This window comes from Kouleothrix sp., assembly GCF_046328425.1.
GTDB lineage: Bacteria > Chloroflexota > Chloroflexia > Chloroflexales > Roseiflexaceae > Kouleothrix.
Window position 1 is genome coordinate 57672 of record NZ_JAXLWP010000026.1, and the last position, 54672, is coordinate 112343.

50 protein-coding genes and 1 pseudogene are annotated in these 54672 nt (G+C 68.6%); 24 read left to right on the plus strand and 27 right to left on the minus strand.

Annotation, left to right across the window (positions count from 1 at the left end; all coding sequences use genetic code 11):
- The first annotated feature begins 417 nt into the window (after positions 1 to 417).
- The 6 genes from greA to U0177_RS22010 all read left to right on the plus strand — a co-directional run bounded on the left by greA (position 418) and on the right by U0177_RS22010 (position 6110).
- A complete protein-coding gene (gene greA, locus U0177_RS21985; RefSeq protein WP_409572815.1) occupies positions 418 to 891 on the plus strand; it encodes a transcription elongation factor GreA in 474 nt (157 codons plus the stop codon).
- A gap of 68 nt (positions 892 to 959) precedes the next feature.
- A complete protein-coding gene (lysS, locus tag U0177_RS21990; protein ID WP_409572816.1) occupies positions 960 to 2429 on the plus strand; it encodes a lysine--tRNA ligase in 1470 nt (489 codons plus the stop codon).
- Between the two features lie 73 nt (positions 2430 to 2502).
- Positions 2503 to 2718 (plus strand): hypothetical protein, encoded by a 216-nt coding sequence (locus U0177_RS21995; RefSeq protein WP_409572817.1) that lies wholly within the window; start codon positions 2503 to 2505, stop codon positions 2716 to 2718.
- Between the two features lie 76 nt (positions 2719 to 2794).
- Positions 2795 to 3190, plus strand: coding sequence for a Fic family protein (locus tag U0177_RS22000; RefSeq protein WP_409572818.1), 396 nt, complete (start codon positions 2795 to 2797; stop codon positions 3188 to 3190).
- Positions 3191 to 3226: 36 nt separating this feature from the next.
- Positions 3227 to 4576: a lysophospholipid acyltransferase family protein gene (locus U0177_RS22005; protein WP_409572819.1), complete on the plus strand. Its 1350-nt coding sequence runs from the start codon at positions 3227 to 3229 to the stop codon at positions 4574 to 4576.
- 145 nt (positions 4577 to 4721) lie between these two features.
- A complete protein-coding gene (locus tag U0177_RS22010; RefSeq protein ID WP_409572820.1) occupies positions 4722 to 6110 on the plus strand; it encodes a WS/DGAT/MGAT family O-acyltransferase in 1389 nt (462 codons plus the stop codon).
- Positions 6111 to 6144: 34 nt separating this feature from the next.
- Here the strand turns inward: U0177_RS22010 and hypE are convergent, their stop codons facing one another.
- From hypE to U0177_RS22085, 15 genes are all read right to left on the minus strand, one after another.
- Complete coding sequence (gene hypE, locus U0177_RS22015; RefSeq protein ID WP_409572821.1) at positions 6145 to 7203, minus strand: hydrogenase expression/formation protein HypE; 1059 nt, start codon at positions 7201 to 7203, stop codon at positions 6145 to 6147.
- A 353-nt stretch (positions 7204 to 7556) separates the two neighbouring features.
- Positions 7557 to 8675: a hydrogenase formation protein HypD gene (gene hypD, locus U0177_RS22020; RefSeq protein ID WP_409572822.1), complete on the minus strand. Its 1119-nt coding sequence runs from the start codon at positions 8673 to 8675 to the stop codon at positions 7557 to 7559.
- Positions 8672 to 8935 carry a HypC/HybG/HupF family hydrogenase formation chaperone gene (locus U0177_RS22025; RefSeq protein WP_409572823.1) on the minus strand — a complete coding sequence of 88 codons (264 nt, stop codon included), beginning with the start codon at positions 8933 to 8935 and terminating at the stop codon, positions 8672 to 8674. Before U0177_RS22025 ends, hypD begins: the two co-directional genes overlap by 4 nt.
- Before the next feature lie 227 nt (positions 8936 to 9162).
- Positions 9163 to 10293, minus strand: a complete 1131-nt coding sequence (locus U0177_RS22030; RefSeq protein ID WP_409572824.1) for an NHL repeat-containing protein — start codon at positions 10291 to 10293, stop codon at positions 9163 to 9165.
- 76 nt (positions 10294 to 10369) lie between these two features.
- Positions 10370 to 11278, minus strand: a complete 909-nt coding sequence (locus tag U0177_RS22035) for a NifU family protein (protein WP_409572825.1) — start codon at positions 11276 to 11278, stop codon at positions 10370 to 10372.
- Between the two features lie 42 nt (positions 11279 to 11320).
- Positions 11321 to 11680 carry a hypothetical protein gene (locus U0177_RS22040; RefSeq protein WP_409572826.1) on the minus strand — a complete coding sequence of 120 codons (360 nt, stop codon included), beginning with the start codon at positions 11678 to 11680 and terminating at the stop codon, positions 11321 to 11323.
- Positions 11652 to 12899 (minus strand): hypothetical protein, encoded by a 1248-nt coding sequence (locus tag U0177_RS22045; protein WP_409572827.1) that lies wholly within the window; start codon positions 12897 to 12899, stop codon positions 11652 to 11654. Before U0177_RS22045 ends, U0177_RS22040 begins: the two co-directional genes overlap by 29 nt.
- A gap of 39 nt (positions 12900 to 12938) precedes the next feature.
- Positions 12939 to 13175: a hypothetical protein gene (locus U0177_RS22050; RefSeq protein ID WP_409572828.1), complete on the minus strand. Its 237-nt coding sequence runs from the start codon at positions 13173 to 13175 to the stop codon at positions 12939 to 12941.
- Positions 13172 to 13462, minus strand: a complete 291-nt coding sequence (locus tag U0177_RS22055; RefSeq protein WP_409572829.1) for a hydrogenase maturation protease — start codon at positions 13460 to 13462, stop codon at positions 13172 to 13174. Before U0177_RS22055 ends, U0177_RS22050 begins: the two co-directional genes overlap by 4 nt.
- A gap of 14 nt (positions 13463 to 13476) precedes the next feature.
- A complete protein-coding gene (locus U0177_RS22060) occupies positions 13477 to 13947 on the minus strand; it encodes a hydrogenase maturation protease (RefSeq protein ID WP_409572830.1) in 471 nt (156 codons plus the stop codon).
- Between the two features lie 224 nt (positions 13948 to 14171).
- A complete protein-coding gene (locus tag U0177_RS22065; protein WP_409572831.1) occupies positions 14172 to 15806 on the minus strand; it encodes a nickel-dependent hydrogenase large subunit in 1635 nt (544 codons plus the stop codon).
- Positions 15807 to 15935: 129 nt separating this feature from the next.
- Complete coding sequence (locus tag U0177_RS22070) at positions 15936 to 16907, minus strand: hydrogenase (RefSeq protein WP_409572832.1); 972 nt, start codon at positions 16905 to 16907, stop codon at positions 15936 to 15938.
- A gap of 126 nt (positions 16908 to 17033) precedes the next feature.
- Positions 17034 to 17711: a hydrogenase nickel incorporation protein HypB gene (hypB, locus tag U0177_RS22075; protein ID WP_409572833.1), complete on the minus strand. Its 678-nt coding sequence runs from the start codon at positions 17709 to 17711 to the stop codon at positions 17034 to 17036.
- A 251-nt stretch (positions 17712 to 17962) separates the two neighbouring features.
- Positions 17963 to 18331 (minus strand): hydrogenase maturation nickel metallochaperone HypA, encoded by a 369-nt coding sequence (hypA, locus tag U0177_RS22080; RefSeq protein WP_409572834.1) that lies wholly within the window; start codon positions 18329 to 18331, stop codon positions 17963 to 17965.
- A gap of 68 nt (positions 18332 to 18399) precedes the next feature.
- Positions 18400 to 19293, minus strand: coding sequence for a DUF1641 domain-containing protein (locus tag U0177_RS22085; protein ID WP_409572835.1), 894 nt, complete (start codon positions 19291 to 19293; stop codon positions 18400 to 18402).
- Positions 19294 to 19599: 306 nt separating this feature from the next.
- Between U0177_RS22085 and hypF the strand changes: the two genes are divergently transcribed.
- Complete coding sequence (gene hypF / locus U0177_RS22090) at positions 19600 to 22125, plus strand: carbamoyltransferase HypF (RefSeq protein WP_409572836.1); 2526 nt, start codon at positions 19600 to 19602, stop codon at positions 22123 to 22125.
- Between the two features lie 297 nt (positions 22126 to 22422).
- Here the strand turns inward: hypF and U0177_RS22095 are convergent.
- Positions 22423 to 23280: pseudogene (locus U0177_RS22095) on the minus strand (PLP-dependent aminotransferase family protein); the annotation flags it as partial.
- 124 nt (positions 23281 to 23404) lie between these two features.
- Between U0177_RS22095 and U0177_RS22100 the strand changes: the two are divergent.
- The gene (locus U0177_RS22100; RefSeq protein ID WP_409572837.1) at positions 23405 to 24217 is read left to right on the plus strand and encodes an Fpg/Nei family DNA glycosylase; all 813 of its coding nucleotides are present in this window, start codon (positions 23405 to 23407) and stop codon (positions 24215 to 24217) included.
- Here U0177_RS22100 and U0177_RS22105 read toward each other — a convergent pair whose 3' ends face one another.
- Positions 24218 to 25828, minus strand: coding sequence for a gamma-glutamyltransferase family protein (locus tag U0177_RS22105; protein WP_409572838.1), 1611 nt, complete (start codon positions 25826 to 25828; stop codon positions 24218 to 24220).
- A gap of 238 nt (positions 25829 to 26066) precedes the next feature.
- Here U0177_RS22105 and rsmI point away from each other — a divergent pair, with 238 nt between their 5' ends.
- From rsmI to U0177_RS22120, 3 genes are all read left to right on the plus strand, one after another.
- The gene (rsmI, locus tag U0177_RS22110) at positions 26067 to 26837 is read left to right on the plus strand and encodes a 16S rRNA (cytidine(1402)-2'-O)-methyltransferase (protein WP_409572839.1); all 771 of its coding nucleotides are present in this window, start codon (positions 26067 to 26069) and stop codon (positions 26835 to 26837) included.
- 9 nt (positions 26838 to 26846) lie between these two features.
- Positions 26847 to 27983, plus strand: coding sequence for a tRNA-guanine transglycosylase (locus tag U0177_RS22115; protein WP_409572840.1), 1137 nt, complete (start codon positions 26847 to 26849; stop codon positions 27981 to 27983).
- A 1368-nt stretch (positions 27984 to 29351) separates the two neighbouring features.
- Entirely contained in the window at positions 29352 to 30161 is an 810-nt protein-coding gene (locus tag U0177_RS22120) for a 16S rRNA methyltransferase (protein WP_409572841.1), read from the plus strand.
- Between the two features lie 294 nt (positions 30162 to 30455).
- On the opposite strand, the gene U0177_RS22125 is transcribed toward U0177_RS22120, so the two are convergent.
- Positions 30456 to 31568, minus strand: a complete 1113-nt coding sequence (locus U0177_RS22125) for a site-2 protease family protein (protein WP_409572842.1) — start codon at positions 31566 to 31568, stop codon at positions 30456 to 30458.
- Between the two features lie 130 nt (positions 31569 to 31698).
- Here U0177_RS22125 and U0177_RS22130 point away from each other — a divergent pair, with 130 nt between their 5' ends.
- The 9 genes from U0177_RS22130 to U0177_RS22170 all read left to right on the plus strand — a co-directional run bounded on the left by U0177_RS22130 (position 31699) and on the right by U0177_RS22170 (position 42518).
- Complete coding sequence (locus U0177_RS22130; RefSeq protein WP_409572843.1) at positions 31699 to 33420, plus strand: ABC transporter substrate-binding protein; 1722 nt, start codon at positions 31699 to 31701, stop codon at positions 33418 to 33420.
- 174 nt (positions 33421 to 33594) lie between these two features.
- The gene (locus U0177_RS22135) at positions 33595 to 34602 is read left to right on the plus strand and encodes an ABC transporter permease (RefSeq protein ID WP_409572844.1); all 1008 of its coding nucleotides are present in this window, start codon (positions 33595 to 33597) and stop codon (positions 34600 to 34602) included.
- A gap of 55 nt (positions 34603 to 34657) precedes the next feature.
- Positions 34658 to 35539, plus strand: a complete 882-nt coding sequence (gene nikC, locus U0177_RS22140; RefSeq protein WP_409572845.1) for a nickel transporter permease — start codon at positions 34658 to 34660, stop codon at positions 35537 to 35539.
- 10 nt (positions 35540 to 35549) lie between these two features.
- Complete coding sequence (locus U0177_RS22145) at positions 35550 to 36440, plus strand: alpha/beta fold hydrolase (protein WP_409572846.1); 891 nt, start codon at positions 35550 to 35552, stop codon at positions 36438 to 36440.
- Positions 36441 to 36840: 400 nt separating this feature from the next.
- Complete coding sequence (locus U0177_RS22150; protein WP_409572847.1) at positions 36841 to 38949, plus strand: MGH1-like glycoside hydrolase domain-containing protein; 2109 nt, start codon at positions 36841 to 36843, stop codon at positions 38947 to 38949.
- Positions 38950 to 39066: 117 nt separating this feature from the next.
- A complete protein-coding gene (locus U0177_RS22155) occupies positions 39067 to 39708 on the plus strand; it encodes an ABC transporter permease (protein WP_409572848.1) in 642 nt (213 codons plus the stop codon).
- Positions 39709 to 39744: 36 nt separating this feature from the next.
- Complete coding sequence (locus tag U0177_RS22160; RefSeq protein WP_409572849.1) at positions 39745 to 40794, plus strand: glycine betaine ABC transporter substrate-binding protein; 1050 nt, start codon at positions 39745 to 39747, stop codon at positions 40792 to 40794.
- Between the two features lie 59 nt (positions 40795 to 40853).
- Positions 40854 to 41846, plus strand: a complete 993-nt coding sequence (locus tag U0177_RS22165) for an ABC transporter ATP-binding protein (protein ID WP_409572850.1) — start codon at positions 40854 to 40856, stop codon at positions 41844 to 41846.
- A 42-nt stretch (positions 41847 to 41888) separates the two neighbouring features.
- Positions 41889 to 42518 carry an ABC transporter permease gene (locus U0177_RS22170; protein ID WP_409572851.1) on the plus strand — a complete coding sequence of 210 codons (630 nt, stop codon included), beginning with the start codon at positions 41889 to 41891 and terminating at the stop codon, positions 42516 to 42518.
- On the opposite strand, the gene U0177_RS22175 is transcribed toward U0177_RS22170, so the two are convergent.
- Positions 42515 to 42868 carry an MmcQ/YjbR family DNA-binding protein gene (locus U0177_RS22175; RefSeq protein WP_409572852.1) on the minus strand — a complete coding sequence of 118 codons (354 nt, stop codon included), beginning with the start codon at positions 42866 to 42868 and terminating at the stop codon, positions 42515 to 42517. The genes U0177_RS22170 and U0177_RS22175 overlap by 4 nt on opposite strands.
- Positions 42869 to 43051: 183 nt before the next feature.
- Positions 43052 to 44254: a DUF445 domain-containing protein gene (locus tag U0177_RS22180; RefSeq protein ID WP_409572853.1), complete on the minus strand. Its 1203-nt coding sequence runs from the start codon at positions 44252 to 44254 to the stop codon at positions 43052 to 43054.
- 269 nt (positions 44255 to 44523) lie between these two features.
- On the opposite strand from U0177_RS22180, the gene U0177_RS22185 reads away from it, so the two are divergent.
- Positions 44524 to 45066: a hypothetical protein gene (locus tag U0177_RS22185; protein ID WP_409572854.1), complete on the plus strand. Its 543-nt coding sequence runs from the start codon at positions 44524 to 44526 to the stop codon at positions 45064 to 45066.
- A 45-nt stretch (positions 45067 to 45111) separates the two neighbouring features.
- Here the strand turns inward: U0177_RS22185 and U0177_RS22190 are convergent, their stop codons facing one another.
- Positions 45112 to 46074, minus strand: coding sequence for a DMT family transporter (locus U0177_RS22190; RefSeq protein ID WP_409572855.1), 963 nt, complete (start codon positions 46072 to 46074; stop codon positions 45112 to 45114).
- A 316-nt stretch (positions 46075 to 46390) separates the two neighbouring features.
- On the opposite strand from U0177_RS22190, the gene U0177_RS22195 reads away from it, so the two are divergent.
- Positions 46391 to 46963, plus strand: a complete 573-nt coding sequence (locus U0177_RS22195; protein ID WP_409572856.1) for a cupin domain-containing protein — start codon at positions 46391 to 46393, stop codon at positions 46961 to 46963.
- Positions 46964 to 47098: 135 nt separating this feature from the next.
- Here the strand turns inward: U0177_RS22195 and U0177_RS22200 are convergent, their stop codons facing one another.
- The 6 genes from U0177_RS22200 to U0177_RS22225 form a co-directional block, all read right to left on the minus strand.
- Positions 47099 to 47494: a hypothetical protein gene (locus U0177_RS22200; protein WP_409572857.1), complete on the minus strand. Its 396-nt coding sequence runs from the start codon at positions 47492 to 47494 to the stop codon at positions 47099 to 47101.
- An 83-nt stretch (positions 47495 to 47577) separates the two neighbouring features.
- Positions 47578 to 48255 (minus strand): response regulator, encoded by a 678-nt coding sequence (locus U0177_RS22205; RefSeq protein ID WP_409572858.1) that lies wholly within the window; start codon positions 48253 to 48255, stop codon positions 47578 to 47580.
- Positions 48252 to 50393 (minus strand): histidine kinase, encoded by a 2142-nt coding sequence (locus U0177_RS22210; protein WP_409572859.1) that lies wholly within the window; start codon positions 50391 to 50393, stop codon positions 48252 to 48254. Before U0177_RS22210 ends, U0177_RS22205 begins: the two co-directional genes overlap by 4 nt.
- A gap of 68 nt (positions 50394 to 50461) precedes the next feature.
- Complete coding sequence (locus U0177_RS22215) at positions 50462 to 50851, minus strand: hypothetical protein (RefSeq protein WP_409572860.1); 390 nt, start codon at positions 50849 to 50851, stop codon at positions 50462 to 50464.
- A gap of 120 nt (positions 50852 to 50971) precedes the next feature.
- Positions 50972 to 51760: a cupredoxin domain-containing protein gene (locus tag U0177_RS22220; RefSeq protein ID WP_409572861.1), complete on the minus strand. Its 789-nt coding sequence runs from the start codon at positions 51758 to 51760 to the stop codon at positions 50972 to 50974.
- A gap of 15 nt (positions 51761 to 51775) precedes the next feature.
- Positions 51776 to 51970: a hypothetical protein gene (locus U0177_RS22225; protein ID WP_409572862.1), complete on the minus strand. Its 195-nt coding sequence runs from the start codon at positions 51968 to 51970 to the stop codon at positions 51776 to 51778.
- A gap of 335 nt (positions 51971 to 52305) precedes the next feature.
- Between U0177_RS22225 and istA the strand changes: the two genes are divergently transcribed.
- Together istA and istB are read left to right on the plus strand one after the other, a co-directional pair.
- Positions 52306 to 53763, plus strand: a complete 1458-nt coding sequence (gene istA, locus U0177_RS22230; protein ID WP_409572864.1) for an IS21 family transposase — start codon at positions 52306 to 52308, stop codon at positions 53761 to 53763.
- The gene (istB, locus tag U0177_RS22235; protein ID WP_409572863.1) at positions 53756 to 54535 is read left to right on the plus strand and encodes an IS21-like element helper ATPase IstB; all 780 of its coding nucleotides are present in this window, start codon (positions 53756 to 53758) and stop codon (positions 54533 to 54535) included. The genes istA and istB overlap by 8 nt, the downstream gene beginning before the upstream one ends.
- Positions 54536 to 54672 lie beyond the last annotated feature (137 nt).

Consider the following 54672-nt stretch of genomic DNA (forward strand, 5'->3'; position numbering starts at 1 on the left):
AGATCAGCCGGGCTTGGTATGAGCGGGTGTGTGGGAGGCTCGGCAGGTGGCGTTGCGCGCCGCTGGCGGAGGCGGCGGCTGGGTGGGTGCGCGCGCAACCAATACGAACACCGGTAAAGATTTCGCCGCGCGGGCAGGCGGGCGCGCCGCGCCGCGAGGCATTCGCAGCGGCAGGCGAGCGCCAAGTTTCGCTTTACAAAACCGCATCTGTCACGTATAATGCAACATCGTCAACGGTACCAAGTGTTGGCATTCTTCCGCTATTATAGAAGACCGAGGGCTTTCAGGGAGCGTTATGGTTAGGACTGAGAGCAAGCCTCTCAGTTCTTTTTTGGCTAAAGCGCAGGACTCGCCCCACCCCGCACGCGGCCGCCCATATCCTGCGGATGTGAGCCCAATTGCGAAAAGGCAAACACGATGAGCGAAAAACCCGCCTACCTTACCCGTGATGGCCGCGCGAAACTAGAGGCCGAACTGGAAGAGCTGCAGACGAGTGGCCGCCGCCAGGTGGCCGAGCGCATCGGCGCCGCCAAAGAGCTTGGCGATATCTCGGAGAGCGGCGAGTACGAGGATGCCAAGAACCAGCAGGCGCACCTCGAAGGCCGCATCCGTGAGATCAAAAGCATCCTCTCGCGCGCCCAGATCATCGACGAAGAGAATGGGCAGGGCAACGAAGTGCGGGTCGGCTCGAAAGTGACCGTACGCGTCGACGGCGAGGACGACGAAGAAACCTGGACGATCGTGGGCAGCGCCGAGGCCAAGCCGCGCGAGGGCAAGATCTCGAACGAGTCGCCGCTTGGCGCGGCAATGCTTGGTAAACGCCGCAACCAGAAGGTGACGGTGAATACGCCCTCTGGCACGATGAAGCTGACGATCTTGAAAATTCAGTAGCCGCCCGCGTGATGCGTGATCCGTGATACGTGAAGACGCTCCGCATCACGCATCACGGATCATAGCGTATGGAACTGAATGAACTACAGCAGCAGCGCCTCGCCAAGCTCGAACGTCTGCGCGCTGCCGGCATCGACCCATTCCCACCCCGCTCGCATCGTACTCACCCCATCGCCGATGTACTGGCCGATTTCGATGCCATCGCCGCGCGCGCCGAGCGCGTGACGCTGGCCGGCCGGATCATGGGCGCGCGCCGGATCATGGGCAAGCTGGCATTCGCGCATATCGCCGACGAGTCGGGTACGATCCAGCTGTGGATCAGCAAGGCCGACCTGGGCGACGAGTGGTTCGCGCGCTTCCGCGACGACATCGACACTTTCGATATTGTCGAGGTGAGCGGCCTGCTGCGCCGCACCAAGAGCGGCGAGGCTTCAATTTTCGTCGAGCGCATGGCCGTCCTGGCCAAGGCGCTCAACCCGCCGCCCGAGAAGTGGCACGGCCTCACCGATGTCGAGGCCCGGCTGCGCGAGCGCTACCTCGACCTGATCGTCAACGACGAGGTGCGCGCGATCTTCCGCACCCGCGCCAAGATCATTACGGCCATGCGCCGCTTTCTCGACAACCGCGGCTTCCTCGAAGTCGAGACGCCGGCGCTCCAGCCGGTGTACGGCGGCGCGTCGGCGCGGCCGTTCGTTACGCACCACAACCAGCTCAAGCAGCAGCTGTACCTGCGCATCGCCGACGAGCTGTACCTCAAGCGGCTGATCGTTGGCCAGCTCGGGCGGGTGTACGAGATATCGAAGGATTTCCGCAACGAGGGCGTCGACCGCACGCACAACACCGAGTTCACCATGATGGAGTGCTACCAGGCCTTCGCCGACTACAACGACATCATGCGCCTGGTGGAAGAGATGTTCCGCGCGATCGCGCTCGAGACCTGCGGCACCACGACGGTGACGTACCAGGGCCACACGATCGACTTTGGCCCGGACTGGCAGCGCGTGTCGATCCCCGAGGCGATCGTCGAGAAGACCGGCATCGATATCATGCAGCTGACCGAGCTGGTGCCGCTGCAGCAGGCCATCCGCGCCGCCGGCCTGAAGGTCGAGAACAAGCCCAGCTGGGGCAAGCAGGTCGACGAGCTGTTCAGCGAGTATGTGCAGCCGCTGCTGATCCAGCCGACGTTTATTCTCGATCACCCGGTGCCGCTCTCGCCGCTGGCCAAGAAGCGGCCCGACCAGCCGGCGCTGACCGAGCGCTTCGAGCCGATCATCGCCGGCATGGAGATGGGCAACGCCTTCAGCGAGCTGAACGACCCGCTCGATCAGGAGCAGCGCTTTCTCGAGCAGGGCCGCGCCTACGACGCCGGCGACGACGAGGCCCAGCAGATGGACACCGACTACCTGAACGCGCTGATGTACGGCATGCCGCCCACCGGCGGCCTGGGCATCGGCGTCGACCGCGTGGTCATGCTGTTCACCGACCAGTCGACGATACGCGAGGTGGTGCTGTTCCCGCACCTGCGCCAAACCGAGTAAGCAGCTCGCAGTAGCCGGCTGGCGGTATCGCCGCACTACACACAGCGATACTGACAGCTGCTTAGGAGTGCCTATGCCACGCTCACTGACGATCGAGCGCGAGAATCTACCCGAGGTGGTGCAGGGCTGGCTGCGCGCCGCAAACCTCGGCGACGAGGATCTTGTCGAGCTGATCTTCACCGACCGCGAGGTGCTGCTGCGCCGCCCCACCAGCCCGCAGCTGCGCGAGTGGGCGCGCGGCGTGAGCGATACGTACGACAAGGCCTTTCGCGAGCTAACCGGCATCTGAGCGCCGAGTTTTGAGTTCTGCGTTTTGCGTTTGCATTCCGCAACTCAAAACGCGGGCGCAGACCATACAATCATCTATGAACTATCTGACTCGCGATGATACGCTCGATCTGCATGCCTATGTCGTCACGCGCTACGGCGGGCGCCTGGGTGTCGCCAGCCAGGATCGGCTGGCCAGCGCGCTTGACGCGCCGCGCCAGGTGTTGTTTGGCGCCGAGCTGTACCCTGATCTGCCGAGCAAGGCTGCAGCGCTGGCGTTTCTGCTGCTCAAGAGCCGGCCGTTTGTCGGCGCTAACGAGGCTACTGCGCTCCTGGCGCTGCTGCGCATGCTGGCGATCAATGGCGCGCGCCTGGCCGACGTAAGCGATGGCGATCTGGTCCGTATCATCCGCGCGGTCAACTATTCCGACCTCGACCGCGAGGGCCTGGAAGCCTGGCTGCGCGACCGCCTGGAAGCCTATGCTGGCGGCTAGGCGCTCGCGCCGGCCTGAAAAGAATAGGTGATACCCATGGACGATCAGGCCAACGATCTTTCCACCAACGCCTCTGCCGCGCCGCGCTGCCAGGCGATCACGCGCAGCGGCCAGCCATGCCGCAACCGCGCGCTTGGCGGCCAGCGCTTCTGCCGGCAGCACGCCGCGCTGGCCGCCCCCGATGCCGCCGACGAGATCGCGATCGAGGTCGCTGCGCCTGCGGCCGCCGACGAGATCGCGATCGAGGTCGCGGCGCCTGCGGCCGCCGACGAGATCGCGATCGAGCACGCCGACGCAGCGCCGGCTGAGCCGGCCCCCGCCGACGACCCGCTGGCGCAGATCGCCGCCGAGGTGCAGGAGCTCGAAGTCGAGATCCGCAACCATACCGGCGCCGGCAACGAGCAGGCCCGCGACATGGCCGGCCAGGCGCTGCGCCTGATCCGCGAGAACCTCCGCCGCATGGCCCCCGAGGCGCTGCAGCGCGCGATCACGCTCATCCGCCAGAACGTGAGCAGCGACTACCTCGACCCCGATTTCTGGCGCGGCGTCAGCATGGTGCTGCGCTACCAGGTCGAAGAGGTGGTGGGCATGATCCAGCGCCGCCGGCGTGGCGAGCATACCACCGACGCCTATGGCATGGACGCCGAGCTAGTCGAGCTGGTGCGGCCGTTCAGTACGTTTATGTACCGGACCTACTGGCGCACCAGCAGCAGCGGCCTCGAGCACGTGCCGGCCGCAGGCCCGGCGCTGCTGCTGGCGAACCACGGCGGCGTGCTGCCGTGGGACAGCATGATGATCGCCACGTCGGTGCTCGAAGAGCACTCCAGCCCGCGCGTGGTGCGCAGCCTGTACCCGCCGGCCTTTCGGGCGCTGCCGGGCGTGGCGACGGCGCTCGAGACATTCGGCCAGGTGGCCGACACGCCCGAGAATGGCGCGGGGCTGCTGGCCGACGGCCAGCTGGTGTGCATTTTCCCCGAGGGCGTGGGCGGGCTTGGGAAGCTCTTTCGCAACCGCTACCGGCTGCAGCGCTTCCGCCGCAATGGCTCGGTGGGGCTGGCGATCGCCGCAGGCGCGCCGATTGTGCCGGTGGCGGTGGTCGGCTCGGAAGAGACCTACCCGATGCTGGCCGATGCCCACCCGCTGGCGCAGATGCTGCGGCTGCCGTTCTTCCCGCTCACGCCGCTGTTCCCGTGGCTGGGGCCACTCGGGCTGCTGCCGCTGCCCTCGCGCTGGTCGCTGGCATTCGGCGAGCCGATCGACACGAGCGGCTATGGCGCCGACGCGGCCACTGATACGGCGGTGCTGGGCCGGCTGGCCGGCGAGGCGCGCGACCGGCTCCAGGCGCTGCTCGACGCGCAGCTAGCCAGGCGCGAATCGGTGTTCTAGCGCCGATGCGCGGGCAGCCGCGTAAGCCCCGTAAGATAAGAACCTGCCTGAAAAGGGGCAGTGCGAGGGGCTACGCCTTTCGCGCACCTCTTTTCTGGCGGGTGGCCGCCACCCGCCAGCTTCAGACAGCTTTAAGAGGTATGCGATGCCATCGAAACCCAGTCGCGGCGAGCAGCTTTCCCCGGTCGATCACGCCTGGCTGCGCATGGAAGACCCGACCAACCTGATGATGGTCACCGGGATCATGATCTTCGACCAGCCGCTCGACTTCGAACGCCTGCGCGCGACCTTTGAGCATCGCATGCTGAGCCACCGGCGCTTCCGCCAGCGCGTGGTGACAAGCGCCGATGGCGCGCGCTGGGAGGACGACCCGAACTTCACCCTGAGCGCGCACCTGCGCCGGATCGCGCTGCCAGCCCCGCACGACCAGGCCGCGCTGCAAGAGCTGGTGAGCGACATGATGAGCACGCCGGTCGACTTCAGCAAATCGCCGTGGCAGTACCACCTGATCGAAAACTACAACGGCGGCTGCGTGCTGCTGGGCCGGCTGCACCACTGCATCGCCGATGGCATTGCGCTGATCCGCGTGCTGCTCTCGATGACCGACGCCACGGCCGACGCGCCCTGGCCTAGCGCCACCCCCGAGGCGCCCGCGCCCGAGCGCGAGCCTGGCGGCACGATTGCCGCAGTGAACGCAACAGTGCGCTCGGCCGAGCGCGCCGTCGGCGACGGGATCAGCGCGCTGTTCGACCCGGCCAAGCTGGCCGAGGCCGCCAAGCTGAGCCTCAGCGGGGCCACCGCGCTGAGCCGGCTGGTGCTGATGAGCCCCGACCCGCAGACCGTGTTCAAAGGGCCGCTGGGCGTCGCGAAGCGCGCGGCATGGTCGCAGCCAATCCCGCTCGATACCGTCAAGGCGATCGGCCGGGCGGTGGGCGGCACGGTGAACGACGTGCTGCTGGCGGCGGTGACGGGCGCGCTGCGCCGCTACCTTCAGGAGCGCGGCCAGGCCGTCGACGGGCTCGACATTCGCGCGGCGGTGCCGGTGAACCTGCGCGCCGCCGACGAGCCGCCGACACTCGGCAACCGCTTTGGGCTGGTGTTCCTGGCGCTGCCGGTCGGCGCCGACGACCCGCTCGACCGCCTGTTCGACCTGAAGGAGCGCATGGCTGCGCTGAAGAACTCGCCCGAGGCGCTGGTGGCGTTTGGCGTGCTGAATGTGATGGGCCTGCTGCCGAGCCAGCTCGAGAATGTGGGCCTGACGATCTTCGGCGCGAAGGCCACCGCCGTGATGACCAACGTGCCCGGCCCGCGCGAGACGATCTACATGGCCGGCGTGCCGCTGCGCCAGGTGATGTTCTGGGTGCCACAGTCGGGCCGGCTGGGCCTCGGCGTCAGCATCCTCAGCTATGCCGGCGATGTCACGCTTGGCGTCGCCACCGATACGGGCCTGGTGCCCGACCCCGACCGGATCGTCGTGGCGTTCCACGACGAGTTCGAGACGCTGCTCAAGCTCGCGCCTTCGGCGCAGGAGTAGCGCAGCGCGGCCGCGTGGTTCGCAGCGCCGCGCGCTAGCAGATCCGCGGCAGCTGCTCGCCGATCATCATATCGACCACGCGCATCCCGCCGATGCCGGTGCGCGCCACCACCACGCCGGGGTGGTCGGCGACGATGCGGCCAATGATTGCGGCGCGGCGGCCGAGCGGGTGGGCCTGCATGCACGCCAGCAGCCGCTCGGCGTGCTCTGCCGGGGCGATCGCCACGAGCTTGCCCTCGTTCGCCACATAGATCGGATCCATCCCCAGTAGATCGCAGGCGGCGCGCACTGCGTCGGGCACGGGCAGCTTGCGCTCTTCGATCGCGATGCCCACGCGCGAGGCCGCTGCGATCTCGTTCAGCGTCGAGGCCAGCCCGCCGCGCGTCGGGTCGCGCAGCACGTGAATTTCGGGCGTCTCGGCCAGCAGCGCGGCCACCAGCCCATTGAGCGCGGCGGTGTCGGATTCAACCGGCGCGCCGAACTCAAGGCCCTCGCGCACGCTCAGGATCGCCACGCCGTGCACGCCCAGGTCGCCGCTCACAAGCACCGCGTCGCCGGGGCGCGCCTGGGCCGGGCCGATCCGCAGGCCCGCCGGCACAGTGCCGAAGCCGCTGGTGTTGATGTACACGCCGTCGCCGTGGCCGCGATCGACCACCTTGGTATCGCCCGTCACCAGTGCCACGCCGGCCGCGCGCGCGGCCGCGCCCATCGACTGGGCGATTGCAGCAAGCTGGTCGAGCGGCATGCCCTCTTCGATGATGAACCCGGCGCTGAGGAACAGCGGCCGCGCGCCGCTCATGGCGATATCGTTTACCGTGCCGTTCACCGCCAGCTCGCCAATGTTGCCGCCGGGGAAGAACAGCGGGCGCACCACGAACGAGTCGGTCGAGTAGGCCAGGCGCGCGCCCGCGACCTCGACCACCGCCGAGTCGCCCAGCTGCGCGCCGATATCGCTCGCGAACGCCGGCAGAAACAGGTGCTCGACCAGCTCGGCCGAGAGCTTGCCGCCGCCGCCGTGGCCCATCACAATATTCGGGTGGTCGCGCAGCGGCAGCGGGCAGCTCCAGCCGCTGAAGTCCAGATCATTACTCATCGGTCGAATCCTACTATCGCCAGCTCCAGACGAAGGACGAAGGACAGAGGACGAAGGACAGAGGACGAAGGACAGAGGACGAAGGACAGAGGACGAAGGACGAAGGACAGAGGACGAAGGACAGAGGACGAATGTCCAGGGTCTTTGGTCTTTGGTCTTCGGTCTTCGGTCTTCGGTCTTCGGTCTTCGGTCTTTGGTCTTCGGTCTTTGGTCTTCGGTCTTCGGTCTTTGGTCTTTGGTCTTCGGTCTTCGGTCTTTGGTCTTCGGTCTTCGGTCTTTGGTCTTCGGTCTTTGGTCTTTGGTCTTCGGTCTTCGGTCTTCGGTCTTCGGTCTTCCTCGGCCACGAAACGGCCCTACCGCAGCGCCACCCCCACCTCTTCCGGGCGGATGAAACGGCCATACTGATAGTATGCCGCGCAGGCGCCTTCGCTCGACACCATGGTGGCGCCGAGCGGGTTGCGCGGCGTGCACTGCTTGCCGAACGCCGGGCACTGGTTGGGCTTAAGCAGGCCCTGCAGCACCTCGCCGCTGTGGCATAGCGGCGACTCGGCGGTGTGGATGTCGGCCACGGCGAAGCGGCTCTCGGCGTCGAACTCGCGGTATTTCTCGCTTAGGCGCCAGCCGCTCTGCGGAATGGTGCCAATGCCGCGCCAGGCCCGGTCGGTCACCTCAAACACGTCGGCGAGCATCTGCTGGGCCGGCTGGTTGCCCTCGGGCCGCACCGCGCGCGGGTAGGCATTCTCGAGCTCGGCGCGGCCCTGCTCGAGCTGCGTGACGGCGCGGCGGATGCCCTCGAGTACGTCGAGCGGCTCGAAGCCGGTGACGACGATCGGCACGCGGTATTTTTCGACCAGCGGGCTGTACTGCCAGGTGCCCATCACGCTGCACACGTGGCCGGCCGCCAGAAACGCCTGCACGCGGTTGGTAGGCGACTCCATCAGCGCCGAGATCGCCGGCGGCACCAGCACGTGGGAGGCCAGCATCGAGAAATTGCGCAGGCCGAGGTTGCGGGCCTGGAACAGCGCCATGGCATTGGCCGGCGCGGTTGTCTCGAACCCGATGCCGAAGAACACGACCTCGCGGCCGGGGTTCTGCTGGGCAAGCTTCACGGCGTCGAGCGGCGAATAGACGATCCGCACGTCGCCGCCCTCGCTCTTGACGCGGAACAGGTCTTTGCCGCTGCCGGGCACGCGCAGCATATCGCCGAACGAGCAGAAGATCACGCCGGGCGTCGCGGCGATCGCCAGGGCCTTGTCGATGATCGCGAGCGGCGTGACGCACACCGGGCAGCCGGGGCCGTGGATCAGCTCGATCTCGGGCGGCAGCAGCTGGTCGATGCCATTGCGGATGATCGAGTGGGTCTGGCCGCCGCACACCTCCATCAGCGCCCACGGGCGGGTGGTGAGCCGCCGGATCTGGTCGAACAGCCGCTGTGCCAGTTCGGGATCGCGGTACTCGTCCAGGTATTTCATGGTAGCGTCTCCGCGCTGGCGTTCAGCTCTTCGTCGAGCAGGCCGAGGTTGTGGAACAGCTCAAGCGTCTCAAGCGCCGACTGCTCGTCGAGCCGGGTGATCGCGAAGCCGACGTGCACGATGGTATAGTCGCCCACGGCGATGTCGGGCAGGTACGCCAGGCAGACTTCCTTCTCAATGCCGTTGAAGTCGACTTTGCCCATGCGGGCGCCGTTCATGTCGTAGATCTCCATGATCCGGCCGGGGATGCCAAGGCACATTGCTTCCTCCTTAACTTTGTGGCCCCTCAGCACCTGCCCCTGCTTCCCGCCTGCCGGCGGGGTTGCGGTGTTGGCGTGGCCCAGCCGATCCGCGACGGCGCCACCACGCCAAGATGATTTCCCTCCTGCGCACGGGCAGGAGAAAGGGCAAGGCTGCCTATATTGAACCCAGCGGAGCGCCCTACAATCATACCATGCGCGGCGCGCGCCGCAGTCAAGCGCGCGGCCTACGGCTGCGCGAGCGACCAGATCATCACGCGATTATTGCCCGAGTCGGTGATCGCCAGGCGCCCGCCGTGCAGGTGCAGCCCGTAGGGCCAGCACAGCGTATCGGGCGCGACGGCGCGCCAGCGGTTCTCGCCGCTGCCGGCGAAGTCGTCCTGGCCGAGCACGGCGGCGGCGGGGTGGAACGCGCCGGAGCGCGGCAGCTCGGCCCACACCAGCGCGCGGTTGTTGGCGGTGTCGGCGGCCACCAGCACGCCATTCGCGCAGGCCACGGCGTATGGGAAGCGCAGCTTGCTTGGCCCCTGCGGCGCGTGCGGCAGCTCGCGCGCGCTGGCCATGTCGGGCTGGCCAAGCACCAGGTCGGCCGGCTGGTCGCGCGTGGGCGCGGGCGACCAGCCGAGGATGCGGTGGTTGCCGGCGTCGGCCACGTAGAGCGTGCGCTCGTCGCCGGCAATCGCGTGCGGCCAGCGGAACGAATTGGCGGACGGCGGGCCATCGCGGTTCTCGGCGTGGTCGGCGGGCGTGGGCTGGCCGAGCACCAGGTCGGCCGGCTGCCCTGGCGCGGGCAGGCCATGCCAGCCCAGCACGCGGCGGTTGCCGGTGTCGGCGACGTAGAACCAGCCGGCGACCCAGCCGATGCCATACGGCCAGTACAGGCCGGTGGCGCCGACCGAGCCGCCGCGATTAGGCTCGACCGCGTCGAGCGCGTCCTGGCCGAGCGCATAGTCCGGCGGGGTGTCGGAGTGCTCGGGCACGCGCTGCCACACCAGCACGCGGTGGTGCCAGGCGTCGGCGACATACAGCCGCCCGTCGATCACCAGCACGCCGGTTGGCAGGTGCAGGCCGTTCTGCGGCCCACGTCCGGCGGCGCGCGGCCCTTCGCTGAAGAAGCCGGGCTGGCCGAGCACCACGTCGGCCGCCTGGCCGTCGCGCGCGGGCAGGCCGTGCCAGATCAGCACGCGGTGATTGCCCGAGTCGGCCACCACCAGCAGGCTGTCGTCGATGTACACGCCGCGCGGCGCGTAGAGCTGCGACGGCGTAGGTTCGGCCGGCGGCAGCGCCAGCCCGCCAGGCGACTCGGCGCCGAGGCGCAGGAGCGGGCGCGCGGTGAATTGGTCCAGAGCGAGCGACATAATGCCCATCCCAAATTGAAATTGAAATCATCCACAGATTGCGCAGAGCTGCGCAGCCTGTGGACGGTAACGATGCCTACCCAGCAGACGGCCTCACCCAGATCCGGCCATCTTCGACGCGCAGCGGGAACTGCTCGAGCTGGGCCTGTGGGGCCGTCAGGCACTCGCCGCTGGTGGTGTCGTAACAGAAGCCGTGCCAGGGGCAGCTTAGCGTGCCCGATGCCGCGTCGAACAGCCCGCCGTCGAGCGGCAGGCCCTGGTGGGCGCAGGCATTGCGAAAGGCGCTCAGCCGGTTGTCGGTGTTGATCAGCAGAATGCTGGCGGCCTCGGCGTCGAGCCGGCGCAGGCTGCCAGGCGGCAGCTCCTCGACGCGCGGCCCGGCGACCCAGCCGGCCAGCCGGTCGCGCACGCCAATCGTCTCGGGCATGATCAGCGCCGGGCCAGGCTCATTCGGCACAACCTCGATGCCGGCGATCTCGGGCACATTCGCGCGCAGCGCTTCTTCAACACCCTCGCGCAGTGTCACGGCGGCCATTGAGCAGCCGTTGCAGCTGCCGTGCAGCCGCACGTAGGCCACGCGGTCGCGCACCTCCACCAGCTCGACATCGCCGCCGTGCGAGCGCATGTACGGGCGCACCGCGTCGATGACCCGCGCGACGCGGGTGGTCATGTCGGCGCGGATGACGCCGTGCATGGCAAACAGCGCGCGCACCAGCGGGTCGTCGACCAGCTCGAACAGCAGCTCTTTGCCGCGCGGGTCGTGCTTCAGCCGCTGCACTATTTGGACGATCGCGGCTTTGTGAAACGCCTCGATCGCCTGCTTCAGCTCGTCGGCGCGGGCGCGGCCATTCTCGTCGAGCTGGCTGGCAGCCTCGACGGCCTTGTCGACGCGCGCGGCCAGGCGCTCAAGCTCGTCGGGCGCGGGGCCGCTGGCCGGGGCTGCGGCAGGTGCGGCCGCCGCGTGGCCGTTCAGTGCCTGGGTCATTCAGACAACCTCTCATTATCACGAGTTACGCCGTACGTGTTCTCAGCTGTAGCTGGCCTGCTGCTCGAGCGCCTCTTCGGCCTTGGCGGCCAGCAGGTCGGCGAAGGCGCGCAGCGCGAGCTGGCCGAGCATGGCCTCGATTGGGCCGGCGGATGGCGCTGTGGCGCTGCGGCGGGCGAGCGCCTGAAGCACAAAGCACGCGCCGGCGGCATTGTCGAGCAGGAAATCGCGGAAGATCGCCTGCGCGAACGAGTCGAGCCAGATGCCCTCGCCCTGCGGGTCGGCGCGCAGCTGCGCGAGGGCCTGGCCAGGCCCGCCGCAGCGCTGCACGATCCGCTCGGCGAAGCGCTCGACCGCCGTGAGCAGCAGGAAATCAAACTGCTGGCGCTGGTATGCTTCCATGCTCGTCCTGTGTGGCGTGCTCGCTCGCGTCGATCGTCGCCAGCACCTCGGCCACCGCCTCGGCCGAGGCCGGGTCGCCGTGGCGCTCGAACAGCGCGCGCGCGGCGTCGAGCTTCTCGCGCGCGTGGCGGAAGATGCCGAGGTGCGCCAGCGCGTTGCCCTGGTTGGCCAGCAGCCGGGCGTAGCCCAGCGGGTCGCGCGCCGGGTCGCGCGCGCCGAGCAGCTCTTCGTACAGCTCGACCGCCTCGGCAAGGTGGTCTTCGGGGTGCGCCGAGGGCAGGTACTGCAGCGCGTTGGCCAGGTTAAGCTGGGCGCTGGCCCAGCGGTCGGGGTGGGTTTCGCGCGTGAAAATCTTCAGCGCCTCGCGCAGGCCCTGCACGCCGATCGCCATGCGCAGCTGGTCGCTCGACTCGGTCAGCGGCATAGCTAGGTACGCCAGCGCCAGGTTGTTCTGCGCAAGCGCGTACAGCTCGGGCGCGGCGTCGCGGGTGTAGGTCTTCAGCGCCTCCTGGTAGCACTTGGCGGCCTCGAGCAGCGGGCCGCGCTGGCCGCGCGCCAGATCCTGGTAGAGCATGCCGAGCCGCAGCGCCAGCTGGGCGCGCAGGTCGGGCATGGCGTCGCCGGCCAGCAGGTCGAGCGCCTCGCGCAGCCGCAGCACCGCAGCCGCGCCCGCCCCGTCCTGCGCCTGCAGGTCGGCGATGTCGCCGAGTAGCTGCGCGGCCAGCAGCGGCGACACCGGGCGCGCGGCGTCGATCGCGGCGTCGAGCAGCTCGATCGCTGATGCGTCGTCGCCGCGCTCGATCGCCAACGTGGCGTGGGCGGCGAGCACGCACGCCGCCAGCTCGCCATCGGCCGCGCCGCGCGCGGGCGGCGCCTCGGCCCAGCCGAGTGTGTAGGCCGCCAGGTCGAGCAGCTGCGCCAGCTCGCCGCGCAGCTCGCCGCGCAGCCGCGCGTAGTCGGCCGGGTCGCCGCCGAGCACCAGGCGGTTGTAGGCCGCCTCGGGCGTCGTGTCGCCCTCGAGCGCTGCGAGCGCGGCCTGGGCATCGCCCTGGAGCGCCAGTGCGTAGAAGCGCAGCTCGGGCGGGAAGCTGGCGGGCGCGCGCCCGGCCAGCAGCTCGGCGGCGATGTCGGCGGAGCCAGCGGCAGGCGGCAGCACCAGGTAGCCGGCCGGCAGCGCGAACACGCCGAGCGGCTGCGGGCGAAGTGCAAGCGTGGTCATAATTCTCCTATGATCTCGCGCGGCGGTTGGGATGCCCAGCTAGGCACCTTCGTCGCGAAACGGCCGGTCGCGTAGCGCGGCGCGGCGCATCATATCGGCGGCGACGCGGGCCTTGCGCTCGGTTGGGTAGGCCTGGATGCGGTGGCGGCGCACGCCGTCGCGAAACGCGACCTCGAGGTACACCACCCACTGGCCATTCTCCTGGCCGATCAGCGTAGTGACGCCGATCGCGTCTTCAGGGATGGCCCACGGGTCATCCGAATTGGGCGCGCTCATTGCAGCACCATGCGCAGTGCGCCGGCCCGCTCGTCCCAGAAGGCCAGGCGCGGGCCGGGCGCGGTGCCGGCCGGCAGCAGCTCGGCCAGCAGCACGCTGCGGTCGCCGTCGCGGTTGCGCTGCTTGAGCAGCAGCCCGCCGGCGCCCGGCCCGCGCAGCGGCAGCAGCCACAGCTCGGGCGCGCGCACCAGCGCCACCAGCACATCGCCGGGGAAACGCTGCCTGGCCAGGTCGGCAGGCAGGTGCAGGTAGCCGCGCTCGGTCAGCTCCAGCTGAATCGTGCTCATCGTGTGCGCAACCACTAGCTGGCGCCGAGCGCCAGGGCGGCGCCGCTAGCCAGCTGCTGGGCCAGGCTTTCCATTGTCGCGGCCACGGCGGTGCTGAGCGGAGCGCCATGCTCGAAGCACTCGCCCTCGATCAGGTACACGGTGATATCGTGCGGGTACTCGTCTTTCAGCAGCCAGCGCCCGAACGCCAGCGCGTGATCCCAGCGGAAGGCGTGCAGGTTGGCGCCGAGCGGCGGCAGGTTCTCAAGCTCTTCGCCGGGAACCTGGAACAGCGTGCCGGGTGCCGCGCCAGTCCAGGCTGCGTCGACGATGATCACCCGATCGGCGCCGCGCATCTTGAAGGCCACGTCCATGCCAGCGGTGCCGCCGTCGGCCACGCGCACCCCGGCGGGCAGGCCGATCTCCCACATCCGGCGGATGAGGATCGGGCCGACGCCGTCGTCGCCGCGCAGCAGGTTGCCACAGCCGATTACGAGTGTATCCATGTTTCAGTCCGTTTGTAGCTACAGCTTCGATCGCCGGCTGTCGATTACGCGACGTACGCGCTGGGCCGCATCGTACGCCGATTCTGCCTGCCGCCTCGTGGTGCGGTCGCTCTGCGACCGCACCACGAGACAAAGCGGGAGACGACCGCGTGGCTCGTGCAGATTCGGGGCCGAGCGGCGCAGGCCGCGCGCCCGAACCTACGGCCGGCGATCGGCACTGCGCGCTAGCGCATGCCCTCGCCGATCTTGAAATGCGCGAGCTGCTTGCCGGTCTTCGCATCATAGGCGTGCACAGTGCAGACCAGGCACGAGTCGAAGCTGCGGGCGACGTGGCCGAGCTCGACCGGGTCGGATGGATCCTGGATTGTCGCGCCGACGTAGGCCTGCTCCATCGGGCCATTGACCTCGCGGTTATCGCGCGGGCCAATGTTCCAGGCGGTTGGCGTGATCACCTGGTAGTTGGCGATCTTGCCGTTTTCGAGCACGATCCAGTCGGCCAGGGCGCCGCGCGCCGCCTCGGTGGCGCCAAAGCCCTTGCCGGACTCATACTCGGTCGGCTTGATGTAGAAGCGCTCGTGCAGGTCGAGCTCGTCGAGCCAGCCGCGCACCTTCTTGTAGAGCTTGGCCTCTTCGTGCAGGCGCGCCAGCGCGCGCACCAGCACGCTCGGGCCCTTCTTCTCGATGATGTCGGTGAACAGCGGGTCGACGTCCTGCCAGTCTTCGCCGGGCTTGCCGGCCACCACTTGGCGTGCCAGCGGGCCGACTTCGAGCGGCAGCGCGCCGAGGCCGGGGATCTCGTAGCGCGGCGCCTTGGCCCAGGTGTACTTGCCCTGGCGCTTGCCGTCGGCCGGGTCGATCGGCTCGGTGCGGCCCTCGAACGGGTGCAGCAGGCCCTGGCCCTGGTAGAACGAGTGGGTGTGATCCTCGCGCACGTTGGCCTGGTCGAACTCGTAGTGCTTGCCGGCGGCGTAGATGCCCGAGCGCGAGATCAGCGCGGCGTTGCGGCCCTCGATCGTCGGGCGGTTGTACTTGTGGTGGTGCAGGTAGGTGCCCATGGCCAGGTAGTTGCCGTGGCCGGCGCCGAACTTGTCGAGCCCGACCTCGAGGCCGAAGCGCAGGAAGAAGGCTAGGTCGGAGTTATGCTGGGCCTCGTTCTCGTCGGCCCATGCCAGCAGGTCTTCCCAGGTCTTGATCGCCATCCAGCGGTCGAGCGAGCAGCCGAGCAGCTGCGTTTCGAGCCAGTCGTTCTTCCACTGCTCGAGAATGGCGATCGAGCGCGTCACGTCGGTGAGCGTCGGGCCGCACATCACGCCGCCGGGGATCATGAAGCTCGAGTGCGGCCACTGGCCGCCGAAGATCGCGTACACCTCCACGGGCTTGCCCGAGAGCGTGACGCCGCGCTCGTACGCCTCGCCTACCAGCGGGGCGAAGCGGCGCACTGCCTCGTCGTAGCCTTTGGCCTTGGCGTAGCGCCGGTTGGTCAGGTCGATCGCGAACAGCGCGTAGAACCAGCGCGGCACGCTTTGCAGCGTCTCGCAGCCCTGCGCGATATTGCGCACCAGCAGCGCGTTGGGCGGCAGCTCGGTGCGCCAGGCTACGTCGAGCGCCGCAGCCGACTTATACAGGTGGCTGCCGCCGCAGATCCCGCAGATGCGCGGCGTGACGATCAGGCCGGCCTGCGGGTCTTTGCCTTTCAGGATCATCTCGAAGCCGCGGAACATGCCCGCCTCGGTCCACGCCTGGGTTACCACGCCGTCCTCGACCGTCACGCGCAGGTCGAGGTCGCCCTCGACCCGGCCGAGCGGGCTGACGTGTAGGTCCATGCGCCCCGCGCTGGTGCGGCTCACGGTGGTGGTCATTGGTTAGCTCCTCACTGGTTTTGTGATGGAAGGATATCGCTCTCAAGACATGCGCTGGAGCACCCTCACCCCCTCTGCCCTCCCCCGCGCGGGAGAGGGCAGAAGGCCGAGGGCGATGCCGGCCCGGCGCTATACGACAAACATGTCTTCTTTCGACCACTGTGGCGCGGCGACGCGGGCGGCGGCGGCCAGGCCCATATAGCTGATCGGGTCGATGCCGGTGGGCATGTCTTTCGGGATGGTGCCGCTGATCTTCTGCGTCTTGAACACCGAGCCGGGCGCGAGGTCGAAGAAGGGGAACTCGGGCTCGGTGCAGCCGGTGCAGGGCATGCCGGCGCGGGTCTTCGACGACTGGCGGTTCCACAGGATGCGGTTGCAGGGCGAGTGCGTCATCGGGCCGCGGCAGCCGAACTCGTAGAACAGGCAGCCCTTGCGCGTGCCCTGGCCGAACTCGGTGGTCGACGATTTGTACTCGAAGTACTGGTTGCGGGTGCAGCCCGTCTGCGTAAAGCTGGTGAAGAACGTCGACGGGCGGTTGAACTCGTCGAGCGCCAGGTCGCCGGCGCGGCCGGCCGCCACCGCCACCACGATCTGCGTGATCCAGTCGGGGTGGGCCGGGCAGCCGGGGATGTTGATCACCGGCAGGCCGAGCTTCGAGCGGAAGTCTTTGCCCAGGAAGCCGCCGGCGTCGCGCTTGAGGAACTGCAGCCCGACCGAGTCGGAGGGGTTGGGCGCGACGGCGGGGATGCCGCCCCAGCAGGCGCAGTCGCCGATCGCCACCACGATGCCGGCCTGCGGCGCCAGGTCGTTGACCCAATCTTGCATGGGGCGCTCGGCGAACATGTTGAAGCGGCCGGTGCCGTTGGGCGCGCGGATGACGCTGCCCTCGTAGACGAAGATGTCCAGCGGCTTTTCGCCGCTGGCGAGCGAGCGGAACATGGCCTGGGCCTGGTCGCCCAGCTCCATGCCCAGCGATGGGTGCCAGAGAAATTCGATGCCAAAGTCGGTCAGCAGGTCGCAGGCGGTCGGCTCTTCGGCATTGAGAAACGAGATGGTGTTGCCGCTACACGCCCCGCCCTGAAACCACAACAGTGTCGCCATGCGTTGCTTCCTCCTTGCTACAACAGATCGCTACCCACCCAAAGACGATTAGAATGTTGCAGGTTGGCACGTTGCACGTTTCTGGGTTTCAACAGCGGAACGTGCGCCTTTCAAACGTGTAAACCTTTACCCCCGACGCTCGAGCCAGGCATCGCGGCGCTGGGCCAGCCAGCCTAGCCACGCCTCCATCCCATCGCCGCGCTTGGCCGAGGTATACAGCACCGGCACGCCGGGGTGCACCGCACCGATATTCGCCTCGGCGGCGGCGGCGTCGAACTCGACCGCCTCGGCGAGGTCGGCCTTGGTCAGCACTACGCAGTCGGCCGAGAGAAACGTGGCGGGGTATTTCAGTGGCTTATCTTCGCCTTCCGTCACGGCGAGCAGCACCGCGCGCGCCGACTCGCCCAGGTCGTAGCCGGTTGGGCACACCAGGTTGCCGACGTTCTCGACGAACAAGAAATCGAGCGCGCCGACGTCCCACTCGGCCAGGTGGCGCGCCAGCATGTCGGCCTCGAGGTGGCACAGGTCGCCGGTTTCGATCTGGCGCACCGGCGCGCCGCTGCGCAGCAGGCGCTGGGCATCGTTGTCGGTGGCAAGGTCGCCCACCAGCGCGGCTACGCGGTAGCGCGCGGCCAGGCGCCGCAGCGTCTCTTCGAGCAGGCGGGTTTTGCCGGCGCCGGGGCTCGAGAGCATATTGATGGCGAACACGCCGTCGCGGGCGAAGCGCGCGCGCAGCTCGGCGGCGATCTGGTCGTTCTTGCTGAGCACACCCTGGCGTATGTCGATCAGCCGTGGGCTGGGCATTGGTTTGTCCTTAGTGCAGGCTATCACACATCCGAACCGGGTTTGATGAAAGACAGAAGACGAAAGACGGCGCCGATTCGTCTTCTGTCTTTCGCCCTGCTTCCTGAGAAATTGTTTGAGAAGCCACCACCAAGGCACACTCCAAGATCGTGTATGCCGTGCTGGTGATTTCTCAGCGTAGTACCGCTTGGTGCCTTGGTTCCTTGGAGGTACACAGGCTTTTCAAACAGGCTCTGGGGCTTGGCACAGCCCTATACGCCCAGCGGTGCGGCTGCCTCGTCGTACTCCAACGCCACCAGCTCGAGCTCGCGGCCGGCCAGAACCTGCGCGGTGGGTGTGCCGCAGCGTGGGCAGCGAAACTGCTGCACATCGGCAAGCTCGGCCTCGGCTTCGCAGCGCGGGCAGAACACGCGCACCGGCACGGCTTCGATCGCCAGGCGCGCGCCCGCCAGCGGCGTGCCGGCCGAGGCGACCTCGAAGCTGAACTCGAGCGCGTCGCGCACCACGCCGGCCAGCGCGCCTAGGCGCAGGTGCACGACGCTCACGCGCTCGACACCGGCGCGCGCCGCGGCGTCGCCGGCTAGGTCTACCAGGCTATGGGCGATCGATAGCTCGTGCATTGCCTTCTCTGGCGCTGCGTTAGCCCCACAGCGCCACCCACCGACGGGCAGCCGCGCCTACACTCCCGCTACTTAGCCTTCCCGTTCATAGGCGTATTGAGCGATTTGCTGAAGCGCCGCGCGAACTCCACCAGCAGCGCTGCCACGCGCTGCACATCGGGGTCGTTGAGCGCGCGCAGGATGGCGATCGGGCCCATCCGCCGGTCGGCGTTCAGGCCCTCGTTGTACACCTCTACGAACGCGTCGCCGGCGCGCCCCAGCAGCGCCACGGTGTCGGTGTGGAACAGCCCCGACGCCAGCAGGCCGCTGAACTCAGGCGACGACACAAACGGCGCCACTTGCTCGATAATGTCGGTGAACTGCGGCACCGCGACGATCAGGCGCGGCAGGTACGAGCGCTGCTCGTGCAGGCTTTGCAGCAGCGTCAGCAGGCTGGCGCTGGCATCGGGCGTGCCGGCGCCGATGTCGCGCACCAGCTCGCGGATGTTGTCGACCATGCGGTCGCTGCCTTGCAAGAACAAGTCGAGCGCGCCGATCAGGTAGGCGATCAGGTCGGTGTGGGCCAGCAGGCGGTTCAGCGCGCCGAGCGTCGCCGGGTCGCCAAGCAGCCGCAGCGTCGCGCGAAACTCGGGGCTGGAGGTCATCGCGCCAAGCTGGTTGGTCAGCTCGAGCAGCTGGGGAAGCTGCTGGAGCAGCCGGGCCGCCGCAGCGGTATCGAGCGCCGGGGTGGCCGGCAGGGTGCCGCGCAGCTCGCCGACGCTGGCGGCCACGTTGTCGACGATCACATCGCTGCGGCGCACCAGCCCGTCGAGCGACGAGGCCGAAAACGCTAGCAGCTCGGCGTGGTCGAGCAGGCGGTTCAGCGCGTCGAGCGTGCGTGGTTCGTTGAGGCGGTCGAGAAGCTGTTCGGCGCCGGCGTGCTGCCGGCCGTTGAGGGCGTGGCCGTTGGTGGCATTGGTCATTGAAGCGCTCCCTGCTGCAATCCGCACCAAAACAGTCGTCGGGCCAATGCGTGTGCTGGCGCCATGGCAGGGGCGAGTGAGAGCGCCGCCCTGGCGCGCGTGCAGAACATTCTGCGTATCATGCCTGGCGGTGCTGGGCACGCCTGGCGTGGCTTGGTTATATTGGACAAGTTGGCTGATGCTGTCTGGTATAATACTGGTTGTTATCGTAACTGAAGGTTAACTGATCGCAATTTTGTGTGTTGGTTGCGCAACTCACGTTGCCGTGCCGCTACCAGAGTTGTGCATACCTGACAAGAGGTCTCGATGAGCGCTGTGGCTCGCGTGCGCGTGCGCGTGCGCGGAATCGTCCAGGGGGTCGGCTTTCGCCCGTTTGTGTACGGGCTGGCGCTGCGCCTGGGGCTTGCCGGCTTTGTGCTGAACGACGCCGATGGCGTGCTGATCGAGGCCGAGGGCTCGCCCGAGGCGCTGGCGGCCCTGCCCCTGGCGCTGGCGGCCGAGTGCCCGCCGCTGGCGCGGGTCGACGCGGTCGAGCACCAGCCGATCGCGCCGCGCGGCGAGGCTGGCTTCACGATCGCCCACAGCCAGGCCGCCAACGTGCGCGCCACGCTGATCGCCCCCGACACGGCCACCTGCGGCGACTGCCTGCGCGAGCTGTTCGACCCAGCCGACCGGCGCTACCATTACCCGTTTATCAACTGCACCAACTGCGGCCCGCGCTTCACGATCGTCGCGGACGTGCCCTACGACCGCGAGAAGACGACCATGCGCGCCTTTGCGATGTGCCCGGCCTGCCGCGCCGAGTACGAGAATCCGCTCGACCGGCGCTTTCACGCCCAGCCGAATGCCTGCCCGGCGTGCGGCCCAGCCGTGCGCTTTGAGCAACGCCCGACGATGATGGATGATCGACAAAAGACCGAAGACCGAAGACCCAAGACCGAAGACGAAAGACCAAAGACGGAATACGAAAGACCCAAGACCGAAGACAAAAGACCCAAGACCGAAGACGAAAAACCAAAGACGGAAGACGAAAAACCAAAGACGGAAGACGAAAGACCAAAGACCGAAGACCGAAGACCGGCTTTGTCGATCGTCCATGGTCTTTCGTCGGGCGGCGACCCGATTGAGGCTGCCGCACAGCACCTTGCCGCCGGCGCGATCGTGGCGATCAAGGGCCTCGGCGGCTACCACCTGGCCTGCGACGCGCTCGACCCGGCGGCGGTGGAGCGGCTGCGCGCGCGCAAGCACCGCGAGGCCAAGCCGTTCGCCTTGATGGTGGCCTCGCTCGAGGCGGCCCGCGCGCTGTGCGCGGTTGGCCCCGACGAGGCGGCGCTGCTCGAGTCGCACCAGCGCCCGATCGTGCTGCTGGAGCGGCTGCCCGGCGCCGGCCTGCCCGCGGCGCTGGCGCCCGGCCACCGGACGCTGGGCATTATGCTGCCGTACACGCCGCTGCACCACCTGCTGCTACGCGCGTTCGCCTCGGCCGCCGGCCCGGGGCGCCCGGCCGCGCTGGTGATGACCAGCGGCAACCTGAGCGACGAGCCGATCGCCTACCGCGACGCCGACGCGATCGAGCGGCTAGGCTCGATCGCCGACGCGTTTCTGCTGCACAACCGCGAGATCCTGACGCGCTGCGACGACTCGGTGGTGCGCGTGGTGCGCGTGGGCGAGCCGGCTGGCGTGCCGCTGCGCCGCTCGCGCGGCTATGCGCCGGCGCCGATCGAGCTGCGGCTCGCGTTCCCGCGCCCGGTGCTGGCGGTTGGCGGGCACCTGAAGAACACCTTCTGCCTGGCGAAAGGCCACCAGGCGTTTGTCGGCCACCACATCGGCGACCTCGAAAACCTCGAGACGCTGGCCTCGTTTCGCGAGGGCATTGCGCACTTCGCGCGGCTGTTCGATATAGCGCCGGCGGCGCTGGCCTACGACCTGCACCCCGAGTACCTGGCCACCAAAGAGGCCCTGGCCGCGGACGTGCCGCTGAAGATTGGCGTGCAGCACCACCACGCGCACATCGCCAGCGTGCTCGCCGAGCACGGGCTCGACGGGCCGGCAATCGGCGTGGCCGCCGACGGAACCGGCTACGGGATGGATGGAGCGATCTGGGGCTGCGAGGTGCTGGTGGCCGACCTGGCCGACTTCACGCGCGCCGGGCACCTGGCGTATGTGCCGCTGCCGGGCGGCGACGCGGCGGTGCGCCAGCCCTGGCGCGTGGCGGCAGCCTACCTGGCGCAGCGCTATGGCCCGGCATTCACCGAGCTTGACCTGCCGTTCACGCGCGCGCTCGACCGTGGGCGCTGGGCGGTGCTGGCGCAGATGATCGCGCGTGGCGTGAACAGCCCGCCCACCTCAAGCCTGGGGCGGCTGTTCGACGCGGTGGCGGCGCTGGTGGGCGTGCGCGGCGAGGCGCTGTACGAGGGCCAGGCGGCGATCGAGCTGGAAACCCTGGCCGAGCGCGAGGCTGCGCCGTACCCGTTTGCGCTGGCCGGCGCGGCGCCGTTTCAGATCGAGGTTGGCCCTGCGCTCGACGCGATCGTCGCCGACGTGCGCGCGGGCGTGGCAGCAGAGCAGATCGCCGGGCGCTTTCACGCCACTGTGGCCGAGATGCTGGCGGCGGCGTGCGCGCGCGTCCGCTCGGAAACCGGCATTGGCGTGGTGGCGCTCAGCGGCGGCGTGTTTCAGAACCGCCTGCTGCTCGAGCGGCTGGCGCAGCGGCTGGCAGACGACGGCTTCGGCGTGTACTGCAACCGGCGCGTGCCGGCCAACGATGGCGGCCTCAGCCTGGGGCAGGCGGCGGTGGCTGCCGGGCGCATGGCGCGCGGGCTGGCTGCCTGACTCAGGCGCCGCGCACGGCCGCGCCAAGGCGGCGCGCGCCTTCACGTAGCTCGGCTGGGCCGTACAAGCTGAAGGCCAGCCGCAGCGCGTGTGTGCCGCGCGCGTCGGTGTGGAAGCGCGCCCCCGGCACATACGCCACGCCGGCGGCCTCGGCGCGCGGCAGCAGCGCGGCGGCGTCGTGCCCGGCGGGCAGGCGCAGCCACACGAAATAGCCGCCGGCCGGGCGCTCCACGTGCAGCCAGGCGGCATGTGCTCGGCCAGCGCGGCCAGCAGCGCGTCGCGGCGGGCGCGGTACTCGGCGCGGAAGCGCGCGACCTGCGCGGCGTACTCGCCCGACAGGGCGTACTGCGCCACCACCAGGCCGGTGAAGTGGTTCAGCCCGCCGCCGCTGTCGATCACGCCGCCGGCCACAAAGCGCTGCACCAGCGTGGCGTCGGCGCTGAGCCAGCCCAGCCGCAGGCCGGGCGCAAGCGACTTGGCGAACGAGCCAAGGCGCGCCACCGTGCCGGGCGCGGCGATGCTCCACAGCGACGGCGGCGCCGCGCCATCGTAGGCCAGCTCGCGGTACACATCGTCCTCGACGATCAAGAGGCGCTCGCGCGCCGCAAGCTCCACCAGCGCGGCGCGGCGCTCGGCCGGCAGGCTTGCGCCGGTGGGGTTATTAAAGGTAGGGATGCAGTACAGCAGCCGTGGCGTACGGCCGGCGCGGCGCAGCGCGGCCAGCTGCTCGGCCAGCGCGGCCACGTCGAGCCCCTGTTCGTCGGCGGCGGCCGGCAGCAGCTCGACCGGGTGGTCGCGCAGGATGCGCAGGGCCAGGTGGTAGCACGGCGACTCGGCCAATACCACGTCGCCGGGCCGGGTGCACAGCGTGCAGATCTGGTCGAGCGCCTGCGAGATCCCGGCGGTGATCAGCAGCTCGCCGGGCGCGGGCGCGCGGCCGTCGACCTGCGCGAGGTGGCCTTCGAGCCACTCGAGCAGCGGGCCGGGGCCGGCCTCGGCGCCGTAGGCCAGCGCGCTCGCGCCCCAGCGCGCCAGCGCCGCGTCGGCGGCGCGGCGCAGCCCCTCGGCCGGCAGCAGCGCCGGGTCGGGCTGGCCGAAGCCCAGCTCGAGAATGCCGGGGCGCGGCTCCATCTGGGCGATCGGTCGTGGCGGCATGGCGGGCCCTTTCGGCTTGCTGGATGCTGCGCTATCTTACCACGGCGGCGCGCGCCCGTGGCCATGGCACGCGCCGTGCCTTTTGCACTGCACGGAGCTATTCGGGGAGCAACAAGGAGCTGTGATGGCCGAGGTGCCCGAGGTCGAGACGATCGTGCGCGACCTGCGCGCGGCGGTGGTGGGCCGGCCGATCGCCGGCGCGCAGGTGCTGCTGCCCGACGCGGTGCGCTTTCCCGCGCCGCCCGAGTTCGAGGCCATGGTCGCTGGCCGGGTGGTGCTGGCCGCCGAGCGGCGCGCCAAGCACATCCTCATGCCGCTTGAAGGCGGCCTGACGCTGGCGGTGCACTTCATGCTCTGGGGCACGCTGCTGCTGGCGCCGGCGGCGCGGCGGCGCGCGCCCGAGACGCTGATCGTGTTCGCGCTCGACCGCGACGAAGACCTGCGCCTGCTCGACAAGCTGGGCTACGCGCGCGCCGCGCTTGGCACTGCTGGCGAGGTGGCCGAGCGGCTTGACTTGGCGTCGCTCGGCCCCGACGCGCTCGACCTGAGCTTTACGCCCGAGGTGCTGGCCGAGCGCCTGGCCAGGCGGCGCGGCGCGCTCAAGGCCGTGCTGCTGAACCAGAAGGTGCTGGCTGGCCTGGGCAACCGCGACGCCGACGAAAGCATGTGGCTGGCCGGGATCGACCCGCGCCGCGCGCCGGTGTCGCTCGCGCCCGACGAGATCGCGCGCCTGCATGGCGCGATCGGCGAAGTGTTGCGCGAGGGCCTCGAGCTGCGCGGCACCCAGGCCGACCTGTTCGGGCGGCCAGGGCAGGCGCGCCACCGCCGCAATGTATTCGAGCGCACCGGGCAGCCCTGCCCGCGCTGCGGCACGCCGATCGCGCACCTGCGCATCACCGGCCGCAACACCCACTTCTGCCCGCACTGCCAGCGCTGATCAAAACCCGATCGCGCAGCCGTCGCCGCGCCCGTCGCTGCCGGCCACGTAGCCGCCGCCCGGCAGCCGCCAGATGATCTGCCCGCGCCCAAACGGCTCGGGGTCGTCGTCGACCTCGAGGTCGTGGCCGCGCGCCGCAAGCTCGGCGGCGATCGCCGGGTGCGCGTGGGCCTCGACTTTGGCGTAGCGCGCTTCCCACCAGCTCCAGCGCGGCGCGTCGAGGCTGGCCTGCGGGTTCAAGCCGTAGTCGAGCGTGTTGACGACCATCTGCACGTGGCCCTGCGGCTGCATGTGCCCGCCCATTACGCCGAACGGCCCGATCGGCTCGCCCTGGCGCATCAGAAAGCCGGGAATGATCGTGTGGTACGGCCGCTTGCCCGGCTCGAGCACGTTTGGATGATCCGCTTCGAGCGAAAAGCCCTCGCCGCGATTTTGCAGCGCGATGCCGGTGCCGGGCACCACCACGCCACACCCAAAGCCCGAGTAAGTCGACTGGATAAAGCTGACCATCATGCCGTCGGCGTCGGCGGCGCACAGGTACACCGTGCCGCCCTTGAGCGGCTGGCCGGGCTCGGGCAGCAGCGCGCGCTCGCCGATCAGCGCGCGGCGCTCGGCGGCGTAGGCTTTGCTCAGCAGCTCGGCGGTGGGCACCGCCGCGCGCTCGGGGTCGGCGATGTAGCGGTGCGCGTCGGCGAACGCCAGCTTCATGGCTTCGAGCTGCAGGTGGTAGCTCTGGCCCGCGTCGCGCGGGGCGCCGGCCAGGTCGAAGCCTTCGAGGATGTTCAGCGCCAGCAGCGCGGCCAGCCCCTGGCCATTCGGCGGGATCTCGAACACGTCGTAGCCACGGTAGCTGGTGCCGATCGGCTCGACCCACGTGCTGGCGTGGGCCGCTAGGTCGGCGGCGCGCAGCCAGCCGCCCGTGGCGCGGGCGTGCGCGTCGATGCGCTCGGCCAGCGCACCGGTGTACAGCGCGGCGCCGCCGCTGGCGGCCAGCTGCTCGAGCGTGCTGGCCATGTCGGCGCAGCGCCAGACCGTGCCGGCGGCCGGGGCGCTGCCCTCGGGCGCGAACGCGCCGCACCAGTGGCCGAACGCCTCGCGCTCGAGGCCCTGCTCGAAGCGCCGGTACGCCCCGGCCCAGCCGCGCGCCGCGATTGCCCCGAGCGGGAAGCCGCGCGCGGCGTAGTCGATCGCGTCCTCGAACAGCTCGGCGAATGGCAGCCGGCCGAAGCGCGCGTGCAGATCGCGCCACGCCGCCGGCGCGCCGGGAACCGTCACCGGCAGCCAGCCGCAGCCGGGCATGCGCGGCCCGTGGCGGCGGGCGATTGCGGCCGAGAGCGCGGCCGGCGCGCGGCCCGATCCGTTCAGCCCGTGCAGCCTGGCGCCATCCCACACCAGCGCGAAGGCGTCGCCGCCAACGCCGCACGACGCCGGCTCGACGACGGTCAGCGTTACGGCGGCGGCGATCGCCGCGTCTACCGCGCTGCCGCCGCGGCGCAGCGCGGCCAGGCCGGCCTGGGCGGCCAGCGGCTGGCTGGTGGCCACCACGCCGCGCGGCGCGAACACCGGCTGGCGGCGCGCGGCGTACGGCAGATGATCGAGCGCGATCTGCATAGATTCCTCCTGTGGCTGTGGCTTGTGCCGCGCATGCTACCCGAGGTTCGGCGCGGCGTCCAGCGTGCATTAGGGGCCACCCACACTAGCGAAAAAGCGCGCCGTCTCACAATTGGCCGCCGTGGCGCATGCCTCGTGGAGCCGCGTAGGCTGCTGGCGCGCCCTGAGGCATGCGCGCAGGCCGTTCGGGCTGGTACGGCGCTGCGCGCGGCACCAGCAGGGCCGCGCGAATGGTATAATGGCGCGATTGGAGCCGCCCCAGCGCGAGAACCCGCCGATGCTGTACCTTGTGGCTACGCCGATAGGCAACCTGGGCGACATGTCGCTGCGCGCGATCGAGGTGCTGCGCGAGGTCGACCTGATCGCCAGCGAGGATACGCGCAAAACCGGCGTGCTGCTGCAGCACTTTGGCATCAACAAGCCGCAGCTCGCGTTCCACGAGCACAACGAGCAGCAGGCCGGCCCGCGGATCGTCGGCCTGCTCAAGCAGGGCCAGTCGGTGGCGCTGGTGACCGACGCCGGCACGCCGGGGATCGCCGACCCCGGCTTCACGCTGGTGCGCCGCGTGATCGACGAGCAGCTCGAGGTGACGATGGTGCCTGGGCCGACCGGGCTGATCATGGCGCTGGTACTCTCGGGGCTGGCGGTGCACAGCTTTACGTTTCGCGGCTTCGCGCCGCGCAAGCCCGGCCCGCGCCGGCGCTTCCTCGAGGTCGACGCGCAGTCGCCGCACACGCTGATCTTCTACGAGAGCCCCTACCGCATCGCGGCGTTTCTCAACGACGCGCTTGAGGTGTACGGCGACCGGCCGGCCGCGCTGGCGAACGACCTGACCAAGCTGTTCGAGCGCGTCGAGCGCGGCACGCTGGCCCAGCTGCTCCAGTGCGACCTGGTGAAGAAGCCCAAGGGCGAGTATGTCGTCGTGATCGCCGGCATTGTCCGCAAGCCGCGCGCCTCTGCCGGCGACGATGACGATGAGCCACCCATGCCGCCCGCATCTCTACGGTAACAATAGCCTATGACCCAAGCGACAAGCCTGCTTCTGCCGCATGGCGAGCTGGCGCTGCCGGCGTTCCTGCCCGACGCGACCGTCGGCGTGGTGCGCGCGGTCGACGCCGGCGACCTGCGCGCCGCCGGGGTGCGCGCGCTGGTGATGAACGTGTTTCACCTGATGCAAAAGCCCGGCAGCTCGACGATCGCCGCGCTGGGCGGGCTGCACCGCATGGCCGGATGGGATGGCCCGATCATCACCGACTCGGGCGGCTTCCAGGCGTACTCGCTGATCCGCCAGAACCCGCGCTTCGGCTCGCTCAGCGACGGCGGCATCCGCTTCACCCCCGAGGGCGCCGAGCGGCCGTTTCAGCTCACGCCCGAGAAGTGCATCCAGCTGCAGATGGCCTACGGCGCCGATATTGTGGTGTGCCTCGACGACTGCACCCATGTCGACGACTCGCTCGACGAGCAGCGCAAGTCGGTGGCGCGCACGGTGCGCTGGGCGCGCCGCTGCAAAGACGAGTTCGAGCGCTTGGTGGCCGAGCGGCAGGGGCGCGGCCGGCGTGCGGCGGCCCCGGCGGCCGCGCGCCCGCTGCTGTTTGCGGTGGTGCAGGGCGGCGGCTCGCGCGAGCTGCGCCGCGAGTGCGCCGAGGCGCTGCTGGCGATCGGCTTCGATGGCTACGGCTTTGGCGGCTGGCCGCTCGACGCCAAGGGCCAGCTGCTGCACGAGATCCTGGCCTACACCCGCGCGCTCATCCCGTCCGAGTTCCCCATGCACGCGCTTGGCGTGGGCCAGCCGGGCAACGTGGCCGCCTGCGCGGCGCTGGGCTACGCGATCTTCGACAGCGCCCTGCCAACGCGCGACGCGCGCAACGGCCGGCTGTACGCCTTCGCCGCCGACCCGCGCGACCCGCGCTTTGAGCTGCGCGGCAGCTGGTACAGCTATGTGTACGTCGAGGACAAAAAGCATATCAAAGCCGCCGGGCCGATCGCGCCATCGTGCGACTGCGCGGCCTGCGCGCAGTACTCGCTGGGCTACCTGCACCACCTGCAGAAGATCGGCGACACCCTATACTACCGCCTGGCGACGATCCACAACCTGCGGTTCATGGCCCAGCTGATCGAGCGCCTGCGCGGCCACGGCGACGCGCCAACCTTATAGCCGAGCGTTGGAGCGTTGGAGCGTTGGAGCGTTGGAGCGTTGGAGCGGAGAGCGGCGCGCACGATGCGCGCCCTACGGGAAAGGCCGTGCCAGCGGCAACGTTGTACGCTCATGCCTCAAGGGCGAACCCGCACGTCATTCTGTGCCACGAGGCATGCGCCACCGGCGTCGTCAGAGCGTTTGAGCGGAGATCGGGGGAGCGAGTGAGCGTTTGAGCGAGTGAGCGCATTGCCCAATGTAGGGCGCGCATCGTGCGCGCCGCCACCGTTAACAAAAGCCGTGCCAGCGGCAACGTTGTACGCTCATGCCTCAAGGGCGAACCCGCACGTCATTCTGTGCCACGAGGCATGCGCCACCGGCGGTGTAGCGGCGACGGCATTCATTACGGGGCCTGGGGCGCAGCCCCAGCGGGGGAGTGCAGAGGGCGGGCGGCCGCCCTTCTGCCGCGGGGCGCAGGGGCGCGGAGCCCCCGAAGGCCCTCGCGGGATGAAAGTGGGGCACGGGGGCGCGACGCCCCCGAACGGCCACGGAGGGAAACGGTGGCGCGAAGCCTCCGAAGGCTCACCCGATTGGGAGAAGGCGCGCACAATGCGCGCCCTACGGGAAGGCCGTGCCAGCGGCAATGTCAGACGCGCATGCCTTAGGGTGAACCACCACGTGGTGCCGCGCCACGAGGCATGCGCCACCGTGCATAGCGAGAGCGGTGGCATTCTTTTACGGGGACTGGGGCGCGACGCCCCCGAACGGCCACGGAGGGAAACGGTGGCGCGAAGCCTCCGAAGGCTCACCCGATTGGGAGAAGGCGCGCACGATGCGCGCCCTACGGGAAGGCCGTGCCAGCGGGTCAACGCTGCACGCCTGCCTCAAGGGCGAACCCGCACGTCATTCTGTGCCACGAGGCATGCGCCACCGGCGTCGTCAGAGCGTTTGAGCGGAGATCGGGGGAGCGAGTGAGCGTTTGAGCGAGTGAGCGCATTGCCCAATGTAGGGCGCGCATCGTGCGCGCCGCCACCGTTAACAAAAGCCGTGCCAGCGGCAACGTTTGTACGCTCATGCCTCAAGGGCGAACCCGCACGTCATTCTGTGCCACGAGGCATGCGCCACCGGCGGTGTAGCGGCGACGGCATTCATTACGGGGCCTCAAAGGGGCGCTGCCCCAGCGGGGGAGTGCAGAGGGCGGGCGTCCGCCCTCTGCCGCGGGGCGCGGGGGCGCGCAGCCCCCGAAAGCCCTCGCGGGAGAACGGGGGCGCGGAGCCCCCGAAAGCCCTCGCAGGGCGCGGGGGCGCGCAGCCCCCGGCTCACCCCGAGGGGGAGAAGGCGCGCACGATGCGCGCCCCCCTACGGCAAATACAGGAAGGGTACTGTGCCATGCCGCGCGCAAGCGAACAACACCTCGACGAGCTGGTGGCCAGCGTGCGCGCCAGCGCCAAGTACCAGGCCGTCAGCGAAGACCTGATCCGCGCGGTCGGGCGGCGCGAGTTGGCGGCGCGCGGCAGCCTGAAGGAGGCGCTGAAGGCCACCAAGAACAAGCTGCACCAGGTGGCCGGCGCATACCTCGACGCCCGGCCGGACTACGACGGCTGGCTCGAGCTGCTCGCGGCGCAGCGCGGCCAGGGCGCGGGCTTTCGCGCCGCGTGCGCGCAGATCATGCGCCACCACGCCTCGACGCGCGAGCGCCTGCCGATCGTCGAGGCGTTCTACCGCGAGCTGTTCGCCGCGCTGCCGCCGCCGCGCTCGGTGCTGGATGTGGCCTGCGGCCTCAACCCGCTGGCGCGGCCATGGATGCCGCTGCCCGACGGCACCGCCTACTATGCCTGCGATCTGTACGCCGACATGGTCGCGTTTCTGAATGGCTTCTTCGGCCTGGCGGGGGTGCCGGGCCAGGCGGCGCAGTGCGACCTGCTGGCCGGCGCGCCGCGCGTGAGCGCCGACGTGGCGCTGGCGCTGAAGGTGCTGCCGCCGCTCGAGCAGCTCGGCAAAGACGCAGGGCGCGACCTGCTGCGCGCGCTCGACGCGCCGCGGATTGTGGTGTCGTTCCCGACCCATAGCCTGGGCGGGCGCGGCAAGGGTATGGCCGCGTCCTACGACGCGCGCTTCCGCGCCCTGGCCGCCGCCGAGGGCTGGCCGATCGAGCGCTTCGAGTTCGCCGGCGAGCTGGTCTTTATCGTCGCCAAGTGATACAAAGGACGCGGGAACCCGCGTCTTGGGCTGATACTGCCTGCGGCAGCGTGGTACTTTCTATCTTTTATGCTCAGAAGGTGGCGCTCCGCCTGCCGCTTCTGAGAAGTTGTTGAAAAGCGGTGGTTTGGAGGGACGAAGTCCCTCCAGGTATCCACTTTTTCGGCGGGTGGCCGCCACCCGCCAGAGGGGAAATGCGAGGGGCGTAGCTCCTCGCGCACCCCCTTTTCAAACAGGCTCTGAGCACCATAAATACTTTGCTAACACACAGCGAGCGCATATTCCTTATCGCCGCTACGAACCGACGATCCTGAGTGGGTCGGGCATGAACAGCAGCACAAACACCACCAGCCCGAACACCGCCAGCGCGACGTGCTTGGCGTCGAGGCGCGAGATGTCGTTCAGCGGCGCGGGGTGGCGCGGGCCGATAACTAGCGCCAGCACCGCCCAGAACAGCCAGGTGGTCGACACCAGCAGCCCCAGCAGCACGCACGCGCCGATCAGCGCGTAGGCCAGGTAGTGCGCGCGCTCGCCTAGCAGCGCGTAGGCGACGTGGCCGCCGTCGAGCTGGCCGATCGGCAGCAGGTTGAGCATGGTAATCAGCAGGCCGATCCAGGCGCCCCAGGCCACCGGGCTGAGCTGCACGTCCACGCCGCCGCTGGGCAGCAGGCGCCCGAACATCAGCCACTTCGCCGCAGCGTATAGCAGCGAGTTGCCCTCTTGCACGTAGCTCGCTCCCGCCGGTGGCCCGACCGTCGAGCGCGACAGGCCGAACAGCAAGAGCGGGATCGCCACCGCCAGCCCGGCCAGCGGCCCGGCGATACCGACCTCGAGGATCGTGCGGCGATCTTCCATCGGCTCGCGCTGCACGATCACCGCGCCCATGGTGCCGGTGAAGCTGATGAACGGCGGCATCGGGATGAAGTACGGCAGGCTCACCGGCGCCTTGCGCAGCCGGCCCACCACGTAGTGACCCATCTCGTGCGTGAACAGGATGGCCAGCAGCGTGGCCGCGAACGGCACGCCCAGCAGCAGGCTGCCAGGGTTGTGCAGCAGGTTGGCGCCCTCGTTGAGCGCGCCTGTCAGCAGCACCGAGAACATCGTGGCGACAAACAGCGCGACGGGAAGCCACAGGCGCGGGCGGCGGCGCTCGACCACCCCCGGCACCGCCACGAGCTCGTCGCCCTCGCCGGCGCGCGTGAGAAACGGCGTGAAGCCGAAGCGCTCGAGCCGGCTGCGGATGGTGCGGTAGATCGCGTCGGCGCGATCGTTCAGCGTGCCGCGCAGCGTCAGCGTGCCGCGCTCGTCCCACTGGTAGCGGTCGATCTCCATCAGCCCGCGCAGCGACTCGCGCACCTGGCCCGTCAGCTCTAGCCGGTCGATATCTTCCACTAGTGTGCTGTTCAATTCGCAACCTCGTTTCGTATCCCATCGGCGGGGTAGTATAACACGCTCTTGACAGTTCAGCCGGACTCCCTATAATTACCGAACCCCTGTGAAGGACACAGATGTTCCGCCTTTAGAAAGGAGCCTGTCGATGGCCCGACCTTTCCGCTTCACCCATGCCCTGGCGCTGCTACTGGTTGGCTTGGTGCTGCTGGCCGCCTGCGGCGGCGCCGCCCCTGCCGCAGCGCCTACCAGCGCGCCCGCCGCCGAGCCGACTGCCGCGCCTGCCGCCGCGCCGACCGCCGCCGCCGAGCCGACTGCTGCGCCCGCTGCGGCGGCTGCCACCGCCGCGCCGGCCGCCGCCGAGGTGAGCCGCGAAGACACGCTGATCTTTGCCGGCGACCTGACCGACCAGATCTCGATGGACCCGGCCGTGGCCTACGAGTTCGGCGGCATCCAGGTGGTAGGCAATATCTACCAGACGCTGGTGACATTCACGCCCGACAGCGCCGACATCAAGCCGTGGCTGGCCAAGAGCTGGGATATCAAGCAGGGTGCCGACGGCTCGACGATCACGTTTAAGCTTGATGAGAAGGCCAAGTTCTCCAGCGGCGCGCCTGTCACCGCCGCCGACGTGGTGTACTCGTGGAACCGCGTGCTCGACCTGAATAAGTCGCCGGCGTTCCTGTTCTCCGATATCGCCGGCCTGAAGAAGGACAGCTACCGCGCCGTCGACCCGCAAACCTTCGAGGTGAAGCTCGCGCCCACCACCAGCCCGCAGGTGTTCCTGTCGATCCTCAGCTTCACGATCTCGGCCCCTGTCGAGCAAAAGGTCGTTGAGGCTAACGCCGGCAGCGACTTCGGCTCGACCTGGCTGAACGACCACTCGGCCGGCAGCGGCCCGTACGTGCTGACGAGCTGGGAGCGCAACACGCAGAACGTGCTCGACCTCAACCCGAACTACAGCGGCACGCCGCCGGCGTTCAAGCGCGTGATCATGCGCAACATCCCCGAGCAGGCTAACCTCCAGTCGGCGATCGAGACCGGCGACGCCGATATCGCTCAGGATCTTGGCACCGAGCAGGTGAAGGCGCTCGAGGGCAACGCCGATGTGACACTGGTGAAGGCCAGCCTGACGCAGCTGGTGTACCTGGGCCTCAACGCCAAGTCGCCGCCGCTCGACAAGCCCGAGGTGCGCGAGGCCATCCGCTACGCGATCAACTACGACGAGCTGAACACGCTGCTCGGCGGCAGCGGCAAGATCGTGCAGGAGATCATCCCCGACGGCTTCCTCGGCCATACCGGCAACAACCCGTTCAAGCAGGATATCGCCAAGGCCAAGGATCTGCTGGCCAAGGCCGGCGTCAAGCCCGGCACCGAGATCGAAGTGCTGGTGCCCACCGGCCCGGCGCCCGGCGGCCTCGAGAACAGCACGCTGGCCGCCAAGCTCCAGGCCGACATCGAGCAGATCGGCCTGAAGCTCAACCTCAAGCAGATCCAGACGTCGGAGCTGCTGAACACCTACCGCGCGCAGAAGGGCCAGATCGTGCTGATCTCGTGGGGCCCCGACTTCCCCGACCCCGACGCGAACGCCACGCCGTTCACCAACTACGAGGCTAAGTCGATCGGCTGGCGCAACGGCTGGGAGGCGCCCGATGTCGCCAAGCTGGCCAAGGACGCCTCGCTCGCGCCCGACGCCGCTAAGCGCACCGAGCTGTACAAGCAGCTGGTCGACCGCGTGCAGCACGAAGGCCCGTACGCCGTGCTGTACCAGCCGGTGCGTACCTACGGCGTGCGCAAGAACATCAAGGGCTTTGCGTTCGGCCCGATTAGCACGCCGAATGTGTTCTTCTGGACGATTAGCAAGAGCTAGGCGTTCGGCGCTCGGCTGTGAGCTTTGCGGCTTAAGCTGCAAAGCTCACGGCTCAATCGGGCCTAGGCCGCTGCCGCCCGGCCTTCGGCAGAGCTGTATGTGCGGATGTTCTGCGCGGAACATCCGCACATACGCGGAACGGCGCGGCTGCGTAGGCCCTGACACAAAACCACCATGATCCGTTTCATCCTGAGAAGAATAGTCGGCCTGGTGCTGGTGCTGGTTGGCGTGTCGGTTATCACCTTTGCGCTTTCGCAGCTGGTGCCGATCGACCCGGTGGCGGCGGCGCTGGGCCAGAACGCGCGCAACGAGCAGATCGAAGCTTACCGCAAGGAGCTGGGCCTCGATCGCCCGGCCGTGCTGCAGTACTTCAGCTACGCCGCCAGGCTGCTGCAGGGCGACCTGGGCAAGTCGATCCGCACCCGCCGCGCCGTGGCCGACGACCTGCGCGATTTCCTGCCGGCGACGATCGAGCTCTCGCTCGCGGCCATGCTGGTGGCCTGCGTGCTTGGCATCGCGCTGGGCATCCTGGCCGCCATCCGGCGCAACAGCTGGGTCGACGCGCTGGCGCGGGTGTTCGCGCTGGTGGGCGGCTCGCTGCCGATCTTCTTTGTGGGCCTGCTGGTGCTGGCGCTGTTCTACAGCCGGCTGCGCTGGCTGCCCGGCCCCGGCCGGCTCGACGCGGTGCTCACGCCGCCGCCGCGCGTCACCGGCATGTACACGATCGACAGCCTGCTGGCCGGCAACTGGCCGCTGCTGAAGAATAGCCTGCAGCATCTGGTGCTGCCGGCGGTCACGCTCGGCTACTTTTCCACGGCGGTGCTGCTGCGCATGACGCGCTCGTCGATGCTCGAGGTGCTCGGCCAGGATTACGTGCGCACCGCGCAGGCCAAAGGTCTGCGCGACCGCGTTGTGCTGCTGCGCCACGCGCTCAAGAACGCTATGATCCCCGTGCTCACCACCATCGGCATTGTGTTCGGCAGCCTGCTCTCGGGCGCCGTGCTCACCGAGACGATCTTTGGCTGGCCCGGGCTCGGGCGCTACGCCACTACCTCGGCGGTAAGCCTCGACCTGCCCGCCGTAATGGGCGTGACGCTGGTGGCCGCAGTGGTGTACCCGGTGGTGAATATGCTGGTGGATATCGGCTACCACCTGCTCGACCCGCGCATCGGCATCAGGTAAAACACCACACTGCCCTGCTGAACAGGCGGTACTTTTTATATAGCTGGACGCTTTCATGACCACGGTTTCGCTCGATAACACAACCGCCGCGGCTCCTGTCTCGCGCCGCCGCCAGATCGCCAGCGCCCTGCGCCAGCCGGCGGTGGCGGCCAGCGTGCTGATCCTGCTGTTGTTTGTGCTGGCGGCGCTGTTCGCCCCGCTGCTCAGCCCGGCCGACCCGCTGGCCCAGAATGTGCTGAACGGCCTCAAGCCGCCGTCGGGCGCGCACCTGTTCGGCACCGACAAGCTTGGCCGCGAGCTGGTGAGCCGCATTCTGTACGGCGCGCGGATCTCGCTGCTGGTGGGCGCGGCGGTGGTGCTGATCTCGGGCATACTGGGCACGCTGCTTGGCGTGCTGGCCGGCTATGTCGGCGGCTGGGTCGACGAGGCGCTGATGCGCGTTACCGACATCTTCTTCGCCTTCCCGGCGCTGATCCTGGCCATGGCGATCGCCGGCGCGCTCGGCCCGAGCCTGCAGAATGCGCTGATCGCGATCAGCGCGGTGACGTGGCCGGTGTACGCGCGCCTGCTGCGCGGCCAGGTGCTGGCGCTGAAAGAGCGCGAGTTCGTGCTCGCCGCGCGCACCGTCGGCGTGCCCGAGTGGCGGATCATCCTGCGCCACCTGCTGCCGAATATGCTCGCGCCGCTGCTGGTGCAGGCCAGCTTCGACATGGGCGGCGCGATCACGTCGGTGGCCGGGCTCTCGTTTATTGGCTTCGGCGCGCAGCCGCCTACCCCCGAGTGGGGCGTGATGATCAGCGAGGCGCGCACCTATATGGCGACTGCCTGGTGGATGGCCACCTTTCCCGCGCTCTCGATTATGCTCGTGGTCGGCGGGTTTAACCTGCTTGGCGATGGCCTGCGCGACCTGCTCGACCCGCGCCTGCGCGGCCGCTAGAAGTAGAGCTATGTACCATCCTCAGGATTTCGAGCACCACTACGTATCGGTCAATCGCATCCGCATGCACTACGCCGCGGCCGGCCACGGCCCCGAGCTGCTGGTGATGCTGCACGGCTTCCCCGAGTGCTGGTGGTCGTGGCGCCACCAGCTTGCGCTGTTCCGCGATACCCCCGAGCTGGCCGCGCGCTACACTGCCGTTGCCCCCGACCTGCGCGGCTACAACGAGACCGACCGGCCCACTTGGGGCTACGAGCTTGATGTGCTGGTGCAGGATGTTGTCGAGCTGATCCGCGCGCTCGGCCACCGCCGCGCCACCATCGTCGGCCACGACTGGGGCGGTAATATTGCGTGGTCGCTGGCGATTGCGCGGCCCGAGCTGGTGGTGCGCCTGGCGGCGCTGAACATCCCGCACCCGGCGCTGTTCGCACGGGCGATCACCAGCAACTGGCGCCAGCTGCTGCGCTCGTGGTACATCCTGTTTTTCCAGCTGCCGCTGCTGCCCGAGCTGGCCATCCGCGCCAATGGCTACGAGTTCATCGAGCGCGTGTTTGTCGATACGGCCGTCGATAAGTCGCGCTTCACCACCGAGGACATCCGCATCTTCAAATCGGCGATGGCTGCGCCGGGCGCCGCTACGGCCGCGGTGAACTACTACCGCGCGCTCGTGCGCGTGGGCGCGCGCGGCTTGTTTCGCGGCACTGGCATGCGCGTGCACGCGCCAACGCTGATGCTGTGGGGCGAGCAGGATATCGCGCTGGGCAAAGAGCTGACCTACGGCACCGAGGAGTTTGTGCCCGATCTGCGCATTCGCTATATGCCCAACAGCTCGCATTGGGTGCAGCAAGATCAGCCCGAGCTGGTGAACGAGTATCTTCGCGCGTTTCTGGCCGAGGCGTAGCTTTCAGTCAAAGCGCTCGGGGGGCAGCTGCACGAAGGGAGTCAGCCGCTGCACCGAGCCAGCAGCCGCTGCACAAAGGGAGTCAGTCGCTGCACAAAGGGAGTCAGCCGCTGCACGAAGGGAGTCAGCCGCTGCACGAAGCCAGCAGCCGCTGCACGAAGCCAGCAGTCGCTGCACGAAGGGAGTCAGCCGCTGCACAAAGCCAGCAGCCGCTGCACAAAGCCAGCAGCTGCCGCACCAAGGGAGTCAGCTGCTGCACCGAGCCTGCAGCCGCTGCACGAAGGGAGTCAGCCGCTGCACGAAGGGAGTCAGCGGCTGCACCGAGCCTGCAGCCGCTGCACGAAAGCATGCACGGGAGGCAATCGCAAAACTCGTGCGACAGCGAGCGGCGCGGCAAGCAATGGCATTTCCGACCGATGACTACACGCCCTACGGCTACCTCGATGTGCCGGGGCACACCCGCAACCTATCGCCGCGCGGCGTGCTGCGCTCGTACGGCGCCGGGCTGCGCTGGCACTTCCCGGCGTTCGCCGGCATGTACGGCGGCCGGCGCGAGACCTACCGCGCCGGCATGCGCCTCGCGCTCGACGGCGCGCTCGACCTGGCCGACTTCGACGCTGCCACCAGCCCATACCACTCGAAAGACCTGCTTGCGTTTGAGCTGCGGCGCGGCGCCGCCGGCTGCTCGGCTTCGCTTCAGCTGCTGGACAGCCACGTGCTGCATATGGCGATCGAGCCGCGGGGCGCCGCGCGGCTGGCGCTGCTTGCCGAGTACGAGCGGCTGCTCGCGGCCGCGGGCGAGTGGGGCGAGTCCGGGCTGGTCGGCCGCCTCGAAGATGGCCTGCTGGTGCTCCAGGCGTTCGAGGATGGCGACGCATTTGTGATCTGGGCGTCGCGCCCATTCGCCGACGTTGGCGTCGCGGCACAGGCTTCGGCGGCGCGCGCCTGGGCTGCGCTCCCCGCGCCCGGCCTGCCGGCCGAAGGCTTTGTCACGACGATCGGCCGGCCTGGCACGACCGTGGGCCTCTACGCGGCGATCGGCTTTGGCGCGGCCGATGCGCCGATCGACGTGGTGATGGCGCGCGGCCGAACCGTGGCCGACGCGCGGCGGCAGCTCGACGACGCGCGCCCACGGCTGGCCGCCGAGCAGGCGCACAAGCGCGCCGCCGATGCTGCGTTCTGGGCCGGCGCGCCACGCCTCGACGGCGACTGGCCGGCGCACTGGCGGCGCGGCGTGGTGTACGATCTCGAGACGCTGCGCATGATGGTGAAGCAGCCGGCCGGGATCTACCAGCACGCCTGGGACGCCATGCAGATCCACGCGCCGCGCGTGGTGCTGGCCGAGACGGCGATCGACGCACTGCTGCTGGCCTACGCCGACGCGCCGCTGGCCCAGGAACTAATGCTCGGCGTGTTTCTCGACGCGCCTGCGCCGAATGTGCCCTGCTCGCGCGAAGACGGCTCGCTCAACATGATCGCCGCCGACGGCACGGTCTGCGGCACCGCGCCGCCCTGGGGCTGCCCCTGGCTGGTGCTCGGCTGGCTCTACCGGCTGCATCCCGATCGCGGCTGGCTCGCGCGGCTGTACCCGCGCCTGGCGGCTTACCTCGAGTGGTGGCTGGCCGAGCGCCGCAGCGCCGATGGCGGTCTGTTCTACGCCTGCAGCTGGGAGTCCGGGCAGGACGACTCGCCGCGCTTTGGGGCGCAGCCGCTCGGCGGCGGCCACCCGACCCGCCACATCCGCCCGGCCGATCTACACGCGGCCTTCGCGCACGCCTGCGCCACCATGGCTGGCTTCGCGGCCGAGCTGGGCCGCGCGCCCGAGGCCGAACGCTGGCGCGCGCTTGCCGACGAGTATGCCGCCCGCACCCGCGCGCTCTGGAATGGCGCGCGCTTCGCCGATTTCGACGCCGGCGCCGGCTGCCTCACCGCCGAGGACGACGTGATGCTGCTGGCGCCGCTGGCGCTCGGCCTTGCCAGCGCCGAGCAGGCCGCCGCGCTGCGCGGCGCGGTCGCCGCGCTCGATCCGGCCAGCATCACCTGGCCTATGGGCGCCTGGATGGCGGTCGAGGCGGCGGCGGCGGCCGGCCTGCCAGATACCGCCACCCGGCTGGCAGCGGCGATCTGCGAGCGCGCCTATGCCTTCGCCGACGCGCGCCCGGCGCACCCCGAGCGCTCGCTGCCCGGCGTGAGCTGTGAGTACTGGCCGCCCAATGGCCGCGCCGGCGGCGAGGGCTATGGCTGGGGCGCGTTTACGCTGCACCTGCTGCTTCACACGCTGGTGGGCCTCGCGCCTGCTGACGGCGCGCTGGTGCTGCGGCCAAACCTGCCGCTCGCCTGGCGCGTGCCCGGCCGGCGCTACGGCCTGCGGCTGCGCTGGCACGCAATTGATATCGACATAACAATCGAGCCGCTCGACGCCACCACCACGCGCCTGCGCGTCAACCGCCAGCCGCACGAGCTGGCCTGGGGCGCGGCCCTCACGATCGGCTGGGCCAGCCTGCGCTGACACAGCTGCGCAGCGCCGCCGCTCCGCCCCCCGATCCCCGCACAAACCTCGCCGTCTGGCACGCAACTTGCTGAAACAGCACGGGCCGGATCTGGCCCGAAAGTGTTTCTGATACGTATGCAGCTATTGCTCGGCGCCTACGCCTACTTCCTCGATCGCCAGTCGGCATTCTGGCGCGCAGCCGGCCAGCACCTGACGCTGAGCCTGGCCGCGCTTGCGATCAGCATGCTCATCGGCGTGCCGCTGGGCATCTGGATCGCGCGGCGCGCGCGCGTGGCCCAGCTGGTGATCAACCTGTTTGGCGCGCTGCGGCTGGTGCCAAGCCTGGCGGTGCTGTTTCTGGCGCTGCCGTACTTCGGCACCGGCTTTCGGCCGGCGCTGCTGGCGCTCAGCATTCTGGCCTTCCCGCCCGTGCTGATCAACACCTACGCCGGCCTGCGCGGCGTCGACCGCGCGGTGGTCGAGGCGGCCTACGGCATGGGTATGCAGCCGCTCCAGGTGCTCCGCCAGGTCGAGCTGCCGCTGGCGCTGCCAGCGATACTCGCGGGCATCCGCGTCGCCGCCGTCGAGGTGATTGCCAGCGCCACGCTCGCCGCGTTTATCGCGGCCGGCGGGCTGGGCCAGTTCGTCTACACCGGCTATACGCTGAATCGCCCCGAGGTGATGCTTGTCGGGGCTGTGCCAGTGGCGCTGCTGGCGCTTGCGGCCGAGGTGCTGCTTGGCGGGGCGCAGCGCGCGCTGCGCCTGCCGGGCGCGTAGGTTCAGAGCACGCACAATAAGAAGGAGAAGGAGACCATGAACCAACTACGCATATATCGCCTGCCGGCACTGCTGCTGTTGTTGGCACTGGCGCTGGCGGCCTGCGGCCAGGCTGGAACCGGCGCTGCGCCGACCACCAGCGCTGCGCCGACCACCAGCGCCGCGCCGACTACCGGCGCCGCGCCGACCACCGGCGACGCGGCCACGCCCGCGCCTGCCGATACCGGCGCTACCTCCACCGGCGCGGCCGGCGGCGCCAGCGGCACGCTGAAGGTCGGCTCGAAAGATTTTACCGAGGCGATCGTTGTGGCCGAGCTGTACGCCCAGCTGCTCGAACAGGCCGGCTTCACCGTCGAGCGCAAGCTCAACCTGGGCGGCACCCCGGTGGCGCACCAGGCGCTGCTGAGCGGCGATATCGACCTCTACCCCGAGTATACGTCGACCGGCCTGCAAGAGGTGCTGAAGGCACCCGATCTACCCAAAGATCCCAAGCAGATCCTCAGCACGGTGAAGCAGGGCTACGAGCAGCAGTTCAAGCTCACCTGGCTCGACCCTTCGCCGTTCAATGACTCGAACACCTTTGCCACTACCAAGGCGATCGCCGATCAGTATGGCCTGAAGAGCTACTCGGATCTGGCTGCCAAAGCCGCCGACCTGCGCCTCGGCGGCCCGGCCGAGTTCCCCGAGCGCCAGGATACCAAAGGCCTCGAGCAGGCGTACGGCCCGTTCATCACGAAGTTCAAAGAGTTCAAGCAGCTCGGCACCGGCAGCCTGCGCTACGACGCGCTCAAGAATGGCGAGGTCGATGTCGTGGTGGCGTTCGGCACCGACGGGCGGATCAAAGGCGATAACCTGGTGCTGCTGCAAGACGACAAGCAGTTCTACCCGATCTACAACATCGCCCCGGTGGTGCGCCAGGATGCGCTGCAGCAGCACCCGCAGATTGCCGACGCGCTGAACCGGCTCGCGCCGCTGCTCACCGACGAGGTGATGGCCGGGCTGAACTACCAGGTCGACGGCCCCGACAAAAAAGAGCCGGCCGATGTCGCTAAAGCCTTTCTGAGCGCGCAGGGGCTTGCCAAGTAGCGTTTGAGCCGAGAAGTTGAGCTAGCGCATTGCTAGCTCAACACTGCTGAAAACTCGCTATGAGCATTATTGTCGTCGAAAACCTGGTCAAGCAGTTCCCCGGCGAGCCGCGCCCAGCCGTCGCCGGCGTGAGCTTCGGCGTAGACGAGGGCGCGTTTGTGGTGCTGCTCGGGCCATCGGGCTGCGGCAAGACCACGCTGCTGAAAATGCTCAACCGCCTGTACGAGCCCAGCGACGGCCGCATTCTGATCGGCGGGGAAGACGCGCGCGCCATACCGGCTACTGCGCTGCGGCGGCGGATCGGCTACGTCATCCAGCACACTGGCCTGTTCCCACACATGCGCATCGAGCAGAACATCGCGGTGGTGCCGCGGCTGCTCGGCTGGGAGCGGCCACGCATCAGCGCGCGCGTCGATGAGCTGCTGGAGCTTGTGGGCCTGCCGCTGGCCTACCGTACGCGCTACCCGCGCCAGCTCTCGGGCGGCGAGCAGCAGCGCGTGGGCCTGGCGCGCGCGCTTGCCGCCGACCCGGCGATCATGCTGATGGACGAGCCATTCGGCGCGCTCGACGCGATCACTCGCGCGCGCCTGCAAGACGAACTGGCCGGCATCCAGCGCCAGCTGCGCAAGACGATCCTGTTTGTGACGCACGATGTCGACGAGGCGCTGCGCCTGGCCGACAAGATTATTGTGCTGCGCGACGGCGCGCTGCTGCAGTACGATACGCCGCTGCACATTCTGGCGCGCCCGCACGACGCATTTGTGCGCCGCCTGGTGGGCGCCGACGACCTGCTGCGCCGGCTCAGCCTGATGCACGTGCGCGACCTGCCGCTCGGCCGCAGCGTCGGCTCGCCCGCTGCGCCCAGCGATGGCGCGCGCATCGCTCCTGGCGACGACCTGCGTGCGGCGCTGGCGGCGCTGCTCGGCGCCAGCGCAGCCTCGCTGCCGGTTGTCGACGAGCAGGGCTGCGCGGTTGGGCAGCTTTCGTTCGACGATCTGCGCGCCGCCGTCGCGGCGGCAACACAGCGCACGGGCGATGGTGAGAGTGGCTGAAGCTGACGCGGCGCCGCGGGGTTACAGCGCGGCGCAAACACTATGCGCTACCTGATCGACAACTTTGCGCTGGTGGCCCTGCTGTTCGGCGAGCACCTGCGGCTCACCGCGATTGCGCTGGCGATCGCGCTGGCGATCGCCCTGCCGGCCGGCGTGCTGGCGGCGCGGGTGCGCTGGTTGCGCGGCCCGCTGCTGGGCGTGCTCGGCGTGATCTACACCATCCCGAGCCTGTCGCTGCTGGTGCTGCTGATCCCGTTTATGGGCATTGGCCTGCGCCCGGCGATTGTCGCGCTGGTGGCGTACGCCCAGCTTGTGCTGGTGCGCAATATCGTAGTGGGGCTGGTCGGCGTCGACCCGGCAATCGTCGAGGCGGCGCGCGGCATGGGCATGAGCAGCTGGCAGCGCTTCAGCCGCGTCGAGCTGCCGCTGGCGCTGCCGCTCATCCTGGCGGGCGTGCGCCTGGCGACGCTGTCGATCATCGGCATTGGCGCGGTGGCGTTTTTGGTAGGCGCCGGCGGGCTGGGCAAGCTGCTGTTCGAGGGCGTCACCACCAGCAACCCGCAGAAGATCGTCGCCGGCAGCGTCGCGGTAGCGGCGCTGGCGCTGATCGCCAACGGCCTGCTGCGGCTGATCGAGCGCCGCGCGAGCCGCGCGGCCGGGTCGTCAATTTAGCCGGCCAGGCGCGCGCGGGCTGCCCGCGTCAGCCCGGCCACCACCAGCCGGTACGAGTCGTCGATCAGCGCGCGCAGGCCCTCGGCCGGGATGCTGCCGTCGATCGTGACGGTGTTCCAGTGCTGTTTGTTCAGATGGTAGCCCGGCCGGATCGCCGGGAAGGCGTCGCGCAGAAACTGCGCCTGCGCCGGCTCGCACTTCAGCGAGATGCTCAGCGGCGTGCGGTCGATCGCCACCAGCGCGAAGATCTTGCCGCCGACCTTCAGCACCAGCGTTTCTGGCCCAAACGGGTATTCCTCGGCCGCGCCGGGCTTGGCGCGCAGGTACGCGCGCAGCTCGCTTAGATCCATGGCGTTGCTCTTTCATTCTGTATCGGTATCCGTCTGATCACTTGCTTATGGTGGGGGTCGGGGGCGGCTTCGCCGCCCCCAGATCTTTTTGCGATGCTCTGCCTGGCGAAGCCGGGCAGGCGCCATCGAGTGGCGCGTTCTGCCGAAGGTAGAGCGCGCCAAGATATTGGGCAAAAGGGCGCGCTAGCGCAGCAGCAGGCTCACGCAGTATATCACGAGGCCGGCCAGCCCGCCTACCACCGTGCCGTTGATGCGGATGAACTGCAGATCGCGGCCGATCTGCAGCTCGATCTTGCGCGAGGTGGCCTCGGCGTCCCAGCGGCTGACGGTGTGCGCCACCAGCTGGCCGAACTGGTGGCGATACTCGCGGCTGGCGTACACCACCACCCGCTCGACCAGCCGGTCGACCTTGTCGGCCAGCGCGTCGTCGTGTAGCAGCAGCTCGCCAAACTGGCGCACGGCGCGCTCGATCGCCTGGTGCAGCGTTGAGTCGGGCCGGGTGCTCTGCGCCAGCAGCGCGCTCTTGATGTCGAGCCACAGCGAGGCCGAGAAATCGCGCACAATCGGATTTTCGAGCAGCTCGGTCTTGAGCTCCTCGCCGCGCGCGATCGTGGCCGGGTCGTGCTGCAGCCGCTCCACGAACTCGTACAGCAGCGCGTTGAAGCGGTCGTGAAATGGGTGGTTCGGGTCGGAGCCGACGGCCTGTAGCGCCGACTCGACTGTGTCAAACAGCCGCTCGGAGATATGCCGGTCGACAGTGCGCGGCAGCCACCAGGGCGTCTCCTGGCGGATCTTCGTGCGGATTGCCTCTTTGTTCTCTTCGAGCAGCCGCGAAGTCAGGCTGACTAGCTCGTACACCAGCTCGGGCTGGCGCCGCCCGGCCAGCAGCGTTGCGAGCGCGCGCCCAAGCAGCGGCGCCGGCTGCACGGCCTCCACGCGCGACACCAGGCTGTGCTGCACCAGCGCCTGCACGTCGGCGTCGTTAACCACCTGCAGCGCGTTGTTCAGCGCGGTGGTGGCGTGCCGGGCGATCTGCTCGTGAAGGCTGGTGCGGCTCAGCGCCAGCGCGGCGCGGCGCACCACGCGCTGCCCGCGCAGCCGGCCCACCAGCACCTCTTCGGAAAGAAAGTTATCCTCGATAAAGCGCCCAATGCTGGCGCCAATGCTGTCTTTGCGGCGCGGGATGATCGCGGTGTGCGGGATGGGCAGGCCCAGCGGGTGCCGAAACAGCGCGGTGACGGCGAACCAGTCGGCCAGCGCGCCGACCATCGCGGCCTCGGCGAAGGCGCGCACGAACCCGACCCAGGCGTAGCGCCGCTCGAGCAGCAGCGCGGCCACGAACAGCAGCGCCACGCCTACCAGCAGCCCGGTGGCCAGCAGTTTCATGCGCTCAAGCTCGGTTTGCCTGGTTGTATCGCCCTTGGCTTGCATTATGTGTGCCTCGTCGTGCCTGCTCTGTATCAGCGCTTGCAGTAAGCGTACCGCCAGCTGTGATACGACGATCGCGGGCGCGGGTGGGGTTGCAGATGGGAGCAAAGTACTACGCGCCGCGCTCTGATCCTTCACAGCTTCTTCACAGCTGCCTGCTATAGTGGCGCCAACGAAACAGAACGGGGCGCCGCAAGCACCCCCTCGTAGCACAAGGAGCCACGACAATGGCATCGATCGTTCGCATCCGCCGCTTCGCCATTGCCCTGCTGGTCGCGCTGGCCGCGATCAGCGCCACCGTCGGCAGCGCGCTCGCCGCCGCGCCCGCCACCACGCCGTCTGCGGGCCAGTCTGCGCTGGCACAGCGCTACCATACCGAGCAAGATCGCCTGAAGGTGCAGGACTTGCGCCTGCAGCGCGCCGCCGATTTTGCCGCCAAAGTCGACGCGCTGGTAGCGAAGGCCAAGGCCAAAGGCAAGGACACCGCCGCGCTCGAGGCCGCGCTGGCCAGCTACCGCGCGGCGATCGTGTCGGCCCGCGCCGAGTGGCAGGCCGCATCGGATGCGCTGGCCGCGCACGCCGGCTTCGACGCCGCCGGCAAGGTCACCGACGCGGCGCAGGCCCTCGCCACGGTTCAGAGCGCGCACGAGCATATGGCCCAGGCCCATACGCTGGCCCACGGCGCATTCGTGGCGATGCGCAAAGCCCTGGCCGACTTCCGCAAAGCCAACCGCAGCCTCACCCAGCCGCAGCTGCCGCTCGAGCCGTAGCTGCCCCGCCGGCACCCCAACAGTAGCGGCGCCCGCCCGGCGCCGCTACTCCGCAGGCTTGCTCCGCTCGCCGCGCGCCGCGATCAGAATTCCCACCAGCAGCACCAAGAAGCCCGCCAGCTGCAGTGGCTTGAACCACTGGCCGAAGAACAGCAGCGCCAGCAGCGCCGAGCCGATCGGCTCGCCCAGCGTCGCGATCGCCACAAACGTTGGCGAAAGGTGCCGCAGCGACCAGTTCAGTGCGGTGTGGCCCAGCAGCTGCGGCCCTAGGCCCAGCGCCAGCCCTAGCAGGTAGGCCGCCGGCGCGAAGCCGCCAAACACCGCCGTGGCATTCCCGCCGCTCGCCAGCAGCGCCAGCCCTGTGGCCACCAGCGCGGCGCTGGTGTATACCAGCGCGACGTACGCCAGTGTCGAGAGTCGGCGCTGAATGGCGCGGCCCACCAGGAAGTAGGCCGCCACGGCTACCGCCCCCAGCAGCGCCAGCGCGTCGCCAAGCAGCGCATTGCGGCCATTGCCGCCGCTGCCATCGCTCAGGCCGATCACAATGCTGCCGGCCATGGTGCACACAATCCCCAGCCACGTCAGCCGCGCCAGCCGCTCGCGCATGAGCCAGGCCGCCAGCCCGAGCCACAGCGGCGAGGTGGTGACGAGCGCCGCCGACGAGGCCACCGAGGTGTACTCGAGCGACGTGATCCAGGCGAAAAAGTGCGCTGCCAGGCACGCGCCGGCGCCAACGCCCAGCAGCAGGTCGCGGCGCGTCAGCGCGCGCAGCTCGGCGCGCGCGCGCAGCAGCGCCAGCGGCAAGATCACCAGCGCAGCGAAGCCCAGCCGCAGCGCCGCGATCGTCGGCGAGGGCATGCCCAGCTGCTGCGCGCCACGGATCATAATCGACGCCGCGGCAACCATCAGCACGCCGCCGCTGAGCACCAGGTAGGGCGCCAGCCCGCCGCCCGCCGCACGCGCGGCCGGCGCTGCGGCCAGCGCCTCGGCCGGTTGGTCTGTGGCCATGGGAATTCCTTTCAATCACACGACTTACGCGGTCGCCTGCGAATGGGCTTGTTCTGCCTGCGGCAGCATGGTACTTCGCTTTCTTTTGTGCTGAGATGTTGGCGCTTTGCGCCAACATCTCAGCACCATCCATGAAAAAGTACCGCTCTGCCGAAGGCAAAAATGCGCACCGCGTCCTTTCTGTCTATCACGGATAGATCACACTATACAGCCGGTTGCTATCTCACACAAGAGGATGGGTCAGGTATTACCGAACAGGCTGGCGGTCTGCGGGAGGGGTGTCCTCTCGAGCCAGCATACGCAAGGAGGTGATCCGATGGTTACACCAGGTGACGTGCTCGAACATCCCGTGACACGAGAGAAGATCATTATTCGCAAGACGGCACGCGACACTGGCGGTGAGCTGTTTCAAGCGGATCTGTATCTACAGCCGGGGGCTTTCGTCGCCGCCGAGCATATCCACCCGCTCCAGGAGGAGCGCTTCGAGATCATCGCCGGGACGCTGCGCGGCCGCGTGGCGGGCCGAGAGTTCGCCAGCGGCCCAGGAGAGAGCGTCGTGGTTCCCAAGGGCGCGCCGCATGTGTGGTGGAACGCCGGCGATGAGGAGCTGCACTGTCTGGTGGATCTGCGGCCGGCGCTCAGAATCGAGAGCTTCTTCGAGACGTTCTTCGGCCTCGCCCAGGACGGCAAGGTCAGCCCGAAGACCGGCTTGCCGAACCTCTTCCAGATGGCGCTGGTGATGCGCACCTATCGCAACGAGATCATTCTGGCGCGCCCGCCGCGCCTGGTGCAGACGCTGCTCTTTGGCGCATTGGCTCCAATTGGCCAGTTGCTCGGGTACACCGGATCATACCCATACCCCCGGGCCCGGCAGACGCGCGCTCGATAAACGGAGGCGATGCTGCGGCAGTTCGATCGATCGCCTACTTGCCGCCCATACTGATCGGCGTCTTGCTCGTGCTCCGCAGATAAACGCACTGCACCGCGTACTGGCATTGACGCAATCTATCCGCCTTCTGAGGTATTACGTAAGGCTGTTCCACCGCTGCACGATCAGGAACGTGCGTACAAGGGCGAAGATCGGCCCGAACGGGAGCGCGAAGCCCCACCAGTACACCGCGCCTGCCGGCAGGAGGAGCAGGGCCAGGATGGCGCCGCGCCGCATGCCGCGCCAGACCAGCCTGCCCGCCAGGCATTCCAGCAGGCATACCACAAGGAAACCCACCAGCAGCGGCACAGTTGTCGGCAGGCCGTAGCGCTCGAATGGGCCGCGACCATACGCCGGAAATCCCATGACGTATGGGATATCGCGGCCGGTGAGCAGGTTGGCAATCGCCTGGATGCACGGCAGGCCAAAGCCTGCTCCGCTGAGCCACAGCAGCAGCGCGGCGAGCCGGAATTGCAGCGAGACGCGCATCATACGACCTCCGAAGGGTGCGGCGCAGCGGCGGTGGCGCTCCCAGCACCACGGCTTCTCCATCGCGAACGAGCTAGGCCGCGCCGTCACCGTGGCGCCCCGCCGCCCAGCCCGGCATCCCGCGCGCGAATAATCGCCTGGGCGCGGTCGGCCACCTGGAGCTTGCTGAAGATCTCGGTGATGTAGTTGCGCACGGTCTTCGGGCTGATCACCAGCCGCTCGGCGATCGCGCTGTTCGTCAGCCCGCCGGCGATCAGTTCAAGCACCTCGCGCTCCCGCTCGGTCAATGCCGCGAAAGCCAGATCGTGGCTCACCTGCGCCGTCTCGTACGGCGCAGCCGGCTGCGCGGCGAAGTAGTGCAGCATCCGCTCGGCGATGCTGGGGCTGAAGATCGCCTCACCATCGGCAACGGCGCGGATGGCGCGCAACACCTCGGCCGGCTCGGTGCCCTTGACGACATAGCCGCGGGCGCCGGCGCGCAGCGCCGCGAAGACCGAGTCATCTTCGAGCATCGTCACCATCAGCACGCGCACCTCCGGCTGGGCAGCGCAGATCCGGCGCGCCGCCTCGATGCCGCCGATCCCCGGCATAGCGATGTCCATCAGCACCACATCGGGCCTGGCTTCCGCCGCGAGGGCGATCGCCGCCTCCCCGGTCGTCGCGTCGCCGACCACCTCGGTGTCGGGCATCGCATTGAGTAGTGCGCGCAGCCCGAAGCGAAACACCGGGTGGTCATCGGCGATCAGAATGCGGATCGGTGTCATTGGTGCTCCTTCGTCAGCGGCAACCAGACGCGCACGTGCGTTCCTTCGCCTGCCGTCGATTCGATCCTCAGTGTCCCGCCTAGCTCGGTGGTTCGCTCGCGGATCGAGGTAAGCCCAACGCCGCTTCGCCGCGTCGCCGGCAGGCCACGGCCATCGTCCTGGATCTCGACCGAGAAACCATGATCGATGCGCAAGCGGACGACACAGCGCTGCGCATTCGCGTGGTGCACGACATTGGTGATGGCCTCCTGCACGATGCGGTAGGCCGCGACCTCGACCGCAGCCGGGAGCGTCGGCAGCCGCTCCGGCGTATCGATGATGATCTGCAGACCGGCTTGCTGATACGCCGCCGCCTGCTCGCGCAGCGCCAGCAGCAGCCCCAGGTCGTCGAGGGCCGGCGGGCGCAAGTCGTAGACGATCCGCCGGATGTCGGCGATTGCGGCCTGCGCGTGGTTGGTCAGCTCGCCGAGCAGCTGATCGGCCGCCTGCGGGTCGCGGCGGAGCAGCTCGCGCGCCGCCGCGATGGTCAGCGTCAAGCTCGCCAGCTGCGGGCCAAGCCCGTCGTGCAGGTCGCGCCGCAGGCGGCGGCGCTCCTCCTCGCGCGCCGCGACGAGCTGCTCGCGCGAGCGCTGGAGGTCGGCCGTGAGTCGGATGGCGTGGAGGGCGGCCCCGGCCTGCAGGGCGATATCTTCCAGCAGCTGGCGCTCCGCCGCTGTGAAGGCCTCGCCGGGCGCACGGGGCGCGACCAGCAGCTGCCCGATCCCCTCTGCCTGGTAGACCAGCGGCAGCGCCATCGGATCGCCGGCCGGCTCCCCGGCGGATGCCACCACCTCCAGCCGCTCGCCGCGCTGGACGGCGAGCGCAACATATGGCAGCTTCAGCGCCTGCGCCACCGTCGCAGCGATGCCAGGGAGCACCGTATCAGGTGCGAGGGTGGTCTTCAGTTGCTGGCTCAGGCGCGAGAGCACCACGTACGGGTCATCCCGCTCGCCGTACATCAGCTGGTTTACGCGCCGCTGCAGACTCGCCCGCAGCGGCTGGGCCAGCAGCGCCGCGAGCCCGGTGGCCAGCAGCGCGAGGGCGAGGTTACCGCTCGACTGGAAGAGCGTGCCGAGCCCGCCGACCACCAGCACGTACAGCCCGATGACCCCGGCGCTGAGCGAGCCATAGACCAGCGTCCGGTTGATGACCAGATCGATATCGTACAGCCGGTAGCGCAGGATGGCGATGCCGACGCAGGCCAGCAGCACGAACCAGGGGATCACCAGCAGCACCGTCTCGCTGAAGTTGAGGAACAGCACCCGAGCCAGGGTCGGCTCGCGCAGCGCAGGGACAAGCAGCGGCAGCGCGCCGTAGAGCAGAAAGCCCAGCGCGACGACGCCGAAGCCGAACAGCACCCAGCGGGCCTGCAGCCGCTCGTCATGGCTGGAGATCCGGCGGTAGCGATAGGCCTGGGCGGCCAGCCCGACGCCCATCGACACGGGGATCAGCACCGCAAACCAGAGCGCTGAGGCACCAGTGAAGTCCCCGACCGTGAAGGGCGTGAACGGCCCGACCACGATCCAGAGAATCCAGGTGATTGCCAGGATGCGCGTCCAGCGCGGGACGAAGCGGCCATCCGGGAACAGGTAGGTGAAGATCGGGAAGCAGCCGATGGCCGTGCCCTGCAGCAACCGAACCGGCGTCTGCCAGGCGGGATAGTCGCGCAGCAGCGGGTCGAGCAGCGGGTTGCCGGTCACGCCGAGCAGCACCATCCAGAGCGAGACGAGCAGGGCGACCCGGTCATCCGATCGGCGCCAGAAGAGCAGCGCCCCGGCGACGAGAAAGACCAGCGCAAACACGGCGATCAGGCCGGTCTGGTAGGCAGCGTAGGCATCGAGCGATACGCCCCATTGCTGGAGTAGCACGATATCGGCGGGGGCAAGCTGCCCCGGCACGGCCGCCTCGGGTGTGCGAACAACGCGCACCGCCTGAAAGAAGACTGGCAGGGCGACGGCCAGGACGACGATGGCGAGCCCGGCCAGGCTTACCCACCCGATGCGGGCCGCGAGCAACCAGCGACCGAGCAGGCGGCGAGCGCCCTGATCCGGTCGGTCTGCCCAGGCCGCCAGGTTCGATGTCGTCGGTTGCGGTGTCATCGCCGGCTCGCTTCGTTCATCGCTCGCATGCGTCACACGCCATGCGTTACGTCCTTTGCCAACCTTCGCTACTTGAAGCAACTCCAGGCCAACACGATCAGGATGGCTTGCGGGATGCCGAGAAGCAGCCCATAAGGAAGCGCGAAACCGTACCAGAAGATGGTGCTCACTCCCAGCAGAATGAGCTGGAGGATAGCGCCGTCTAGGCGTAAACTCCAGAGCCAGTGGGTGGTGAGGAACTTCAGCGCGCTGATGGCAACGAAGATGAGCCCGGCGACGATGAACGCTTCCATACCGAGTGCCTCGAACGGGCCGCTCAGCGCCTTGATGCCGCCGGCAATCGTGGGCAAGCTTTTGTGGGTGAGAGCATATTGGAGCGTCGGCAAGACGCCGATGGTTGAAATCAGAGCCTCAATGACGACAAGCGTGACCAGAGCCTTGAGTTGTAGCGAGCGCATGGCGTGTCTCCGGTTTCCGGCGGCCTAACAGGCTGCTCAACCACAGGCGGTGACGTCTATTATACAACCGCTACCAGTGTACGGCCCGCTGCCGGATGCCACCGGCTCCGCCGCATCGTGCTATGGCTCGACGATCAGCGTGCCGACCATGCCGGCCTCGGCGTGGCCGGGAATACGGCAGTAGAAGGTGTAGCTGCCGGGTGTTGTCGCCGTAAAGATCGCCAGCGCCGGTGTGCCGGTCGGTAGCGACACGTGGACATCGAAGGCGTCGATGTCGAACGAGTGAACCATGGTGTCGGTGTTCTCCAGCCGCAGCGCAATCGTCTCGCCGACCCTGGCGCGCAGATCGGCCTGGTCGAAGGTGTTGCGCCCGGCGACCAGCGCCGGCAGCCGCGCCAGCGCCTCGGCGCTCACGCCGGCGTTCGGCGTGGGAATAGTCGCCACCAGGCTCGCGCCGAGCACAAAGGTCGCTGTGCCGAACAGGAAGCCCCTGAGCCAGCCGGGCGTATGCCCGGCAGCGACGGCCGGCGCGCCAGCGCGGATCGCGGCGAGGCTCGCTACGACTGCGACAAGCAGCAGGGCCAGGCCGGTGAGATCTCCGATAAACGTGCCGGTCTCGGCCGGGTGGGTCAGGTCGTACCAGTAGGGCTCCAGGCCCGGAATGACCGATAGCACCGCCCAGAGCACCACGAGGTGCGGCGCCCAGCGCCAGCGCGTGGCGCACACCCCGGCGATGATGAGCGTCAGCACCAGGATGATCGCTAGCTCGGGGATGAGCGTACGCAGGACGAGCGCCTGCAGCACGGTGAAGGCGACCACGTTGCCGACCAGCCCGGTGACGATGACCGCGCGCAGCGCGGGTAGCCGCGTTCCTTGACGCGCTTGGTCGGCGGTGAGCGATGTATCCATAGGGTGCTCCCCCGGCTACTGCCGGCGATCGTTCGTCGTTCCGGTCTGCGGTGCGGGCAAGTGGGGTATGGCGCAGGCCCAGGCCAGCAGGCTGGAGAAGGCCAGGAAGGTCAGCGCCACGTAGGCGCCCGACGGCGCCGTCGCGGCCTGACGCGGCTCGGCGGCGGCGAGGAAGGCGCCGCCGACCGTCGCGGCGATCAGCGCCGCCATCAGGATGTGGGCGAGGAGGATGGCCCAGCGCGGCCCCGCCCGGCGATCGCATAGCCGCCCAGCATCCCGATCAGCGCGGTCGCGATCGCTCCAGTGCCCAGCCCAGCCCGCAGCTGCGCCACGAAGTCGGGCTGCGCCAGCGCCGGCGCGAGCACGAAGAGCAGTGGCGTGAGTGCTATCCAGCGCCGGCGGCCCGTGTCTGTCCAGCGACATGCTACTCTGGAACCTCATGGCGATTAGAACTTTCCGTTCGCGGTTTACCCGTTCGGCCGTGTTATCCGTAAAATTGCGTCTCAGAAGGAGGCGCAATGAAGACCGATGCCGAGGTATACCTGATGCTCCGCGAACGCAAGAATGGCAAAACCCTGGAACAGGCCGCCGCTCGTGCTGGCATGAGCGTCCCGACTGCTCGCAAGTATCTGCGCAGCGCCAAGCTCCCAAGTGCGCTCCGCCACGCCCGTGACTACCGCACCCGCTCTAATCCGTTTATTGCCGACTGGGCCTGGGTCGAGCAACACCTCAAGCGCGACCCTGCATTGCAGGCCAAAACGCTTTTCTCGCTGCTGCTTGAGCAGCATCCCGACCGCTATACTGCGGGCCAACTCCGCACCTTTCAGCGCCATGTCGCCTCCTGGCGCGCGCTCCATGGCCCCGAGAAGGACATCATCTTCGAGCAACACCACCAGCCTGGCCGGCTCGCTCAATCCGACTTCACGCATATGGACGACTTGGGCATCACACTCAGCGGCGTCCCGTTCCCGCACCTGCTCTTCCACCTGGTGCTGACCTATTCCAATGTCGAAGCCATCAGCCTGTGTTTTTCCGAAAGCTTCGAGGCGCTCGCCGAAGGACTGGAGTTCTGTCTCTGGCAACTGGGTGGCGTGCCCCAGCAACATCGTACTGACAACTTATCGGCTGCCGTCCAGACCATCGAACCTGACGGCTGCCGGCGCTGGACTGACCGCTATTTCGGCCTGATGACTCACTATGGTCTGACCCCTACCACCAATACACCCGGCGAGGCGCACGAAAACGGCGATGTTGAGCAGTCGCATTTCCGTTTCAAGCAGGCGGTCGACCAAGCGCTGCGCGTGCGCGGCAGTCGTGACTTTGCCGACCGGGCCACCTACATCAATTGGTTGCAGGAACTCATTCGCAAACGCAATGGCACTCGCCAGGCGCGCTGGACGGAGGAACTCGCCGCGCTGCGACCACTCCCCAAAGCGCCGTTGCATCCGTGCCGCGAGCTGAGTGTGCGTGTCACGCGCTTCTCGACCATCCGAGTGCTGCACAACACCTACTCCGTGCCCTCCCGGTTGATTGACACGACCCTCACGGTGCGCATCCGCGCCGACGTGCTTGAGCTGTATGTCGGCACGGTCTGCGCGCTCACGCTGCCGCGGCTCCATGGGCGCTTCCAAGCGCGGATTGACTATCGCCACCTGATCTTCTCGCTCGTTCGCAAGCCGGGAGCGTTTGGCCACTACCGCTACCGTGATGAGCTGTTTCCCACGACTCCATTTCGCCTGGCCTACGACACGCTCCTTGCGCGGCAGCCCAGTCGTGCGGATAAGGAGTACCTGCGTGTGCTGCATTTGGCGGCCTCCACGAGCGAAGCTGATGTGGAGGCCGCTCTGACCTTGTTGGCCGAAAGCCGGACTGTCCCAGCCTTTGACGCCGTGCGCGAACTGGTGCGGCGACCCGAGAAGGTCGCGATGCCGGCACTCACTCAGCCGACCTTGGACTTTCAGGTCTATGATGCCTTGCTGACTGTGAGGTGTGCGGATGGCTAATCGTCATGAGGATCTGACGCGGCTGCTGCGGGCCTTGCAACTGCACCACACAGCTGCGGGCGTGGACGAGCTGGCGTTGCGTGCAGCCAAAGAGGGGCTGACCCACGCAGCGTTTCTGTATGAACTGGTGCAGCAGGAGGTCGCCTACCGCGAGCAGCGGCGGTTCGAGCGACTGTTGCGCGCTTCGCGACTGCCACGGGAGAAGACGTTTGCCCAGCTGGATCTGAGCCCGTTCGGGCCGCTGCTCGCGCAGCAGATAGAGCGACTACGCCAAGGCACCTTTGTGCAGCAGGCAGTGAATGTGATCGCCGTCGGGAAGCCCGGAACGGGAAAAAGTCATGTCACGGCCGCGGTGGGTCACGTTTTGGTGGGGCAAGGCCAGTCGGTCTACTGGACGAGCACAGCGGCACTGGTGCAACACCTGCTGGCGGCCAAGCGCGACCTACGGTTACCGCGCGAACTGGCGCGCCTCGACCGGTTTGCGTGTGTCATCCTGGATGACATTGGTTATGTGCAACACAGCCGAGATGAAATGGAGGTGCTATTCACGTTTTTAGCCGAACGGTACGAACGGCGAAGTGTGATACTGACGACCAACTTGGTGTTTTCGGAATGGGACAGGATTTTTAAGGATCCAATGACGACAATGGCGGCGATAGACCGGGTGGTACATCACTCGGTGATCCTGGATATGATGGGTCTGGAGAGCTACCGGGCCAAGGAGGCAAGTGCACAGAAAGCGGCTTCCGCAGCGTCGCCGATGCCCGCATAATCTCACCCGCAATGGAAAGTTTTAATTGTCATGAGGTTACGAGAAATGGTGTCGCTTGACACACGGGCAAGCGCGCCCAATCGGTAGGCGCCGTAACCGCGCGCTCGAGATATTCGCTGACGCCCTCGGGGTGGCCG

What these genes read in the sequence shown, in the direction of transcription:
- U0177_RS22005 (WP_409572819.1), top strand. Translation starts at nt 3,227, where the DNA reads ATGGACGATCAGGCCAACGATCTTTCCACCAACGCCTCTGCCGCGCCG.
- U0177_RS22180 (WP_409572853.1), bottom strand. Translation starts at nt 44,254, where the DNA reads ATGAAACTGCTGGCCACCGGGCTGCTGGTAGGCGTGGCGCTGCTGTTC.
- hypB (WP_409572833.1), bottom strand. Translation starts at nt 17,711, where the DNA reads ATGCCCAGCCCACGGCTGATCGACATACGCCAGGGTGTGCTCAGCAAG.
- U0177_RS22205 (WP_409572858.1), bottom strand. Translation starts at nt 48,255, where the DNA reads ATGACACCGATCCGCATTCTGATCGCCGATGACCACCCGGTGTTTCGC.
- istB (WP_409572863.1), top strand. Translation starts at nt 53,756, where the DNA reads ATGGCTAATCGTCATGAGGATCTGACGCGGCTGCTGCGGGCCTTGCAA.
- hypE (WP_409572821.1), bottom strand. Translation starts at nt 7,203, where the DNA reads ATGAGTAATGATCTGGACTTCAGCGGCTGGAGCTGCCCGCTGCCGCTG.
- U0177_RS22040 (WP_409572826.1), bottom strand. Translation starts at nt 11,680, where the DNA reads ATGGAAGCATACCAGCGCCAGCAGTTTGATTTCCTGCTGCTCACGGCG.
- U0177_RS22135 (WP_409572844.1), top strand. Translation starts at nt 33,595, where the DNA reads ATGATCCGTTTCATCCTGAGAAGAATAGTCGGCCTGGTGCTGGTGCTG.
- U0177_RS22030 (WP_409572824.1), bottom strand. Translation starts at nt 10,293, where the DNA reads ATGTCGCTCGCTCTGGACCAATTCACCGCGCGCCCGCTCCTGCGCCTC.
- U0177_RS22120 (WP_409572841.1), top strand. Translation starts at nt 29,352, where the DNA reads ATGCCGCGCGCAAGCGAACAACACCTCGACGAGCTGGTGGCCAGCGTG.
- lysS (WP_409572816.1), top strand. Translation starts at nt 960, where the DNA reads ATGGAACTGAATGAACTACAGCAGCAGCGCCTCGCCAAGCTCGAACGT.
- U0177_RS22060 (WP_409572830.1), bottom strand. Translation starts at nt 13,947, where the DNA reads ATGGATACACTCGTAATCGGCTGTGGCAACCTGCTGCGCGGCGACGAC.
- rsmI (WP_409572839.1), top strand. Translation starts at nt 26,067, where the DNA reads ATGGCGCGATTGGAGCCGCCCCAGCGCGAGAACCCGCCGATGCTGTAC.
- hypA (WP_409572834.1), bottom strand. Translation starts at nt 18,331, where the DNA reads ATGCACGAGCTATCGATCGCCCATAGCCTGGTAGACCTAGCCGGCGAC.
- U0177_RS22165 (WP_409572850.1), top strand. Translation starts at nt 40,854, where the DNA reads ATGAGCATTATTGTCGTCGAAAACCTGGTCAAGCAGTTCCCCGGCGAG.
- U0177_RS22065 (WP_409572831.1), bottom strand. Translation starts at nt 15,806, where the DNA reads ATGACCACCACCGTGAGCCGCACCAGCGCGGGGCGCATGGACCTACAC.
- U0177_RS22160 (WP_409572849.1), top strand. Translation starts at nt 39,745, where the DNA reads ATGAACCAACTACGCATATATCGCCTGCCGGCACTGCTGCTGTTGTTG.
- U0177_RS22050 (WP_409572828.1), bottom strand. Translation starts at nt 13,175, where the DNA reads ATGAGCGCGCCCAATTCGGATGACCCGTGGGCCATCCCTGAAGACGCG.
- U0177_RS22215 (WP_409572860.1), bottom strand. Translation starts at nt 50,851, where the DNA reads ATGCGCTCGCTACAACTCAAGGCTCTGGTCACGCTTGTCGTCATTGAG.
- U0177_RS22175 (WP_409572852.1), bottom strand. Translation starts at nt 42,868, where the DNA reads ATGGATCTAAGCGAGCTGCGCGCGTACCTGCGCGCCAAGCCCGGCGCG.
- U0177_RS22115 (WP_409572840.1), top strand. Translation starts at nt 26,847, where the DNA reads ATGACCCAAGCGACAAGCCTGCTTCTGCCGCATGGCGAGCTGGCGCTG.
- hypD (WP_409572822.1), bottom strand. Translation starts at nt 8,675, where the DNA reads ATGAAATACCTGGACGAGTACCGCGATCCCGAACTGGCACAGCGGCTG.
- U0177_RS22010 (WP_409572820.1), top strand. Translation starts at nt 4,722, where the DNA reads ATGCCATCGAAACCCAGTCGCGGCGAGCAGCTTTCCCCGGTCGATCAC.
- U0177_RS22210 (WP_409572859.1), bottom strand. Translation starts at nt 50,393, where the DNA reads ATGACACCGCAACCGACGACATCGAACCTGGCGGCCTGGGCAGACCGA.
- U0177_RS22145 (WP_409572846.1), top strand. Translation starts at nt 35,550, where the DNA reads ATGTACCATCCTCAGGATTTCGAGCACCACTACGTATCGGTCAATCGC.
- U0177_RS22155 (WP_409572848.1), top strand. Translation starts at nt 39,067, where the DNA reads ATGCAGCTATTGCTCGGCGCCTACGCCTACTTCCTCGATCGCCAGTCG.
- U0177_RS22055 (WP_409572829.1), bottom strand. Translation starts at nt 13,462, where the DNA reads ATGAGCACGATTCAGCTGGAGCTGACCGAGCGCGGCTACCTGCACCTG.
- U0177_RS22150 (WP_409572847.1), top strand. Translation starts at nt 36,841, where the DNA reads ATGGCATTTCCGACCGATGACTACACGCCCTACGGCTACCTCGATGTG.
- U0177_RS22225 (WP_409572862.1), bottom strand. Translation starts at nt 51,970, where the DNA reads ATGGCGGCGCTGATCGCCGCGACGGTCGGCGGCGCCTTCCTCGCCGCC.
- U0177_RS22130 (WP_409572843.1), top strand. Translation starts at nt 31,699, where the DNA reads ATGGCCCGACCTTTCCGCTTCACCCATGCCCTGGCGCTGCTACTGGTT.
- U0177_RS22100 (WP_409572837.1), top strand. Translation starts at nt 23,405, where the DNA reads ATGGCCGAGGTGCCCGAGGTCGAGACGATCGTGCGCGACCTGCGCGCG.
- U0177_RS22200 (WP_409572857.1), bottom strand. Translation starts at nt 47,494, where the DNA reads ATGATGCGCGTCTCGCTGCAATTCCGGCTCGCCGCGCTGCTGCTGTGG.
- nikC (WP_409572845.1), top strand. Translation starts at nt 34,658, where the DNA reads ATGACCACGGTTTCGCTCGATAACACAACCGCCGCGGCTCCTGTCTCG.
- U0177_RS22025 (WP_409572823.1), bottom strand. Translation starts at nt 8,935, where the DNA reads ATGTGCCTTGGCATCCCCGGCCGGATCATGGAGATCTACGACATGAAC.
- U0177_RS22105 (WP_409572838.1), bottom strand. Translation starts at nt 25,828, where the DNA reads ATGCAGATCGCGCTCGATCATCTGCCGTACGCCGCGCGCCGCCAGCCG.
- hypF (WP_409572836.1), top strand. Translation starts at nt 19,600, where the DNA reads ATGAGCGCTGTGGCTCGCGTGCGCGTGCGCGTGCGCGGAATCGTCCAG.
- istA (WP_409572864.1), top strand. Translation starts at nt 52,306, where the DNA reads ATGCTCCGCGAACGCAAGAATGGCAAAACCCTGGAACAGGCCGCCGCT.
- U0177_RS22045 (WP_409572827.1), bottom strand. Translation starts at nt 12,899, where the DNA reads ATGACCACGCTTGCACTTCGCCCGCAGCCGCTCGGCGTGTTCGCGCTG.
- U0177_RS21995 (WP_409572817.1), top strand. Translation starts at nt 2,503, where the DNA reads ATGCCACGCTCACTGACGATCGAGCGCGAGAATCTACCCGAGGTGGTG.
- U0177_RS22220 (WP_409572861.1), bottom strand. Translation starts at nt 51,760, where the DNA reads ATGGATACATCGCTCACCGCCGACCAAGCGCGTCAAGGAACGCGGCTA.
- U0177_RS22170 (WP_409572851.1), top strand. Translation starts at nt 41,889, where the DNA reads ATGCGCTACCTGATCGACAACTTTGCGCTGGTGGCCCTGCTGTTCGGC.
- U0177_RS22190 (WP_409572855.1), bottom strand. Translation starts at nt 46,074, where the DNA reads ATGGCCACAGACCAACCGGCCGAGGCGCTGGCCGCAGCGCCGGCCGCG.
- U0177_RS22085 (WP_409572835.1), bottom strand. Translation starts at nt 19,293, where the DNA reads ATGACCAATGCCACCAACGGCCACGCCCTCAACGGCCGGCAGCACGCC.
- greA (WP_409572815.1), top strand. Translation starts at nt 418, where the DNA reads ATGAGCGAAAAACCCGCCTACCTTACCCGTGATGGCCGCGCGAAACTA.
- U0177_RS22035 (WP_409572825.1), bottom strand. Translation starts at nt 11,278, where the DNA reads ATGACCCAGGCACTGAACGGCCACGCGGCGGCCGCACCTGCCGCAGCC.
- U0177_RS22070 (WP_409572832.1), bottom strand. Translation starts at nt 16,907, where the DNA reads ATGGCGACACTGTTGTGGTTTCAGGGCGGGGCGTGTAGCGGCAACACC.
- U0177_RS22195 (WP_409572856.1), top strand. Translation starts at nt 46,391, where the DNA reads ATGGTTACACCAGGTGACGTGCTCGAACATCCCGTGACACGAGAGAAG.
- U0177_RS22185 (WP_409572854.1), top strand. Translation starts at nt 44,524, where the DNA reads ATGGCATCGATCGTTCGCATCCGCCGCTTCGCCATTGCCCTGCTGGTC.
- U0177_RS22000 (WP_409572818.1), top strand. Translation starts at nt 2,795, where the DNA reads ATGAACTATCTGACTCGCGATGATACGCTCGATCTGCATGCCTATGTC.